At 66.2% G+C, this 54,802-nt stretch carries 57 protein-coding genes (2 of these 57 cut by a window edge); 30 read left to right on the top strand and 27 right to left on the bottom strand.

Annotated features, from left to right (window positions below; all coding sequences use genetic code 11):
- Positions 1-988, top strand: partial view of a hypothetical protein gene (locus GO488_RS15575; RefSeq protein ID WP_162318772.1) — the 3' end only. It extends 1,067 nt beyond the left edge of the window; 988 of the gene's 2,055 nt are visible here — the last part of the coding sequence; its start codon lies off the left edge, out of view; the stop codon is at positions 986-988.
- A gap of 48 nt (positions 989-1,036) precedes the next feature.
- Here GO488_RS15575 and GO488_RS15570 read toward each other — a convergent pair whose 3' ends face one another.
- The gene (locus GO488_RS15570) at positions 1,037-2,638 is read right to left on the bottom strand and encodes a glycoside hydrolase family 28 protein (RefSeq protein ID WP_162318771.1); all 1,602 of its coding nucleotides are present in this window, start codon (positions 2,636-2,638) and stop codon (positions 1,037-1,039) included.
- Positions 2,639-2,777: 139 nt separating this feature from the next.
- On the opposite strand from GO488_RS15570, the gene GO488_RS15565 reads away from it, so the two are divergent.
- Both GO488_RS15565 and GO488_RS15560 read left to right on the top strand, forming a co-directional pair.
- A complete protein-coding gene (locus tag GO488_RS15565) occupies positions 2,778-3,545 on the top strand; it encodes an IclR family transcriptional regulator (protein ID WP_162318770.1) in 768 nt (255 codons plus the stop codon).
- A 1,391-nt stretch (positions 3,546-4,936) separates the two neighbouring features.
- Complete coding sequence (locus GO488_RS15560; protein WP_162319006.1) at positions 4,937-5,746, top strand: SDR family NAD(P)-dependent oxidoreductase; 810 nt, start codon at positions 4,937-4,939, stop codon at positions 5,744-5,746.
- A gap of 1 nt (position 5,747) precedes the next feature.
- Here GO488_RS15560 and GO488_RS15555 read toward each other — a convergent pair whose 3' ends face one another.
- Entirely contained in the window at positions 5,748-6,050 is a 303-nt protein-coding gene (locus tag GO488_RS15555) for an L-rhamnose mutarotase (protein WP_162318769.1), read from the bottom strand.
- 75 nt (positions 6,051-6,125) lie between these two features.
- Between GO488_RS15555 and rhcC the strand changes: the two genes are divergently transcribed.
- Positions 6,126-6,995 (top strand): L-rhamnono-1,4-lactonase, encoded by an 870-nt coding sequence (gene rhcC / locus GO488_RS15550; RefSeq protein WP_162318768.1) that lies wholly within the window; start codon positions 6,126-6,128, stop codon positions 6,993-6,995.
- 22 nt (positions 6,996-7,017) lie between these two features.
- Here the strand turns inward: rhcC and GO488_RS15545 are convergent, their stop codons facing one another.
- Both GO488_RS15545 and GO488_RS15540 read right to left on the bottom strand, forming a co-directional pair.
- Positions 7,018-9,198 carry an LUD domain-containing protein gene (locus tag GO488_RS15545; RefSeq protein WP_162318767.1) on the bottom strand — a complete coding sequence of 727 codons (2,181 nt, stop codon included), beginning with the start codon at positions 9,196-9,198 and terminating at the stop codon, positions 7,018-7,020.
- Between the two features lie 2 nt (positions 9,199-9,200).
- A complete protein-coding gene (locus GO488_RS15540) occupies positions 9,201-9,722 on the bottom strand; it encodes an LUD domain-containing protein (protein WP_162318766.1) in 522 nt (173 codons plus the stop codon).
- Between the two features lie 208 nt (positions 9,723-9,930).
- Here GO488_RS15540 and rhcE point away from each other — a divergent pair, with 208 nt between their 5' ends.
- The 5 genes from rhcE to rhcF all read left to right on the top strand — a co-directional run bounded on the left by rhcE (position 9,931) and on the right by rhcF (position 15,122).
- Positions 9,931-10,962 carry a 2-keto-3-deoxy-L-rhamnonate dehydrogenase gene (gene rhcE / locus GO488_RS15535; RefSeq protein ID WP_162318765.1) on the top strand — a complete coding sequence of 344 codons (1,032 nt, stop codon included), beginning with the start codon at positions 9,931-9,933 and terminating at the stop codon, positions 10,960-10,962.
- A gap of 116 nt (positions 10,963-11,078) precedes the next feature.
- A complete protein-coding gene (locus GO488_RS15530) occupies positions 11,079-12,284 on the top strand; it encodes an enolase C-terminal domain-like protein (protein WP_162318764.1) in 1,206 nt (401 codons plus the stop codon).
- 2 nt (positions 12,285-12,286) lie between these two features.
- Positions 12,287-13,318 carry an LLM class flavin-dependent oxidoreductase gene (locus GO488_RS15525; RefSeq protein ID WP_162318763.1) on the top strand — a complete coding sequence of 344 codons (1,032 nt, stop codon included), beginning with the start codon at positions 12,287-12,289 and terminating at the stop codon, positions 13,316-13,318.
- A 145-nt stretch (positions 13,319-13,463) separates the two neighbouring features.
- Entirely contained in the window at positions 13,464-14,222 is a 759-nt protein-coding gene (locus GO488_RS15520) for an IclR family transcriptional regulator (RefSeq protein ID WP_162318762.1), read from the top strand.
- Positions 14,223-14,273: 51 nt separating this feature from the next.
- Positions 14,274-15,122 carry a 2,4-diketo-3-deoxy-L-rhamnonate hydrolase gene (gene rhcF / locus GO488_RS15515; RefSeq protein WP_162318761.1) on the top strand — a complete coding sequence of 283 codons (849 nt, stop codon included), beginning with the start codon at positions 14,274-14,276 and terminating at the stop codon, positions 15,120-15,122.
- 391 nt (positions 15,123-15,513) lie between these two features.
- On the opposite strand, the gene GO488_RS15510 is transcribed toward rhcF, so the two are convergent.
- Positions 15,514-15,924: a TRAM domain-containing protein gene (locus GO488_RS15510; RefSeq protein WP_162318760.1), complete on the bottom strand. Its 411-nt coding sequence runs from the start codon at positions 15,922-15,924 to the stop codon at positions 15,514-15,516.
- A gap of 177 nt (positions 15,925-16,101) precedes the next feature.
- Between GO488_RS15510 and GO488_RS15505 the strand changes: the two genes are divergently transcribed.
- Together GO488_RS15505 and GO488_RS15500 are read left to right on the top strand one after the other, a co-directional pair.
- Positions 16,102-16,308: a hypothetical protein gene (locus tag GO488_RS15505; RefSeq protein WP_162318759.1), complete on the top strand. Its 207-nt coding sequence runs from the start codon at positions 16,102-16,104 to the stop codon at positions 16,306-16,308.
- A 92-nt stretch (positions 16,309-16,400) separates the two neighbouring features.
- Positions 16,401-17,465 carry a hypothetical protein gene (locus GO488_RS15500; RefSeq protein WP_162318758.1) on the top strand — a complete coding sequence of 355 codons (1,065 nt, stop codon included), beginning with the start codon at positions 16,401-16,403 and terminating at the stop codon, positions 17,463-17,465.
- 6 nt (positions 17,466-17,471) lie between these two features.
- Here GO488_RS15500 and GO488_RS15495 read toward each other — a convergent pair whose 3' ends face one another.
- From GO488_RS15495 to GO488_RS15480, 4 genes are all read right to left on the bottom strand, one after another.
- Entirely contained in the window at positions 17,472-18,089 is a 618-nt protein-coding gene (locus GO488_RS15495; RefSeq protein ID WP_162318757.1) for a class I SAM-dependent methyltransferase, read from the bottom strand.
- An 88-nt stretch (positions 18,090-18,177) separates the two neighbouring features.
- Positions 18,178-19,185: a DUF7544 domain-containing protein gene (locus tag GO488_RS15490; protein ID WP_162318756.1), complete on the bottom strand. Its 1,008-nt coding sequence runs from the start codon at positions 19,183-19,185 to the stop codon at positions 18,178-18,180.
- Positions 19,186-19,279: 94 nt separating this feature from the next.
- A complete protein-coding gene (locus GO488_RS15485; RefSeq protein ID WP_162318755.1) occupies positions 19,280-19,594 on the bottom strand; it encodes a hypothetical protein in 315 nt (104 codons plus the stop codon).
- 99 nt (positions 19,595-19,693) lie between these two features.
- The gene (locus tag GO488_RS15480) at positions 19,694-20,362 is read right to left on the bottom strand and encodes an AIM24 family protein (protein WP_162318754.1); all 669 of its coding nucleotides are present in this window, start codon (positions 20,360-20,362) and stop codon (positions 19,694-19,696) included.
- A gap of 212 nt (positions 20,363-20,574) precedes the next feature.
- Here GO488_RS15480 and GO488_RS15475 point away from each other — a divergent pair, with 212 nt between their 5' ends.
- On the top strand, positions 20,575-21,399 hold the full coding sequence (locus GO488_RS15475) for a YihY/virulence factor BrkB family protein (RefSeq protein ID WP_162318753.1): 825 nt from the start codon (positions 20,575-20,577) through the stop codon (positions 21,397-21,399).
- A gap of 311 nt (positions 21,400-21,710) precedes the next feature.
- Here GO488_RS15475 and GO488_RS15470 read toward each other — a convergent pair whose 3' ends face one another.
- Positions 21,711-22,664, bottom strand: a complete 954-nt coding sequence (locus GO488_RS15470; RefSeq protein ID WP_162318752.1) for a TIGR03557 family F420-dependent LLM class oxidoreductase — start codon at positions 22,662-22,664, stop codon at positions 21,711-21,713.
- A gap of 110 nt (positions 22,665-22,774) precedes the next feature.
- The gene (locus GO488_RS15465) at positions 22,775-23,554 is read right to left on the bottom strand and encodes a GNAT family N-acetyltransferase (RefSeq protein ID WP_162318751.1); all 780 of its coding nucleotides are present in this window, start codon (positions 23,552-23,554) and stop codon (positions 22,775-22,777) included.
- Between the two features lie 188 nt (positions 23,555-23,742).
- On the opposite strand from GO488_RS15465, the gene GO488_RS15460 reads away from it, so the two are divergent.
- Positions 23,743-24,213, top strand: coding sequence for a hypothetical protein (locus tag GO488_RS15460; protein ID WP_162318750.1), 471 nt, complete (start codon positions 23,743-23,745; stop codon positions 24,211-24,213).
- Between the two features lie 214 nt (positions 24,214-24,427).
- Positions 24,428-25,000, top strand: a complete 573-nt coding sequence (locus GO488_RS15455; protein ID WP_162318749.1) for a metal-dependent hydrolase — start codon at positions 24,428-24,430, stop codon at positions 24,998-25,000.
- Between the two features lie 43 nt (positions 25,001-25,043).
- Here the strand turns inward: GO488_RS15455 and GO488_RS15450 are convergent, their stop codons facing one another.
- The 8 genes from GO488_RS15450 to GO488_RS15415 form a co-directional block, all read right to left on the bottom strand.
- On the bottom strand, positions 25,044-25,367 hold the full coding sequence (locus tag GO488_RS15450; protein WP_162318748.1) for a DUF7130 family rubredoxin-like protein: 324 nt from the start codon (positions 25,365-25,367) through the stop codon (positions 25,044-25,046).
- Between the two features lie 129 nt (positions 25,368-25,496).
- Positions 25,497-25,772, bottom strand: coding sequence for a gas vesicle protein GvpM (gene gvpM, locus GO488_RS15445; protein WP_162318747.1), 276 nt, complete (start codon positions 25,770-25,772; stop codon positions 25,497-25,499).
- A 30-nt stretch (positions 25,773-25,802) separates the two neighbouring features.
- Positions 25,803-26,669: a gas vesicle protein GvpL gene (gene gvpL, locus GO488_RS15440; protein ID WP_162318746.1), complete on the bottom strand. Its 867-nt coding sequence runs from the start codon at positions 26,667-26,669 to the stop codon at positions 25,803-25,805.
- A complete protein-coding gene (gvpK, locus tag GO488_RS15435; RefSeq protein WP_162318745.1) occupies positions 26,666-27,028 on the bottom strand; it encodes a gas vesicle protein GvpK in 363 nt (120 codons plus the stop codon). Before gvpK ends, gvpL begins: the two co-directional genes overlap by 4 nt.
- Positions 27,015-27,542, bottom strand: coding sequence for a gas vesicle protein GvpJ (gvpJ, locus tag GO488_RS20115; RefSeq protein WP_162318744.1), 528 nt, complete (start codon positions 27,540-27,542; stop codon positions 27,015-27,017). Before gvpJ ends, gvpK begins: the two co-directional genes overlap by 14 nt.
- Positions 27,535-28,428 carry a hypothetical protein gene (locus tag GO488_RS15425; protein WP_162318743.1) on the bottom strand — a complete coding sequence of 298 codons (894 nt, stop codon included), beginning with the start codon at positions 28,426-28,428 and terminating at the stop codon, positions 27,535-27,537. The genes gvpJ and GO488_RS15425 overlap by 8 nt, the downstream gene beginning before the upstream one ends.
- 106 nt (positions 28,429-28,534) lie before the next feature.
- Complete coding sequence (gene gvpG, locus GO488_RS15420; RefSeq protein ID WP_135305015.1) at positions 28,535-28,786, bottom strand: gas vesicle protein GvpG; 252 nt, start codon at positions 28,784-28,786, stop codon at positions 28,535-28,537.
- Between the two features lies 1 nt (position 28,787).
- On the bottom strand, positions 28,788-29,417 hold the full coding sequence (locus tag GO488_RS15415; protein WP_162318742.1) for a GvpL/GvpF family gas vesicle protein: 630 nt from the start codon (positions 29,415-29,417) through the stop codon (positions 28,788-28,790).
- A gap of 228 nt (positions 29,418-29,645) precedes the next feature.
- On the opposite strand from GO488_RS15415, the gene gvpA reads away from it, so the two are divergent.
- The 3 genes from gvpA (at position 29,646) to GO488_RS15400 (ending at position 31,339) form a co-directional block, all read left to right on the top strand.
- Positions 29,646-29,927 (top strand): gas vesicle protein GvpA, encoded by a 282-nt coding sequence (gene gvpA, locus GO488_RS15410; protein WP_135305013.1) that lies wholly within the window; start codon positions 29,646-29,648, stop codon positions 29,925-29,927.
- Between the two features lie 23 nt (positions 29,928-29,950).
- Positions 29,951-30,559 (top strand): gas vesicle protein GvpO, halophile-type, encoded by a 609-nt coding sequence (gene gvpO / locus GO488_RS15405; protein ID WP_162318741.1) that lies wholly within the window; start codon positions 29,951-29,953, stop codon positions 30,557-30,559.
- A 117-nt stretch (positions 30,560-30,676) separates the two neighbouring features.
- Positions 30,677-31,339 carry a helix-turn-helix domain-containing protein gene (locus tag GO488_RS15400; RefSeq protein WP_162318740.1) on the top strand — a complete coding sequence of 221 codons (663 nt, stop codon included), beginning with the start codon at positions 30,677-30,679 and terminating at the stop codon, positions 31,337-31,339.
- Positions 31,340-31,391: 52 nt separating this feature from the next.
- On the opposite strand, the gene GO488_RS15395 is transcribed toward GO488_RS15400, so the two are convergent.
- Positions 31,392-31,592 (bottom strand): hypothetical protein, encoded by a 201-nt coding sequence (locus GO488_RS15395; RefSeq protein WP_135305010.1) that lies wholly within the window; start codon positions 31,590-31,592, stop codon positions 31,392-31,394.
- Positions 31,593-31,972: 380 nt separating this feature from the next.
- On the opposite strand from GO488_RS15395, the gene GO488_RS15390 reads away from it, so the two are divergent.
- The 3 genes from GO488_RS15390 (at position 31,973) to GO488_RS15380 (ending at position 34,240) form a co-directional block, all read left to right on the top strand.
- A complete protein-coding gene (locus GO488_RS15390) occupies positions 31,973-32,608 on the top strand; it encodes a helix-turn-helix domain-containing protein (protein ID WP_162318739.1) in 636 nt (211 codons plus the stop codon).
- Between the two features lie 343 nt (positions 32,609-32,951).
- The gene (locus GO488_RS15385; RefSeq protein ID WP_162318738.1) at positions 32,952-33,167 is read left to right on the top strand and encodes a Sp36 family protein; all 216 of its coding nucleotides are present in this window, start codon (positions 32,952-32,954) and stop codon (positions 33,165-33,167) included.
- Positions 33,164-34,240, top strand: a complete 1,077-nt coding sequence (locus GO488_RS15380) for a DUF7972 family membrane protein (RefSeq protein WP_162318737.1) — start codon at positions 33,164-33,166, stop codon at positions 34,238-34,240. The genes GO488_RS15385 and GO488_RS15380 overlap by 4 nt, the downstream gene beginning before the upstream one ends.
- 61 nt (positions 34,241-34,301) lie before the next feature.
- Here the strand turns inward: GO488_RS15380 and GO488_RS15375 are convergent, their stop codons facing one another.
- Together GO488_RS15375 and GO488_RS15370 are read right to left on the bottom strand one after the other, a co-directional pair.
- Entirely contained in the window at positions 34,302-34,853 is a 552-nt protein-coding gene (locus tag GO488_RS15375; RefSeq protein WP_162318736.1) for a hypothetical protein, read from the bottom strand.
- A gap of 231 nt (positions 34,854-35,084) precedes the next feature.
- A complete protein-coding gene (locus tag GO488_RS15370) occupies positions 35,085-36,212 on the bottom strand; it encodes an AI-2E family transporter (protein ID WP_162318735.1) in 1,128 nt (375 codons plus the stop codon).
- A 109-nt stretch (positions 36,213-36,321) separates the two neighbouring features.
- On the opposite strand from GO488_RS15370, the gene GO488_RS15365 reads away from it, so the two are divergent.
- The 5 genes from GO488_RS15365 to GO488_RS15345 all read left to right on the top strand — a co-directional run bounded on the left by GO488_RS15365 (position 36,322) and on the right by GO488_RS15345 (position 42,967).
- On the top strand, positions 36,322-37,626 hold the full coding sequence (locus GO488_RS15365; RefSeq protein WP_162318734.1) for a WD40/YVTN/BNR-like repeat-containing protein: 1,305 nt from the start codon (positions 36,322-36,324) through the stop codon (positions 37,624-37,626).
- A 62-nt stretch (positions 37,627-37,688) separates the two neighbouring features.
- A complete protein-coding gene (locus tag GO488_RS15360) occupies positions 37,689-38,678 on the top strand; it encodes a DUF7972 family membrane protein (protein ID WP_162318733.1) in 990 nt (329 codons plus the stop codon).
- Positions 38,679-38,757: 79 nt separating this feature from the next.
- Positions 38,758-39,015, top strand: coding sequence for a hypothetical protein (locus tag GO488_RS15355; protein ID WP_162318732.1), 258 nt, complete (start codon positions 38,758-38,760; stop codon positions 39,013-39,015).
- A 254-nt stretch (positions 39,016-39,269) separates the two neighbouring features.
- On the top strand, positions 39,270-41,921 hold the full coding sequence (locus GO488_RS15350; protein ID WP_162318731.1) for a heavy metal translocating P-type ATPase: 2,652 nt from the start codon (positions 39,270-39,272) through the stop codon (positions 41,919-41,921).
- Between the two features lie 56 nt (positions 41,922-41,977).
- On the top strand, positions 41,978-42,967 hold the full coding sequence (locus GO488_RS15345; RefSeq protein ID WP_162318730.1) for a ring-cleaving dioxygenase: 990 nt from the start codon (positions 41,978-41,980) through the stop codon (positions 42,965-42,967).
- 102 nt (positions 42,968-43,069) lie between these two features.
- Here the strand turns inward: GO488_RS15345 and GO488_RS15340 are convergent, their stop codons facing one another.
- Complete coding sequence (locus tag GO488_RS15340) at positions 43,070-43,858, bottom strand: CbiX/SirB N-terminal domain-containing protein (protein ID WP_162318729.1); 789 nt, start codon at positions 43,856-43,858, stop codon at positions 43,070-43,072.
- A 321-nt stretch (positions 43,859-44,179) separates the two neighbouring features.
- Positions 44,180-44,419 carry a hypothetical protein gene (locus GO488_RS15335; protein ID WP_162318728.1) on the bottom strand — a complete coding sequence of 80 codons (240 nt, stop codon included), beginning with the start codon at positions 44,417-44,419 and terminating at the stop codon, positions 44,180-44,182.
- 94 nt (positions 44,420-44,513) lie between these two features.
- Between GO488_RS15335 and GO488_RS15330 the strand changes: the two genes are divergently transcribed.
- From GO488_RS15330 to GO488_RS15315, 4 genes are all read left to right on the top strand, one after another.
- Positions 44,514-45,536 carry an LLM class flavin-dependent oxidoreductase gene (locus GO488_RS15330; protein ID WP_162318727.1) on the top strand — a complete coding sequence of 341 codons (1,023 nt, stop codon included), beginning with the start codon at positions 44,514-44,516 and terminating at the stop codon, positions 45,534-45,536.
- Positions 45,537-45,646: 110 nt separating this feature from the next.
- A complete protein-coding gene (locus tag GO488_RS15325) occupies positions 45,647-46,318 on the top strand; it encodes a glycerophosphodiester phosphodiesterase (RefSeq protein ID WP_162318726.1) in 672 nt (223 codons plus the stop codon).
- A 188-nt stretch (positions 46,319-46,506) separates the two neighbouring features.
- Positions 46,507-47,151 (top strand): helix-turn-helix domain-containing protein, encoded by a 645-nt coding sequence (locus tag GO488_RS15320; protein ID WP_162318725.1) that lies wholly within the window; start codon positions 46,507-46,509, stop codon positions 47,149-47,151.
- A gap of 150 nt (positions 47,152-47,301) precedes the next feature.
- Positions 47,302-47,661, top strand: coding sequence for a group I truncated hemoglobin (locus GO488_RS15315; RefSeq protein ID WP_162318724.1), 360 nt, complete (start codon positions 47,302-47,304; stop codon positions 47,659-47,661).
- A gap of 92 nt (positions 47,662-47,753) precedes the next feature.
- Here the strand turns inward: GO488_RS15315 and GO488_RS15310 are convergent, their stop codons facing one another.
- Genes GO488_RS15310 through cobN form a run of 3 tightly spaced genes read right to left on the bottom strand, consistent with a single transcriptional unit; the run spans position 47,754 to position 53,207 of the window.
- A complete protein-coding gene (locus tag GO488_RS15310; RefSeq protein WP_162318723.1) occupies positions 47,754-48,521 on the bottom strand; it encodes a cobalt-precorrin-7 (C(5))-methyltransferase in 768 nt (255 codons plus the stop codon).
- On the bottom strand, positions 48,518-49,273 hold the full coding sequence (locus tag GO488_RS15305) for a precorrin-8X methylmutase (RefSeq protein WP_162318722.1): 756 nt from the start codon (positions 49,271-49,273) through the stop codon (positions 48,518-48,520). Before GO488_RS15305 ends, GO488_RS15310 begins: the two co-directional genes overlap by 4 nt.
- A complete protein-coding gene (gene cobN / locus GO488_RS15300) occupies positions 49,263-53,207 on the bottom strand; it encodes a cobaltochelatase subunit CobN (RefSeq protein WP_162318721.1) in 3,945 nt (1,314 codons plus the stop codon). Before cobN ends, GO488_RS15305 begins: the two co-directional genes overlap by 11 nt.
- Before the next feature lie 35 nt (positions 53,208-53,242).
- On the opposite strand from cobN, the gene GO488_RS15295 reads away from it, so the two are divergent.
- Positions 53,243-54,802, top strand: the 5' portion of a protein-coding gene (locus tag GO488_RS15295) for a VWA domain-containing protein (RefSeq protein ID WP_162318720.1). 531 nt of this gene lie beyond the right edge of the window; the window shows 1,560 of its 2,091 coding nt (coding positions 1-1,560); the start codon lies at positions 53,243-53,245; its stop codon lies beyond the right edge, outside the window.

The raw sequence follows: 54,802 nt of genomic DNA, 5'->3' as shown, positions 1-54,802 counted from the left end.
CCGCGAGCGTCACAACGCGATGGGCTACCACAGCGGCGTCGACGTCGCCGATGTGACCGACGGCGAGGGGAACCGCCACGACGGGGTCTACATCCAGAACGTCGACTGCTACAACGCCGAGGTCGGCACCGACCTGGAGTACGTCCGGCACTTCGACCAGCAGAACGTGCGCCCGCGACCCGTCGTCGCCGACGACGCGGCGGGGTCGACGCGCTGGTTCGACGACGGGACCGAGCGCCACCGGACCTACGACTCTCACGCCTTCCACGCCGGCGGCGGCGACGAAGCGTCGTTCGTGGTCGAAGACGACGACGTCCGAGTACCGGGCGACGGCAACGGCGCGGTGCTCACGACGCCGGACGGATCGGACCAGTACCGGGTCCGTGTGGACAATGAGGGGAACCTCGTCACCGAACAGGTGGAAGCGGGCGGGGGCGACCGCTCGGGCGTCGTCGATAGCTTCGAGGACGGTGACCTCGCCGAGTACGACGGCGCGACCGACGCCTACGTCGTCAACGGCGAACCGCCGGTGGGCGACGGGGAGAGGAGCCTGAAGAACACGTCCGGCGGCACGGCCATCGTCACCTCGACGAGCGGCCTCCCGCGGTATCCGCAGGCAGGCGATACGTTCGCTGCGGCGGCCGCGCGGACGGCGATGAACGACAATCTCGGCGTCGCCTTCGGCGTGCAGGATGCACAGAACTTCTACTTCGCCCGGGTCTACCCCGAGGGATCGAGCGACAGGCTCCAGCTCTACAAGCGCGTCGGCGGCGAGTACACCGAACTGGCCAAATCGAGCCTCTCGGTCGAGACCGGCGTCCTCTACGACTTCGTCGTCGACTGGGCGTCGCTCGGCGATATCGACGTCGAACTCCGCGACCCCGACGGGAACGCGGTGGCGTCCGTGGCGGCGACCGACGAGACGTTCGAGGACGGCGGCATCGGCGTCCGGAGTACCGGCGCGCTCGACGACGTGCGAATCCTCTGAGACGGTCGACGGGCTACCGCCGTTCCGTCGTCAGATTTCTCCGCCGACTCATCGCGGCGTTGCGTTGCCGACGACGGTGAAATCGGTCTCCCCCGCGATCATCCGCTCTGCGTCCGCGAGGTCGTTGCCGGCGAACAGGCGCTCGTCGTCGGTATCGGCCGCTTCGAGGAACGTCCCGGTCGCCGGACGCGCCCGCGAATTCCGGACGGTGACGGTCGAACAGTCCCGTAAGGACAGCGCGACGTCCCCGGTGTCGGGATGAGCGGGACCGCCGTCGAAGCCGTCTATCGTCACGTCCTCGACGCCGACGCAGCCGACGCCGTGCGTGTGATACGACGGGAGGTCGTGGCCCCACTCGACTGCAACGTCTGCGAGGTCGAGCCCGGCGATGTTCTCGCAGTGGATCGCCGGCACGTCGTGAGCCGCGATCGGGGGTCGAACGCTCGTGGGCTGGAGGTCGATATTCCCGCCGACCGCATCGGCTGCCGAGGGGTCGCGGACGTCGAGTCGAACGCCGTCGAACCGCACGTTCTCGACCGCGGCGTCCTCGTGCCCGTACACCAGCGCACCGCTCTCACAACGCGCGTCGACGTTCGAAAACCGGACGTCCCTGACGCGGCCGAGGTCCGTCGCTTCGTCGCGGGGAACCGACGTGACGTAGATCGGTTCCGCCTTCCCCCACCACGGCCCCTCGAAGAGGCGCGTCTCGACCGTGACGTCGGCAAACCGGATTCGCTCTACGTCACCGCCGTCGCGGTGCTGGATACCGAGCCCACGGTTCGAGTCGCGCACGAGGCAGTTGGCGACCGTGCAGTCACGGATGGAGCCGCTCGTTTCGGATCCGATCTTGACGGCACAGGCCCGAGATGCGAGCGTACAGTTCGTCACGGTGACCGCCTCGCAGGGCTGGCCTGCATCCTTCGCCTTCAGCGTGATCGCGTCGTCGCAGGCCCGTATCGAGCAGTCCGAGACGCGGACGTCGCGCGACCCCTCGACGGAGATCCCGTCGCAGTTCGGTATCCGCATATGGTTGTCGACGGTGACGCCGGCGACCGTGACCGATTCGCAGTTCCGGAGGGTGAGGGTCCACGCCGGCATGTCTCGGAGGGTGACGTCGCTGACCGCGACGTCCCGGCAGCCGTCGAAACAGAGCACCGGACCCGGCCGAAACGCGGGTTTCGCCACCGGCCACTCCTCGGTCCCATCGGCGGGGTCGAGGAAGGCCTCGCCCTGTCGCGCCCGATGCTCGCCGTCGCTGACGAGCGGGGACGCCGAGGACTGTCCGGAGTGCTGTCGAATGGATTCGTCCATCTTCGTGATATCCGTGCCACGTCCGTCGACCGTGCCACCGCCCGTTATCGAGACGTTCGCGCAGTCGCGAGCGAGAAAGAGCGGTCGCTCGCCGTCGGGACCGACGTACTCGTCCGGGCACTGATAGTCCGCTTCGTCCGAACTGGCGCGAACGGTCGCGCCCGGAGCGATCGAGACGGTGACGTCGTCCGCGAGCGAGACGGACCCCGTCTCGTACTCGCCGGGGGGCACGCGGACCGTTCCGCCGCCGTCGTCGGCACAGGCGTCGACCGCCGCTCGGAACGCGCAGGTGGCGTCCTCCCCGTCGATATCGCCGTAATCAGTGATCTGATAGCACATATCCGGTGTCGATGTCCCAGTAGTGAGTCGCGCAAAGCACTTCCGGACCGCGCGTCTCCGGAGATCCGTCCAGTATTACTGAATCCGAGTTTGGCATGGCTGGCGTAGATTTATCAGGGCGGACGTACTCATCGGGGATATGGCCGACCGACAGAACAGTAACGCCGTCAAGACCGCCCGTACCACCTTCGAGATTCTGGAGGAGTTGAAAGAGCGAAACGAAGCGACCGTCACGGAGCTCACCGACGCCTTCGACCTCTCGAAGAGCAGTCTGCACAACTACCTCACGACGCTGGAGGCGGACGGCTACGTCGTGAAGAACGGGAACACCTACGAGGTCGGACTGCGGCTTCTCGACCTCGGTGGACACGCTCGTCACCGGCAGCGTCTCTACGACATCGCCAGAGAAGAGGTGACCGAACTGGCCGAGGAGACCGGCGAACTGGCGAACCTGCTCGTCGAACAGCACGGGAGAGGCGTCTATCTCCACCGCGCCCACGGCGTCGACGCCGTGAAGACCGACTCGTACATCGGACAGCGGGTCTACCTCCACAACACCGGTCTCGGGAACGCGATCCTCGCGCACCTCCCCCGAGAGCGGATCGAGGAGATACTCGACCGGCACGGCATGCCGGCGACGACGGAGAACACGATCACCGATCGGGAGGAACTGTTCTCCCATCTCGAACGCGTCCGCGAGGAGGGCGTCGCCTTCGACGACGAGGCCCGCGTCAAGGGACTCCGCTGTGTGGCGGTCCCGATCGTCAACAACAACGACACGGTCGAGGGCGCGATCAGCGTCTCCGGCCCGACGAGCCGGTTTCAGGACGAGCGATTCCGAGAGGAGTTGCCGGCCAAGCTCAAGAGCGTCGCGAACGTGATCGAACTGAACATCACTTACACGTGAGTATCGCTGCTACGGGAAGTAGTAGATCTGCATAGGACCTCAGTATCGGTGAAAAGGCAGCTAGTAATACTGTAGTGCGGATCAAAATACGTCTTAGTCCACCATCTATCGACGGTTGTTCTATATCAGGATAGAATGATTCAGTATAGCTAAACAAAAGTTAGAATGGCTACCAGTAAGTGGCTGCAACTCATACACTGATCGCGAGCGAGTGATACCGCCGTTCGCTACGTCCGCTCTTCCGGTGTCTCACTAACTCTTATCGAGGACGAATGGCTGAGAGTTCAGCGTGGCCCGCGAATGCAATAACGCAAGTACAGTTATTATCTAATTCACGGAAACGAGCGGACCGGCACGCGCAACAGCGATTGGAGGAAGGGCTCAGCAAACAGAAGAGAGAAACCGAAAGGGTATCCGGTGCTACCGGAAGCTCGTCTCCCTGTTACCGAGCCCGCTCGACGAGACACGCCGAGATTCGATTCCCAATAGACGATTTCCGCAGAGGCACCCCTAAGCGACGCCGTATAACGCCTCCCGGGTGATTTCTATATCGACTGCAGACAGTATCCGTGTCCGGCTTCCCCCGCCATTTGTTCGATCGCTACACGGGCGTCGAGAGAAACTGACCGGGTCGTCACTATAGCTCTTCAACCGCCGAGGAGCAACGAGCCGAGTCGTCTGTTCGAGAGCGGTCGAAATATCCACGATGAGGGGGCTCGGATCCAGTATCGCGGCATATAGATAACTCGGGTACGTTTGTTATCTGAAGCTCGCGGTTACTCTCTATCTGCGGGCTACCAGGCGACGCTCCCGAGAACCGCTTCCGAGAAAGGGGAGGGAAGTGGAATCCGTCCGAACATACCGGAAAGTGTGACGCCGCGATCGGTCGCCGGCCGATTACCGTTCGAGCAGGGAGGCGTATCTGTGAATCCACCGCTCGTCGTTCGAGCGCGGTAGAGCGTCTCTGGGCTGACAAGAGCGTCTGAAGTATCTTCGAACGATAGGTCGCCGCCCGGTCATCCGGCTCGGCCAGTCGCGGGTCGAACCCACATCTCCGGGCCTCTGCTTTCTCGGGACCGCGTTCGCGTCGTTCCGAACAGCAGCGTCGTCCGGTATCACCGGAACCGCGTATTCTACGATTTTTTATAGCTATATATTTATTATTCTTCTCCCGGAACGAGCTCAGACATCTGTTCAGTGACTCGATCAGATGGGCCGACCGAGTCACCGACCCCGTCGAACGCGGTCTCGGACTTCACCGAACTGACGACAGTGCAGAGCGCCTGCAAGATATTCCGGTATTACCGGACAAACTGATACCGACGCCGTTGCTGCTACGACCCCCTATGCTTAACTCGACGGTCTGCTTTGGAGACGCTATGCAGGGAGATATGCAGTCGGACGTAGCGGAGCACTCGGACTCGCGGCTCGCGGGCCGGCACATCGTCGTCACCGGTGCCGCACAGGGAATCGGCCGGGGTATCGCTCAGCGGTGTGCCCGCGCCGGTGCGAACGTCTCGATCTTCGATACGCGGCCCGAGACGGCGACAGAGACGGCGACACTCGTGGAAAAAGCAGGCGGGAAAGCGGCCGTTATCGACGTCGACGTCTCCGAGGAAGCGTCCGTCGCTGCCGGCGTCGAGACGGCGGTTTCGGAGCTGGGCGCGATTCACGGACTGGTCAACAACGCCGGCATCCAGCGGTCGGTCTCGCTACTGGAGACGAGCGCGGAGGAGTGGGACCGGCACTTCGCGGTCAACGCCAGAGGGACGTTCCTCGTCGCGAAGCACGTCGCCGAACAGATGATCGCCGACGGCGTCGAGGGGAGCATCGTGAACGTCTCGTCGGTGGGCGCGGAACGGCCGTTCCGGGGACAGGGAGCGTACGGCGCGTCGAAGGCGGCGGTGCTCACGCTGACCACGGTACTGGCAAAGGAACTCAGCGACCACGGCATCACGGCCAACGCCATCAAACCGGGGACGGTCGAGACGCCGATGGTCGAGGAGTGGCTCGAAGAGAAGGCCGACCAGAGCGGACAGACGCCGGAAGAGGTCATGCGCGACTCGCTCTCGACACATATCCTCGATAGACCAGCCCAACCGGAAGAGATCGGCCACGTCGCCGTGTTACTCCTCTCCGACGAAGGCGAGTGGATAACCGGCGAGTCCATCGCCGTCGACGGCGGGTATCTGAAGGGGTGAATCAGATCATCCGGTAGACCTCGTCCATCCACTGGCTCCCCTCGTCGGCGACGATGGGCTCCATCACCTCGGCCCAGTCGGCCTGCGCGTCGCTCTCTTCCATGACCGCCCTGATCGCCTCGGGGTCTTCGACCTCCATGTAACCGAAGACGTGCCCGTCGTTCTCGAAGACGCTGTAGGTCTCCAGGCCGGCGTCGGAGTCGAGATACGCCGATTCGAGCGCCTCCGGTACGTCCTGGTGTTCCGCTCGATACGCCTCTCGTTTCCCCTCCTCGATGCGGAGGTGGAACGCTATTCGCTCCATACGACGTGCGTTTCGCCGGGACGGTCCTTAGCTCTACGGGTAAGATTTAGGGCGGTGCCCGGCGACACCTCGCGTATGCTCGATACCCACACCCACGCCTGGGGCGCGGCGAGCGACGACCACCCCTGGGTGAACGGGCCGCTGCTGGATCTCGTCGACGAGTTCGACGTACACACCGTCTACACGGCCGACCGACTCCTCGCCGACATGGACCGGAACGGCGTCGACGAGGCGGTCGTCGTCGGCTACCCCATCTGCGACTGGACGGACAACTGGTACACCCGACGGGTGGCGGCCGAATACGACCGCCTGCACGGTATCGTGATGCTGGACCCGTTCGCCGACGACGCGGTCGACCATCTCCGAGAGTGCATGGCGACCGACGGCGTCCTCGGCTTCCGCCTCGGCGCGGCCTGCCCCTACGACCGGATGTGGGAGACGTTCGACCCGGACGTGACGTGGCTGCGGGACGCCGTCGAGGAGACCGAGTTCTGGGAGGCCGCCGTCGAGACGGACGCCGCCGTCCAGATTCTCTGTGACCACGGCCAACTGGATCAGGCGCTCGACCTCGTCGAGACCTACCCCGACCTCACCTACCTCTTCGACCACTTCGCGCACGCGGGGCCGGAGACGCCGACCGACGAGAGGACGTTCGCCCAGTTTGCGGACCTCGCGTCCTACGAGAACGTCGCGGTGAAAGTCTCGGAGATCCCCCACATGTCCGAGACTTCGTTCCCCTACGCGGACATGCACGACCACGTCCGGTGGTTCCTCGATACGTTCGGCCGCGAGCGCGTGATCTGGGGGTCGGACTACCCGAACGTCAGCGACGTCGCCAGCTATCCGGAAGCGTACAACTGGCTCCGACAAGTGGACTCGCTATCCGAGAAAGACCGAGCGTGGATCACCGAACGGGCGTTCCGGGAACACGTCGGACTGTCGTAGCCTGAGCGGGCGACCGGCCGCGTCAGTCTACGAGCAGTTCGACCGGATGACGGGGTTGCCGTTCGAGGAGCGAATCTATCTGTTCGAGACAGGAGGTGCCGCTGGCGACGACCGGGCGGTCGCGGACGCCCTCGGCCTGGAGCTGTCCGCGCAGGCGGTCGCCGACGTCCATGCTGACTTCGTAGTAGTCGCCCTTGTAGCCGAAACTGCCGGCCATCCCGCAGCACTCCACGTCCGAGGTGACAACGTTGTAGCCACACTCCTCCAGCACGGCGACGGTGTGGGCCTCCAGTCCGAGGGTTCGCTGTTGACAGTGGCTGTGATAGGCGATCTCGTCGCCCTCGGCCGTCGTCAGCGCCGAGCCGTCGGCTCCGTTGTCGAGGAGACCGTAGACGTACTCCAGCACCTCGTAGCTGTTCTCGGCGAGGTCGGTGAACGCGGCGGAATCGAGCAGTTTCTCGTACTCGCGCTGGAACAGCGCGTGGTCGCTCGGTTCGACCACGACGATGTCGCGGCCGTCCTCGACGTGTGGCGAGAGCGAGTCCACGACTCGCTCGGCGTGGTCCTGTGCGGTTGCGACCATCCCCTGTGAGAGCGGCGCGCGCCCACTAGAGGGCGCTTCGGGCACGACCACGTCGACGCCGAGCGCTTCGAGCGCCCTCACCGCCGCCTTGCCGCGGTCGACCTGCACGTGGTTCGTGTAGAGGTCCAGGTAGAGGACCGCTCGGCGCTCGGGATCGGAGACCGTCGAATCGCGCTTCCCGGCCCACTCGACCAGCGTCTCGCGTTCGAACGTCGGGAGGTCCCGGCGGGGGTCGATGTCGAGCGCCCACGACATGGCCCACCGCGAGGCCGAGGTGTCCGCGAGCCAGTTCGAGAGCGGCGCGGTGGTGCTCCCGAGTTTCGCGACCGTCTCGAAGTTGCCGAAGAAGCGCTTCTGCAGGGGCGCGCCCTCGTCTTCCTCGTCGGGAACGAGGCCGTCGACGAGCCAGTCGGCGGGGCGCTCGCCCTCGCGGTTGATGCGGTCGCGGACGACCGTGTTGATCCACGGGATGTCGATCTCGACCGGACAGGCGTTCACGCATCGGGTACAGCCCGTACAGAGGTCGTTGAATTCCTCGGCGACGTCGAGCCCCTCGATGCCGGCCTCCCAGCCGGTGGCGATGCCGCCCGAGTAGGTCTCGCCGCCGAAGGCGTGGCCGCCGACGCTCTGGAAGTTCGCACAGGAGTTCGAACAGGCGGAACAGCGGATGCAGTACAGCGTTTCCCGGAGCTGGTCGTCCTCGCGCATCGCCATGCGACCGTTATCGATGAGCACGAGGTGGAACTCCCGGTCGCTATCGAACTCCGAGAGGGGCGTCTCGTCGTCCTCGAAGTCCACGACCGGCGTGTCGACGGGCGGGGTCAATAGAGAGACGTAGGAGGTGATGTCCTGTCCGGTCCCCGACCGACCGATGAGTTCGATAAAGGGGTCGAGGTCGCCGACGCTCGGGACGATCTTCTCGACACCGGCGACGGTTATCTGGGTGTCCGTCGCGGCGACGGTCTTGCGGGCGTTGCCCTCGCTGGTGACCAGCGCCATCGTCCCGGTATCGGCCGCCAGGAAGTTCGCACCGGTGATACCGACCTCGGCGTCGACGATCTGTTCGCCCAACTTCTCGCGGGCGAAGTGAGTCAGCTCCTGCGCGGTCTCTAACGGTTCCTCGGGGTCGAAGACCTCGTTGAACAACTCGGCGATAGCCTCCCGGGACTTGTGGATGGCCGGCGCGACGATGTGGGAGGGCGCTTCGTCGGCCACCTGCAGGACCCACTCGCCTAAGTCCGTCTCCACCACGTCCACGTCGTCGGCTTTCAGCGCATCGTTGACCTCGATCTCCTCGCTGGTCATCGACTTGCTCTTGACCACGCGCTCCGCCTCGCGGTCGTCGACAACGTCGCGGATGTAGGCGTTCGCGTCCTCTGCGTCGTCGGCGAGATAGACGGTGCCACCGTTCTCCTCGACGGTCTCGGTCAGTTCGTCGAGCAGCTCCGGAAGCCGCTCGATGGCGTCCTCCTTGATGGCGCGCGCCTCGGACTTCAGTTCCTCGTAGTCCTCCAGGTCGGCGACGGACTCGTATCGGCCCTCGTTGAAGGCCTGCGTGTTCTCGGCGATGGCCGCGCCCTCGGTGCGCATCACCTCGCGGAGTTCGTCGGCTTTCGACATCGTCACTCGCCCTCCTCGACGAGGACGACGTGGACCTCCTTCGGGCCGTGCGCGCCTTTCACGAGTGCCCCCATGTCGGCCGTCGCGCTGGGACCGGTCGCCAGAATCGCGCTCCCACGCGTCTCCGAGAACTCCGCGTCCAGTTCCTCGATCGCGGCGTCCATCTCTCCGACGACGTCGGCCGCTCGAACGACCGCGACGTGTCGCTCGACGAAGAGGCTCACGAGTTCGCTCGCCCGCTCCGTCAGCGAGAGGACGAGCGTCCCGTAGTCCGCGATTCCCAACTGCGCGCCGGTCACGCCGGTCGTCGCGTCGCGGAGCGTCGCGGGCGTCGGGTCGACCTCGACGGACGTCTCCGCGAGCGAGAACGCGGTGTCACCGAACGTCTCCGCCAGCGGGACGCCGATGGCCGGTGCTATGGCGGTCTCCTCGATCTGTTCTCGAACTGTGTCGCTCTCGGCGCGGGTGACCGAGACGCCCAGTTCGTCCAGAGCGCGCTCGAAAGATGTGTCGGTGGTTGCCATCGATACGACTAGGCTCGACCCACACGGTCATTTAGCTTTGGTTAGCCCGACCCACGGAAATGGAGTCGAGAGACGAGAGTTCACAAAACGTCGCGGATATAGGCGTCGAAGCCGTTGATATCGGCGTATTCGAGCTCTCGGACCCAAAAGTATTAACGCCAGTGTCTGCATGTTCCGAATGAGTCGAGTAGACCGACCTATATCAACTATGAAAGCAATTGTTCAGACGGGTCCCCGTTCCGTGGAGACACAGGAGCGGGAGATGCCGACGATAGACGCGGACGAAGTTCTCGTCAAGGTCCACACGGCGGGGCTGTGCGGGAGCGACGCGCACGCCTACAAGTACGACGGCGGGTACGAGTGGATCCCCATCCCTCGTGTCATGGGCCACGAGTACTCCGGCGAAGTCGTCGACGTGGGAGCCGACGTGGAAGACTTCACCGAGGGACAGAAAGTCATCGAGGAACCGATCCACGACTGCGGGCAGTGTTTCCAGTGTAAGAACGGGCAGCCCAACGTCTGTCAGAACTTCTCTATCACGGGAATGCACAGAGACGGGGCCTACGCGGAGTACGTCGCGGTCGAGTCGAAACACCTCCACGCCGTCCCCGAAGACGTCCCGCTCCGGCACGCGGCGATCACGGAGCCGACGAGCATCGCCACTCGCGCGGTCTTCAGTCAGTCGGAGACGACGCCGGGCGACAACGTCCTGATCGAGGGACCGGGACCGATCGGCGTCCTCGTGGCGGCCGTCGCCGACTCGCTTGGCGCGAACGTCGTCGTCTCCGGGCTCGACCAGGACGCGGTGTATCGGCTACCGTTGCTAGAGGACCTCGGCATCGAGACCATCAACGCCCAGTCCGAGAGCCTCGAAGACCGCGCCGAGGCGTTCACCGACGGCATCGGGTTCGACGTCGTGTTCGACTCGACGGGCCATCACACCGGCGTCGGGACCGCCGCCGAGTTCGTCCGGAAGGGCGGACAGGTCGTCGTCGTCGGCATCCCGAACGACGACAGCGAGTTCGCGCTGACCGACGTGGTCCGCGGCGAGGTGGACATCAACACCTCCTACGGGTCGACGTGGACGAACTTCGAGCAGGCGCTCCGACTGATGGAACGAGGGGAGATAGACGTCGACGCGATACTGGACGCCTCCTTCAGCACGGACGACCCCGGAGCCGCCTTCGAGTCGTTCCTCGACTCGGAGACCTGCAAACCGGTGTTCCAGTTCGCGGAGTGAGCGACGCGACGACCGCGCGTACCGGGTCGCGTAGAGTCATCTTCGCGAATTGATTACAGCCCACCATCATGGAAAGATATTAGTTCCGGTGCGCGAATAGTCCAGGACAGCACGCCATGGAGATCACGGATATATCCGCGACCAAGGTCAGTACGGAGTCCTGGGGCGAGTTCGTCGAGTTCCCGCTCGTCACGGTGATGAGCAAGTACGAGGAGTACAATAACGCCGAGGGCGACAACCCGCAGGCCCGCCGGAACTGGATGGGACCGGTCGGCGACGTCGTCGTCGAGGTCGAGACCGACGCCGGCATCACGGGCGTCGGCCACGGCAACTGGGCGACCGGCGCGATCGAGACCATCGTCGACGAGACGCTCTCGAAGCTCGTCGTCGGCGAGGACCCGACTGAGCGCGAGCGGCTCTGGGATATCATGTACCGCGCGACGATCCCGTTCGGTCGGAAGGGCGCGGCCATCGAGGCCATCAGCGCCGTCGACCTCGCGCTCTGGGACATCGCCGGGAAAGAGGCCGAGAAGCCGGTGTACGAACTGCTCGGCGGCCCCGTCGAGGACGAGATCGACTGCTACGCGAGCAATCTCCATCCGGTCGACCTCGACACACTCGAACGCGAGGCGATGGACTACGTCGAGGCTGGCTTCGACGCGATGAAACTGCGCTTCCAGTACGGCCCCGAGGCCGGGCGGAAGGGCATGGAGAAGAACGAGGAGATCGTCCGGACGGTCAGAGAGGCCGTCGGCCACGACATCAAACTCGCCGGCGACGCCTACATGGGCTGGTCAGTTCGGTACGCGAAGAAGATGCTCCAGCGGCTGGAGAAGTACGACATGGAGTGGGTCGAGGAGCCGGTCATCCCCGACGACCTCGACGGCTACGCGGAGCTCAGAGCCTCGACGGACGTACCCATCTCTGGCGGCGAGCACGAGTTCACCCGGTGGGGGTACAAGGAGATGCTCGAAAAGGAAGCGGTCGACATCCTCCAGCCCGACGTCCACCGGATGGGCGGCCTGACCGAACTCCAGCGCGTCGACGCGATGGCCAGCGCCCACGACGTGCCGATCATCCCGCACACGGGGACGAACCCGCACCTGCACTTCATCGCGGCCTCGACCAACGCGCCGATGGCGGAGTACTTCCCGATCCCCGAATGGTACCAGAAGCGACAGGGCGAGAAGGACTCGACGTACGCCGACGCCATCTACCAGCACCCGCCCGACGCGAACGACGGCGTCATCCCGCTCCCCGACGGCGTCGGTTTAAGCGCCGAACTCAACCGCGAAGCGCTCGACCACTTCGCACTGGAGTGACCATGCCCGAGATTAGCTTCGAGTACAACGTCCCCGTCTTCGCTGGTGCGCCGGACGCCGGCGACGACGAACCCGTCCACCGCGATACGCCGGCGTACGAGGCCCTCGACTGGGAGACCACACGAATGGGCATCGAGAAAGCCGAAGAACTGGGCTTCGACGCGGCGTGGGCACCGGACCACCTGATGCTGGGCCGGGACCGTGCCGAGTACGAGTGCTGGACGCTCCTGTCGGCGATGGCCGGCTTCACAGAGGACATCAACCTCGGTTCGCTCGTCCTCTGTAACGACTACCGCAACCCCGCGCTGGTGGCGAAGATGGCGGCGACGCTCGACGTCATTTCGGACGGTCGACTGGAACTCGGTCTCGGCGCTGGGTGGCACGAGCCCGAGTACGAGGCCTACGACTGGGAGTACCGCGACGGCTTCGAGCGCCTGATGCGCTTAGACGAGTCGATCCGCCTGATGAAGCGGATGTGGGACGCCGGCGGCGACGGCGCGAGCTTCGACGGCGATCACTACCAGATAGAGGACGCCCCGTGCGCCCCGACGCCCGTGCAGGACCCGCACCCGCCGATTCTGGTGGGCGGACAGGGCGAGGAGGTGACGCTCAAACTGGTCGCTAAACACGCCGACGTCTGGAACACCGACGTGTTCAACGGCGACGTCGAGACGCTGAACCACAAGATCGGCGTCATCGAGGACCACTGTGGCACCGTCGGTCGCGACCCCGACGACGTCGAGTACTCCTGGGACGGCCACGTCATCTGCACCCGCGACGAGGAGAAGTTCGACCGGATGGTGGATCTGATGACGCCGATCCAGTTCGAGGAGGAGTACCAGGACCAGGCACCGATTCGGACCGCCGAGGACGCCCGCGAGTACTTCGTCATAGGCACCCCGGAAGAGTGCGCAGAGGCGATCGAGCGGCGGATCGAGGCCGGCGTGACGAAGTTCCAGTGTTGGTTCATCGACTTCCCCGACACCGACGGGATGGAACTGTTCGCCGACGAGGTCATGCCGGAGTTCCGGTAATCCGGAGTAGCCGGCGACCATCGCCAGCGAAGATCACAGACAGTAACGATCAGGTTCGGTAGTTTGGCCCCCGCTTCGGCGAAGTGGGACATTCGTTCCGGCGATGACGGAAAAGCTTTTTTCGAGACCTATCTTTGGTAGGGACATGACCGAACCCGTGCCCGTCAAGGCCGCGAAAATCTCGCTCGAAGTCGTCGAGACGCTCCGCGAACTCGAAGGTGCCGGCGTCTCCGAGGTGGCTCAGCGCCTCGATAAGCCGACGAGCACTATCCACGACCATCTCCGGACGCTGGAACAGGAGGAGTACCTCGTCAAGGAGGGCAACGAGTACTACGTCAGCACTCGCTTCCTCCAGTTGGGCAATCAGGCCCGGTCACGACAGAAAGTCTTCGAGATAGCCCGCCCGGAGATAGACGAACTGGCCGAGAAGACCGGCGAACACGCCAACTTCATGATCGAGGAACACGGGCTCGGCGTCTTCCTGTACAAAGCGCGCGGACAGAACGCGGTTCAGCTGGACACCCACGCCGGGATGCGCGTTCCGCTGCAGACGACGGCGCTGGGAAAGACCATCATGGCGTTTCGGCCGCGAGCGGAGGTCGAGGCGATTCTCGACCGCCACGGGCTCCCGGAGGTGACCGAGCAGACGATAACCGACAGCGCGGAACTCTTCGATACGCTCGATCAGGTCCGGGAGCGAGGGTACGCTTACGACGACGAGGAGCGCGTCAAGGGGATGCGCTGTATCGCGGCCCCCATCGTCGACGACGACGGTTACGCGATCGCCGCGGTGAGCGTCTCCGGTCCGAAGAGCCGGATGCAGGAAGAGCGATTCACCGACGAGGTTCCGGACCAGATCCTCCGCAGCGCGAACGTCATCGAGGTGAACCTGACCTACTCGTAGGGTCGGTCTCGAACACAACAGTTAGGTTCTCCGCGCTGGCAGTACCCGTTGATGCAGTTCGTTCGATACACCACAGGCGACACTCCGGCGTGGGGCGTCCGCCGCGACGACGAAATCGTCCCGTTGACCGGACTCCGAGAAGATATCACCTATCAGCAACTGACCGACCCGGGCTTCCTGCGGGTCGTCGAAGACGCCGTCGACGCCGCCGAGGACCACGCCGTCCCCGTCGCGGACGCGCGACTCCTCGCGCCGGTACCGCGACCGGGAAAGATCGTCTGCGTCGGGCTGAACTACCACGACCACGCCGAAGAACAGGACGAGGAGGTCCCCGAGCGACCGCTCCTGTTCGGGAAGGCCGGCGCGGCCGTCACCAACCCCGGCGACCCCATCGTTCATCCCGACGACCTCGACGACGTCGACTACGAGGTCGAGTTGGGCGTCGTCATCGGTCGGACGGCGAAGAACGTCTCCGCCGACGAGGCGCGGGAGTACGTCGCGGGCTACACGGCGATAAACGACGTGAGCGGCCGCGACGCGCAGTTCGACGACGGCCAGTTCTTCCGCGGGAAGAGCTACGACACGTTCGCGCCGATGGGACCGACGCTCGTCCCCGACGACCGACTCGACCCCTCTAGTCTGGACGTCGCCTGTCGCGTCAACGGCGACACCAAGCAGTCCTCGAACACCGAGGAGTTCATCTTCGGCGTCGAGGAGGTCGTCGAGTACATCAGCGGGTTCACGACGCTGCGCCCCGGCGACGTCATCTCCACGGGTACCCCCGGCGGCGTCGGTATCTTCCGCGACCCGCCCGAACTGCTCGAACCCGGCGACACCGTCGACGTCGAGATCGAGGGCATCGGAACGCTGACTAACCCCGTCACGGCGGAACGGGACTAAGGGAATCCGAGCTGTTTGGAGATATCGACTGGTATTTCGACCCGGATATAGAACTTCTCACAGTATCTGACGGATTTCCATATTCGATTAGCCAATTATAGCTATTAATATCCTCACTTGCAGATTATTCTCTGTAAATTGAACATTAATCTGGACATCTATAGTCACTTTTGGGAGACATATTTTCGATGGTGGGTCCTGGCACCAGCTACTGATGCGACGCGGTATCGGGCGAGCCGCCGGAGTTGAATCAATTTGACTCGTCGAAGTAGGTATACCAAATAGATATTTCGAATAGCTATACTAGCATGTAGACGAAATCGAGCAGTTTCAGGGAGCTGTCGGCGGTCGCGACGGTTCAACCGAACTCCGCGTGCCTCGTGTAGCGACCTCAGTCGTAGTAACTGAGGCGCTCCGTGACCTCGGCGAAGGCGACGTTCTCCGTGACGGTCTGGATCTCGACGGCGACGCGTTCGCCGACCTCGGTGTCGGGGACGATGACGACGAAACCGCGCTCAACCCGCGTCACGCCGTCGCCCTGGTCGCCGAGATTCTCGATCTCGACGCGTCGGGTCTCGCCCTCTTCGACGGGTGGTTCGTTCGGTGGCGATACGTCCGCTGGTCGGTCCGTCTGCCGGGATGAGTCGTCCGTCAGCGCGGGTAGTAAGGCGACGCGATAGGTCTCGCCGGCTTCGACGTCGCCGACGTCGATCTCGTCGTCGGGGACCTCGACGACCAGCGAATCGCCCGAACGCTCGATTTCAGCGGAGAACAGACACCGAAGTTGTGGGGGAATTTCCATTCACTCAGACACCGTGTTTTGTCGTCTATCGGTGGCAGCCTATTTGAGTCTACTGCCCCGAGAGGGTCGCTATGCACGCGGTCGGCTGAAATTGACTCTCGACTCGCTTCCGCCACGCGGTCGAGCGGTTTCTTTGCAAGCACTATCCCTATCTTCGGGGACGTACGTTTCCCTCGTATGCCCGATCTCGGCAACCCCGCCGGATTCGATCTGGCGACCGTCCTGACCGGTTCCGGAGTGACCCTCCTGCTCTCCGCGGCGATCATGCGGTACGGCGATCGGTTCACCTACACGCCGGGGGAACTCTACGGCATCAGCGGAGCGGTGCTCATCGTCGTCGGCGTCCTCTTCGGACTGGTGCTCGTGCTCCGCGGTGATAGGTGACTCACTCGGCGACGGAATTCGTCCGCTCGGAGACAGTCGCATTGCACTCGACCACCACAAAGCACTTTTTCGCGTCGGCGAACGTCGAAACTATGGATCGCCGCCGGCTCCTCGCCTCGCTCGCCGCCGCCGGAACCGCGGGCTGTCTCTCCGCCGTGACCGATCCGAACGGTACCCCCGACCGTGAATCGACCAACACTCTCGACGACGGATCGAGTGACACGCAGAGGAGCACGTGTCAGGTATCTGAGTCCACTCTCTCGGCCGAGCGGGTGTCACCGACGGCGGAACAGCGGACCCACGTCGTTCCGATCGAGTACGGTGCGCAATCAGATGGCGTTCGAGACGCCTTCGCCGCCGCGCTCGACGGCGAGACGCTCGACGCCTGTCCGAACCGTACCGTCACCGACGGTCCCGAACGGGCGCTTCCCGAGGCGCTGGCGGTCGTCGAGGACGCGCTCCAGCGACAGCGACGGGCGTACGACGGCGAAGCTCCGATGCCGAAGTGGGTCGAACGCGCCGCGTACTTGCGTCGAGAAGACGAGATGTACGTCCTCGATGCGACGCTCTCGGATATCGAGCTCTCGCGGGCGGAATCCCCCGCGGAACCGGCCACGTCGTCGCCCGAACCATCGGCGAGTCGATACGTCTACGTCACGAATACGGCCGAAGTCCCGGCCGGCGTCGACCTCAGATTCACCGCGGTAACGGAGCGGAGCGAGGTCACCGACGATGCGACGGCGACGCTCCTCGTGAGCGTTCGAAACACGGGAGCGGATCGAGCGGTCGATGCCTTCGAGGGCGAGGGGTGTCACCTGTTCAACCGGAGTCGAGGCGGCAGTACTCCGGCGGGACTCTGGCTCTATCGAGCGCAGAACGCGCCCGGACCCGGCGACGACGGTCGCTGGACGCGTGACCGGGAGGAGACGAACAGCCGGACGTACGACGCCTACGGCTGTGGGATGGCCGCGCTTTCCGCGGGGGAGGCCGTCGTCACTCGATACGCAGTCTGGGACGACTACGCGACCTCGGGCTACCTCGAGCCCGGGACGTACCGCTTCGACGTGACGCTTCGAGTCGGGCCGTCCGAAGACAGCGACGACTGGCGGGAAGTTCCGTGGTGGGTGGAACTCGCCGTCGTCGACCCGGACGACTGATCGGCCTCAGAGCTTCCGGAACACGCGGATCGTGTCCCGAGACGTGGGTTCGCGGATCAGTTGGGCGAAGCCGCGCTCCGAGAAGATCCCCTTCCAGTTGCGGTGAAAGAGCGGGAAGTCGTCGTTGACGTAGCTGATGTCCGCCTCGTTCCGACCGCGCTGTGGGCTGTTACCCTCGTTCTCGGCCGTCACGAGGAAGTCGGCCGTGATGCGGGAAATCTCGTCGAAGACCCACGCGTCGTCGGGGTGGATGTGCTGAAGCGTCTCGACGGTGTAGACCACGTCGAACGCGTCGTCAGAGACGTCCCCGACGAAGTCCTCGACCGCGCCGGTGTGGAAGGTCCCCGTCTCGGCGAGGCGCGGGTAGTTCTCGGCCATCACGTCGAAGGAGTCCGCGTTGATGTCGATCCCGGTGAGGTTCTCGTAGCCGTTCCGAAGCAGGTGCGCGAGATGCCGGCCGGAGCCACAGCCGATCTCGAGGATCGACGCGTCGTCTGCGACGTAGTGACCGAGCACGTCGGCGAGCGTCTCGCTCACCTCGTTCGGGCCGATCTCGGCGTAGTACGTGGGCGAGTACTTCCCGGAGCGCTCGGCCCAGTCTTCGCGAACGTCGTCGGGGTCCATACCTCGACCGACGGAATCGAGGGGTAAATGCGCCCCGAAGTGGCCGCGTCTCGGCGGATGGACAACAGCGAGAGAGGGGGTTCGGCCGCTACAGTTCCTCCGTTCGCACGGCGGCGCGACGCTCCGGAATCAGGTCGAATTCGGTGGCGATGTCGCCCAAGACCAGCAATGCATAGTAGCGCAGATAGGTGACGACCGGGACCTGGACGAGGGCGGCGACGGCGAGGAGCGCGAGGACGAACAGGACGCCGACCACCGCGAGGACACCGACGCCTAATGGTGCGAAGAGGAAGAACAGCAAGAGTCCGATGAGGCCGAGGAAACCGAACGGAATCAGGAGCAGCAGCGCCGCTAGCCCGGTAGCGATGGCGACGAGAATTCCGGTGACGACCGCGAGGACGAAGTTGGCGACGAGGTAGGCGAGGTACTGCCAGGGCTGGCCGGTCATCGTCGGCCAGAGCCGCCGCCACCCGCCCAGAACGGTCCGGTCTTCGAGTACCATGACGGGGACGACGAACGACGTCGTGACGGTATCGACGATGCCGACGACCAGCGCCAACACGACGATGACCGGCAGGAGCAACAGGAATCCCGCGAGCGAGAGCCCGCCGACGGGGGCCGCACCCGGCCCGATGTCGAAGAGAGCGGGGAGCACGAACAGCGCGAAGAGGACGGCGAAACTGCCGAGGACGAGTCCGTTCACGAGGAGTCGAAAGCCGAATAGGCGGACGCCCTGTCGCCACCGCCGGTCCCAGTACGCGCGGATCGCGACCGTCTCGTGGCGCAACGACTCGACGAGCACGAACTCCATGACCGAACCGACCAGCAAGAGCGCGAGTCCGACCAGCAGCGCAACCAGTACGACGGCGGCGACGAGGAGGACGACGTTCGTTCCGATCTCCGGAATCGGGGGCATGCCTCCCGGTCCCTGCTCCGCCGGGACGTTGTACTGCGAGAAGTTGAAGTTCGCGACCGGACCGCCGACGAAGAAGACGACGACGGCGAGTTTTATCCACCGGGTTCGGTCAATGGGAAAGAGAAACGCCCGCGTCGCGTCGAGCGCGTCGTCGATGTCTTCGAGCGCGTAGAGTGTCATATCTCCGAATCGTGCGCCTTCGCATATAAGTCTACACCGAGGACGTGGCGGCTCTCAGGAAACGGTCACGGTGGGCCACCGAGCGGAGGTCGGCCTAAAACGGTAAAAAAGCCTGGAGCCGGTCGGCGATGGTCGTCTCGGCCTCGTCCAGCCAGCGCATCTCGAACGTCTGGTCTCGCCCGGCGCTCAAGAACGGGCCGGTCTCTCCGCGCGTCTCGTATTCCTCGTGGTAGGCCTCGACAGCGTATACGACGTTGGTCCGCGCCGCCTCCTCGAACGGCCCGACGCCGCGACAGTCGGTCTCGGGGTCGGTCGCGAGCCACTTCTCGTCCCCGTCCGACTCGCCCGGAAGTAGGTCCCCGGGCCGCCGCGTCACGTCGGCGCGTTCGAAGACCGCGCTCGGGTCCATGCGTCGAGATAGCGTGCCACCGTAGTAAGGCCTGTCGTCCAGTCGGAGAGTGCTAGCGACCCGTTGCTCGTTCGACGATCTCACGACTCGCGTCGGGTTTCAGGCTCGCTGTGCGGTCTCCTCGAAGGGCTGAACGACGACGAAGCCGCTCGATCCCTCGAAGGCCATCTGATACGTCTCGCCGGAGGACTGGCCGATGGCGTTCGCGAGACTGCGGTCGGTGTTGATGCTCGGCGAGAGGTCGCTGGACCACGCGACGGTCGCGTCGGGGTCCGTCTTCACCGGCGGTTCGAGCACCAGCGGGTCGCCGTGGGTCGTGATGGCGACCATCCCCGGCCCGGAGAGGAAGACGTTCGTCAGGCCGGCGGCCGACGCGCCGCTGAGCGAGCCGATGGTCCCGATCTTGTAGTCGACGCTGTCCTCGAAGGCCAACACGTCGTTGCCGTTGACCGTGATCGACTCGCCCTCGTCGAGCGAGAGGGGCTGGATCTTCTTCCCCTGGTCGGCGACGTAGACGTTACCCGTCCCCTCGACCTCCATGACGGGCGTGCCTTCGCTCGACATCTGTCCCTTGATGAAGCCGGTCAGACCGCCCTCGGCGGAGGACTTCCCCGTAAAGGAGAGGTCGCCCTCGTAGGCGATCATCGACCCGGCCTTCGTCAGGACCGTGCCGTCCACGTCGATGTCCAGTAGCTTCTTGTTCTCCAGTTCGAACGTGTCTTGACTCTCCTCGGGCGCGTTTTCGCTGATGAAGTTCTCGAGTTCCATGTGACAATTCAGGGCTATTGGCAACCCAGACGGCGCTTCGGAGAGCGGGGGCAAAAACCTTCAGGCGAAAACGATCGGACAGCGGCGAGCACGAACGTATCGGGGTCGAGATGCGACGTGCAGCGATCGGAGACGGACCGGCAAGAATAGCAGCGCTACGTCCGGCTCCATCGGCCCCCGCAGTAAAACTGCTCGAGCGCGATAGGAGAAGTATGGACACCCAATCGGTCGTCTCGCAAGCGAAGGCGGTCAAGGACGTCTTCAGCGAGAAGAACGTGACCTTCCTCGCCGGTAGTATCGCCTACAGCGCGTTCGTCTCGCTCGTGCCGCTGCTCATGTTCTTCTTCCTCGCGGTCTCGGTCTTCGGCGCGCCGGAGCTGCAGCAGCGAATCGTCGAGGTCACCACCGACAACGTCTCCCCGTCGGTCGGCGGCGTCATCGAGGTGATGATAGACCAACAGAGCGGTGCCGGAACCGGCTCGACGATCACCGCGTCGGTCATCGGCGTGCTCACGCTCGTCTGGGGTGCGATCAAGGTGTTCCGCGGGCTCGACACCGCGTTCTCGGAGATCTACGAGACGACCGGCAGGGAGTCGTTCGTCGGCCAGCTCAAGAAGAGCCTCCTGATGCTGCTCACGCTCACGCTCGGCATCGTCGCGATGGTCGGTGCCACCAGCGTCGTCGCGTTCTTCTCGTTCGTCCCGTTCATCGGATTCGCGGTGCCGCTGATCCTCGCCCTCGGCCTCTGTATCGCTTTCTTCCCGATGTACTACCTGTTCCCGGACATCGACGTCGAGCCGCGGGACGTCCTCCCGGGAACGGTCGTCGCGGCCGTCGGTTGGATGCTCTTACAGGTGCTGTTTCAGGTATATGTCTCCCTGACCGGGAGCGACGGCAACCTCATCGCGAGCATCCTCTTGCTCGTCACGTGGCTGTACTTCAGCGGCGTCGTCCTGCTGCTCGGTGCCGTCGTCAACGCGATCGACGCCGACCGCACCGACTTCTCTGGCGAACCCGAAGCGAGTAGTGTGAACTGAAAGTCGTAGTAGCGGTTCTGGAGCCCGAGGAACGCGAAGCGGTAGTACGGAAGCTACACAACAGATAGCGAGCCGACGCACGCGGACTGACGGACTGGAAAGGAGCGAGACCGACCGCTGAGACAGAGACGAGACCCTGACTCCGACACTACCGACCGAGACAGTGGGCGAACGCCTCGTCGTCCTGAACCCGGCTCTCGAATCGCGTGCTCCGCGAGGTCTACCGGCGTGTCCACGAATACAAGGGCCACGTCTAGCGGTCTAGCGACCGAGCGGTACCGAGAAGTGCCGAAAGGAGCCGACGCGTCGGCCTAGAACGACGGGAGGACTTCCTCCTCGTAGAGCTCGAACAGCGCGTCTTGGTCGTCGCCGACCTGATGGACGTAGACGTGGTCGTAACCCGCGTCGATCGCCCGCTGGATGCTGTCGATGTGCGGCTGGGCGTCCGGCCCGCAGAGCATCGAGCTCTCGGCGATGTCGTCCTCGGAGACCATCTCGGTGGCCTGCTCGAAGTGGCTCGGCGTCGGGAGGATGGCGGTCATCTCGCCGGCGAGGCCGGAGTTGGGCCACTGCTCGTGGGCTGTCGAGACCGCCTCCTCCTCGCTGTCTGCGACGCAGGCCGTGAGTTGGCAGAACCGCGGCCCCTCGCCGCCGTTCTCCTCCCATGTCTCGACGGTGTCCTGCGGGCCGACCGCCCAGAAACCGTCGCCGACGTCGGCCGCCGCCTGCGCGGCGCGCGGGCCGTACGCCGAGACGCAGATGGGCGGCGTCTCCTCGGGAAGGGTGAACAGCTGGGCGTTCTCGACGGTGTAGTGCTCGCCGCGGTGGCTGACCTCCTCGCCCGTCCAGAGCGAGCGAATTACGTCGACGGCCTCCTCTAACATCTCCAGGCGGACCGCGTGTTCGGGCCAGTGGTCGCCGTAGATGTGCTCGTTCAGGCTCTCGCCGGTGCCGACCCCGGCGTAGAACTCGCGGCCCTCGAACATCGTCGCCGCCGTCGCGCTGGCCTGCGCGTAGAGGGCCGGGTGGATGCGCATGATGGGCGCGGAGACGCCGATCCCGACGTCGACGTCCGTCGTCGCCTCGGCGACGCCGCCGAGGGTGGACCAGACGAACGGCGCGTCGCCCTGCTCGGGGACCCACGGGTGGTAGTGGTCGGAGATAGAGAGGAAGTCGAAGCCGATCTCCTCCGCTTTCCGCGCGTGGTCGACGAGGTCGTTCGGTCCGTGCTCTTCGCTCGATAGGGTGTAGCCGATCTCTGTCATAGGTACTCTCTGTCGAGTGAGACGTCGGCCGCCGTCCTCGGGAATCTAGCCCTTGCGAGAGAAAGCGAGCGGTGGGATTCGACCTCCGTGTACCTCCGCGCCGCCGGGGCTCAGAGGTACGCCGGGTCCCAGTCGTCCGGCCGATGGGTGTTGCCACACTCGTTGCACTTCAGGCGGTCGAGGCCGTCGCCGGTCACGTCGGTGCCGCCACACTGCGAGCAGAAGTATCCCGCCCGGTGCTCGGACTCGGCGTCGTCGTAGACGGGGAAGAACGGCGACCGCGTCCCCGAGAGTTCGGCGTCGCCGTCGACCGACCGCTGCTGTCCGCCGAGCGTGACTTCGTCGGGGATCTCGACCTCCGGAGCGTCGGCCTCCTCGTCCTCTTTTTCCGCCTGTACCTGCTCCTCTTCCTGTTGCGTGTACCGCTGCAGAGTGAACTCCACGGACCCGATCTCGATGGTCTCGGTATCCGTCTGGTAGAGGTCGAACCGCTGGAGGAACTGGTTCCCCTCCCGGGCGCTTTCGAGCAGTCGGGCCGTGAGTCGAGTCGAGTCGCCGTCGAGTTCGTCCTGTAGGCCCTCGACGAGCGAGTGACCGATACCGCGTCCGCGAGCCGCCGGATGGACGTGAAGCCAGCGGAGCTCCCCCTCGCCTGTGGTCTCGGCGAACCCGACCGGGGAGGTCTCTACCGCTTCGTCGTCGACTCCTTCGGCGACGAGCAGGCGTTCCTCGTCCGTATCTATCCGGTTCGAGAGCTCTTCGGGACCGAAGTCGGCCTCGATGATCGTCTCGATATGCTGGGGGCTCAGCGCGTACGAGGCGCGAAACGACCGTTCGGCGGTCTCTCGAATGCCCTCTCGGTCGTCGACTGTCGCGGGACGGACGTTCATGTCTCTCCCTCCGTCCCCGACGGAGAAAGCGGTCACCCTTGCACACGAAGCAGTCGGGCCAGCGGACGACGGAGACCGCCACGCCACGCGTCTCAAACCGCTCTCGTGAGCGCGTGAGCGGCCGCGAACGAGCGCTTGCAGGTGCAGGGCCAGATGACTTCGGGCGGGCAGGCGAGTGTTTAGCCACGATGTCTAAGAAGACTTCACAGATCTCGGAAGTGCTACGGCCCATCGCGTCGGTCGTCGAGGAAGAGCTGCAGTCACGGAACGGGTCGAACCTGGAAGCCGAGGAGATAAAGGCCGCCGTCAAAGAGGGCGTCGCCGAAGCGCTGGCGGAGCACGAGAGCGACAGTCAGTCAGCGGTGGAAGTGACAGACGACGAGACGGAGAGCGAATCTTCGTCGTCCGGGTCCTCGTGGGCGAGATTGCTCGCCGTCGTTGTCGCCGTCGCATCGACGGCGTATCTGGCGAACCGGCGACGAGGGAACGAACAGGAGGAAGTCGAGAGTTCGTCCCTAGACGACGACCTGTCGAGCGACGACGACGCGTCGAATTTGACCGCCGAGGACGAAACCGAGCAGTCCGAGGACGACGAAGTCGATACCGAGACAGAGTCTGCGACCGACGGAGACGACTCCGACGACGAAGACGACTCCTGATCTCTCGGTGCACGGCAGAGCGACGCGTCCTGACGCGGGCGCGTCGCCACCGTGCCGACGTCCGCCGCTGCGTAACTCGTGTCTCGAACGGCGAGCGACCGCTCCCGGCGCGGACGCCGTCGAATCCGGCGGCTTCGAGACCATCACGGGCGTGAATTTTGGCTTGCATTTACAAGCCCCAGCCATACCTGACGAGCGCTAGTCTATTCTGACGATGGTAGACGTCATGGGACACATCGCTTTCGGGTTGTTGTTCGCCGTCCCGGCGTGGTTCGTCTGGGACGGTCGAGTCAGCATCGTGTTCATCGCGCTCACGACGACGACCGCGATGCTTCCCGACGTGGACTTGGTGCTGTCGAACGTCTTCCCACAGGCGATCAGCCACCACGGCGTCACACATACGCTGTTGTTCGTGACCGCCGTCAGCGTCGTAGTGGGGGCGCTCGTCACGCCGATACTGCGAAACCGAATCGACAGTCTGACCAGAGGGGACCGCTTCGATAGCACGAGCCTGTTCCTGTTCGTGACCGGCGCGTTCGCCCTCGGTGGGACAAGCCACCTGTTCGCCGATATGCTCTCGGCCCCCGACATCGCCCCGCCGGTCAACCCGTTCTGGCCGTTCTTCGCCAAGCCGTGGTCGGTCGACGTCCTGTACTACAACTCGATCTGGGCGAACGCCGTCCTGCTGGCGACGGCGCTCGCGCTCCATCTCGGCCTCTGGTACGCCTTCGACCCCTTCGACCACCGCTACCGGATCGAAGCGGCGAACACCGCCGAGCGGCAGTGAGCTATCGGAAAAAACGAGGTCCAGCGGACGGCAGCGTCTGACGCTAGTCTTCGCGGACCTTCGAGAGCGCTTCTTTCGGCGCGTCGCAGCTCGGACACGAGTCGGGGAGGCCGTCCTCGAGTTCGCCCATCTCGCCGCATTCCTCGCAGCGCCACATGATGTAGCCCTCGCCGAACTCGCCGCCGGGCTGTTCCTCCTCGACGTCGAACGTGTCGTCCTCCGTCGTCACGCCCTCGGTCGTCTCGACCTCGAATCCCGACTCGGTCAGTTCGGTGACGACGCCGACGACGGTGCCCTCGTCATTGTAGATCGTCTCGTTCGCCTCGACTGTTTCCGATTCGGTCGTCGCGCCTTGATTTTTCACCATACTTCGTCTTCGGGACCGACCGTACCCAGTCTGGTGCTTGGATATGCGCGGTGCGAAGCGCTCTCACAGAAACTCCCCGGAAGCGACCCGACTGTCGTCGCGTAGTTCTCGAAGACCGTTACCGCCTCATTACCGCGCTCCGCGGCGGTCGTCGCCGAGGGTAGCAGAGGGTTGTTCCGTCCGCTCGTCGTCGGGGACGACGCGCCGCCTGGCCTCGTCGTCCCACTCCTCGAAGTAGCCGTAGTCGGTCATCGTCGCCATTCCGGCGATCGCGGCGCGGAGGTTGATACCGACGAGCGGGACGTCCGCGACGGTGACGATGACGTCCGCCTGCAGGATGACGCCGTCCCGGAGGATGACGTCGAGTAGGTCGACGACGGCGTCGTCGTCACGTGACGGTTCCATCGCTCACTCCGTTAGATATCGGCTGTCGAGTCATTCGTTCCCGAGTGTCGGTGCGAACGTGTACGGCGGCCACGGCCCCGTGTAGCGCACTTCGACGCCGGGCCTGGCCGCTATCTCGTCGAGTTGGTCCCCGATAGCGCCGGCGGCTTCCTCGTCGGCGAGGACCGAAAACGCGGTCTCGAAGTCCGCGTCGTCGCGGTCGTCCTCGTCGAGGGAGGTCACGTTTCGGTCGATGTTCCGGATCTCGGCCGCGTGGTCGTCGAGCGATTCCCGGAGCGAGGCCGCGGTCTCGTTCCACTCCTCGGCGACGAGCGAGCGCTCGCGCTGGTCGACCTGTTTCGACTTGAGGAAGGCCGTCCCCGAGTCCGCCTCGTCTGACTCGTCCTGTAGCTCGTCGAGGCGGTCGTCGCCCTCGGTAACGCCCGCGCCGAACGCGTCGGCGTCACAGGTCAGCTCGATGCGGTACTCGCTCCGGCCCGCGAAGCGGTCGAGCGCCGGTTGCAGGTCCTCTCGTTGGCGGTCGAGCCACGCGGCGATACCGTCGTCGTCGCCCTGCAGGATGGTGTCGAAGCGGACCGGTAGCGGCGTGCCGAACCGCTCGTGGGCGGCGTCCACGACGCCCTGATGTTGGAGCAGCCATCGTTTGACCGTCGTCTCGTCGTCGGAGTCGTACGGCGTCGCTCGCCGCTGGACGAGCGCCGCCAGTCCGTTTTGGACGGCGAGATACGGCTCCTCGCCGTCGACGCCCTCGGCGTCGAGCGTCGTTCCCGTCTCGACGTCGTCCGCGTCGGCGACGTCCACGACGCAGTAGAGATACCGGCCCTCGTCGCCGGCCGTCTCGTCGGCCGCCGCTCCCTCGTCGGTCGTCGTCTGGTCCGTCGCTCCGTCGTCGGTCATCGTTGCCCCCCGTCGTCGGCCGCCGTCGGCGTGTCCGCGACGGTGCCGCGGCCGGTACCTGCGGTCGCCGCCTCGGTGTCGATCATCCGGAGCGCGTCGTCGACGAGCCCGTCGAGTTCCGACCGGACGTTGTCGACGTCGTTCTCGATGTCCGAGGTCTCCTTGATGTCGTCTATCTCGGCCTCGATGGCCTGGAGCTGCCGGCCGAGCTGCTCTATCTGCTCGTCGCTCAACTTGCCGGACTCCATCCGCCGGATCGCCTCCCGCTCCATCGCCTCGACGAGCAACTCGACGACGGCGACCACCAGCGAGAGCAGGCCGTCGCTGGCGTCCTCGCCGTCGATGTCAATCGTCGTCATCCTCGTCCTCCGTTTCGTCCGCCGTCGTCTGGTCGGCCGTCGCGTCGCCGTCCGCGTCGTCGGCCGCCGGTTCGTCGGTCGTCTCGTCGGCGGACTCCCCGCTCGCGCCCGTCGGTTCGTCGGCGTCGTCGGCCGCGTCGGACTCCTCGGCGGGGCCGCCGGGCGAACCGGCGCTCGACTGCGCGACCTGAATCTGCTTCGGGTGGCTCCCGGGCGAGACGTCGGGCCGCTCGGCCGCGTCGTCATCGTCGTCGCTAGTGTCGGACGGCGGTCCCAGCCGTCCCTGGTTCGCCGCTCGCTCGATGCGCTCCTGGTCGGTTCCCTCCGGGAACTCCAGTCCATACTGGGCGGCCGTCTCGAAGGAGGCGACCGCGGCCCGGATCTGGATGCCGAGCAGTTCGGTATCGCCAACGGAGACGGCGATGTCGGCGTTGATGACGAGGCCCTTATCGAGCAGCAGTTCGACCACGTCGGCCAGGTCGGCCGAGGAGCGCGTCGGTCCCGCGCTAGGCATCGTCTTCCGCCTCCTCGAACCGCGAGCCGTAGATACGTCGTCTGTTCGGTGCCGTCGAATAGCGGGTCTCCTCGGGGACGGTCGAGAACTTGGCGGTCCCCTGCCGCGCTCCCCCGGGCGACATGGTCGAGACGGCGGTGGGGTTCCGTGAGTCCGTCGACGAGGAGTTGCGACGCTCGTTTCGCCTGCGGTTCTCCGCGTGCAGTTTCTTTAGCTTCTGGCGCGCGGCGAGGATGCTCTGTCGGAACTCCCCGACCGAGTCGCTGATGCGCGACTGGATCGCGTTCTCCATCGACTCCCGGTGCAGTCCCTCCTCGTCCGTGCCGAGTCCCTCCAGTCCGCCGAGCCCCGACTCCGCCGACGCGTCAGCCGGGTCGCTGGCGTCCGCGGCCTCCTCGTCGCCGAAGGGGCTGTCGAACGACGGGTCGTCGAGGAGCCCGTCGTCGGCGTCGTCCTCGTCGCCCGAGAGGAGCCCCTCGTCTTCCTCGTCGGAGAAGTCGTCGAGTTCGTCGTCGAGTTCGCGGGACTGCCGCCAGAACTCCCTGGCGTTGACGTTGTCCCAGACCTCGGACATGTCCGCCACCGAGAGGAGTTTTCGCAATTTGACGGCGGCGGCGGGGTTGCGGTCCTCGATGGCCTCGGGGACGTCCTCGAGTTCGATGGCTTCGGGGAGGTTCCCCCACTCGATCTCGCTCAGGAGGTCGGTCAGGTCGACCGTCCCGAGCATGTCCTCGACCTCGTCGGCCACGTCGTGGATGTCGTCCAACCGCTCCGCAGCCTCCTCGGCCGATTCGTGTTCGGACGTGTCGTCGACCTTCTCGCTGAGCTCGTCGATGGCCGTTACGAGGTCGTCTACGGTCAGTTCGCTTTCGTTTGAGTCTGTCATGGTGCTCCGTTCCGGGTGGCAACCGCGCGGCCGCGAGACCTCGCCGTCTGCGAGGTGGTCGGTGACGCGGGCAACGAGCGAGAGCGTCGAATCGCCTCGCGGTTCGTCATCCCTTCACCTCGACTCTCCCGCTGAGTCGCTCGCGGGCCTTCTGTGCGACTTCGAGTTCCGCTTCGAGTTCGTCTTTCCGTCGCTCGTACTCCGTCTGGTCCAGTTCGCCGACCTCGTACAGGAGGCGGTTCTCCTTGAGTTCGTCCCGAATCGCCTCGACGTCGTACTGCTCCTCTAGCGCCATGTCGTGGATGATCGTCAGCAGCGAGACGAACGGCTTGAGGAACAGGTCGTCGAGGAGGAACATCTCAGGCCTCCGCTTTGATGTGGAAGTCCACGAAGCTGTACGGAGCCCACGGACCGGAGTACTGCACGGTCAGGTCCGGGTGGGCCTCGCGGACGGCGTCGACCGCGTCGTCGAAGGACTCGCGCTCGTCGCGTTCGACGAGATAGGAGTTGTTCAACAGCAGGCGGTCGCTGAACAGGTCTCCGTCGGCGACGTCGGCCGCGTGGTCGGCGAGTTCGGTCTCGATGGACTCCCGAACCGAGTCGGCGTCTGCGACGCCGTCCTCCGGAACGAGGACTTTGATGCCGACTTCCTCGTGACCGGCGGCGCGGCGCAGCGATCCCGTGAGTTCGGCCCGACTGTTCCGGAGGACGTTCTTCAGCGCCCGCTCGGACTCGAAGACCATGCCGAACCGCATCGGGACGACCGCTCGGCCGTCGCCCGCCGTCATCACCTCCCGGAGCACGTCGTCGTGCGCCCGAGCGTTCTCGTCGCTCTCCTCGGGGTCGAGCGTGTCGATGTCGCTGACGACGGCGGCGTGAGTGCGATGTGAGACAGTGTATACGTCGCTCTCGCCCTCGACGCCGTCGGTAGAGACGTCGATCGAGTCGGCCTCGATGACGCCGTACGCGTAGATTTTATCACCGGACATTGTATGACCTGTGCTCGTATGCGGCGATTCGCCGTCGCCCGACCAAGCCCTGTTGCCAGCATACGCAAGTCGTCGCGTCCAGCGGATTCGACGGCGATAGGACCGGACCACCTCGTCGTGGAGAGAATCGTCGAACCGCCCGACCTCTGGCGAACACACGACCGATTCCGCCGGAAACCTTTCGACTGCAGGCAGCATGTACAGGTAGGTAACCCGTCAAGTGGCATTATGGCACAACCGGATTCCAGTAGCCTGGCAGCAGTGCTCGACCGCATCCTCGATAAGGGACTCGTGGTCGACATCTGGGCGCGCGTCTCGGTCGTCGGGATCGAAATTCTCACCGTGGAGGCCCGTGTCGTGGCCGCGTCCGTCGACACGTTCCTCCACTACGCGGAGAACATAACGAAGATAGAACAGGCCAGCCAGTCCGGTGAGCTAGAGGAGATGAAGGAGCTGGACATCGAGAAACCGGCTCGCCCGGACAACTACCAGCAGGCCCCGTCCCAGTAGAGACTGCGGCATAGCTCACAACCATGTCACAGTCAGACGCTGAGTCGACCGAACAGTGCCGCGCGCTCACGAGCGACGGCGACCGGTGTCAGAATGCGGCGGTCGAGAGCGGGTTCTGTCACCAGCACGACGATTCCGATCCGACCGTCGACGACGGCTCCTCGGACGACGAAGCCGAGAGCGAGGAGTCGGCGAGCGATACCGAAGACGAAGCGTCGGACGCCGACTCGGACGGCGCGTCCGAGGCCGCCGAGTCCACCGACGGCACAGCGGCGGGCGAGGCCGAGAGCGGAGAGGCGGACGCCTCCGAAACGTCCGAGTCGGAAGACGCCGCGAGCGACGAGGTTTCCATCGGCGGCGCGGGATCGCTCATCGAGGTGCGACGCACCGTCGAAGCGGTCACGGCGCAGCTGATAGAGCATCCGCTCGACGGGGTCGTCGAGATACGCAGAGACGGCGACGGCGGCTGGCTGGCGACCGTCGAAGTAGTCGAACGCCGCGCGGTTCCCGACACGCAGGACATCATCGGCTACTACGAGATCACGCTCGAAGACTCGGAGACGGTGACCGGCTACCGGCGGCTCTCCCGATATCGTCGCATGGATACCGACCAGAGCGAACGGCTCGAATGACCGCCCGCCGGCCGGACGTGAGAACGTGGGGCGGCCCGCCAGCCGAATCCCTCACTTAGTAGATACGATACGCACAAAATGAGTACCTGTTTTGCCTTCGAGGTTCAGAATGAAACTATGGCTACGATCGTCATCGGCTCAGTGCCCGCGGAAGAGTTCGCGCTGAAGCACACGCTCGACGAGCTCCCGGACGTAAAATTCGAGTGCGAGCGCATCATCAAGAGCGGCGAGGACGCCGTCATGCCCCTGATGTGGGCGCGAAACGTCGATAAGGAGGAGCTCGAGGCGGCGTTCGAGGACGACCCGAGCGTCGACAACGTCCGGCTGCTCGCCGATTTCGAGGACGAGTACCTCTACCGGATGGACTGGATCGATCAGGTCGAACTCCTGCTCGGGATGCTCACGAACTCCGAGGCCACCATCCTCGACGCCTACGGGAAGAAAGAGGAGTGGCGACTCCGCGTGATGTTCCCGACCCGCGATAAGTTCTCGGCCACCTACGAGTTCTGTAACGAACACGGGCTCACCTACGACGTCGAGTCGATCCGGGACATGGACGGCGAGCCCGCCGGCCGCTTCGGGCTCACCGAGGGCCAGTACCAGGCGCTCGTCCTCGCCGCGCAGGAGGGGTACTACAACGTCCCCCAGGAGAAGACGCTCGAAGAGCTCGCCAACGAACTCGACATCTCACATCAGGCCCTCTCCGAGCGGCTCCGTCGAGGGACCGAATCGCTCATCGAGGATACGCTCCTAGTCGGGACGGACCCCGACCTGATGTGAAAACGAGTCTCTTTCTCGGTCGGCGATCGTCTGCTGTCCCGGTCGCTCGCCGTTAGCGGAGGTACCGAACGATGCGGACCAGTACCGAGGCGAGCGTGCCGACGCCGGGGACACGAGACGAGAGCGCCGCCGCGCCGACGAGGAACGCCGCGGCCCACCGGTCGCCGCGGGTGAACGCGCGTGCGGCGTCGATGAGCGTCGAGATGATCGAGAGGTTGTTCCACATCGAACCGCCTGCCTTTGCGTTCTGCATATCCGTTCCAACGCGTTCCACCCACCAAAGTGGTAGGCTTGAGCCTGCTGGCAGTTTATCAGGCCGTTCGGGAGCCTCACTCGCGTTTCGTATCGCACGGTTCGGCTCGCCGCTAACGTCTCCTTTCTCCGAGCGGTCGGACGAATCTCGCCGCGACGGTTGAAACTGTCCGCTATCCGGTCAGGAAAGTACCTTCGCCGTACCGTCGAAGTTCGGTTGTCTTACCCCGGTTCCCCGAACGATACGAGTGATTTTTCGGGGTGCTTAACGGACCGTTTCAGCACTGTTTCATCGGTAGAACCGCCGGACAAGGGCTGAAACTCGCGGAATCCGTAGGAGTGTGAACCCCGTTTATCTATGTCCCCCGTAATCCGTTGGATATGTCGACTCTCGTATCGGGGAACGTCCCCTCGGAAGACTTAGTGCTCGATCACACGCTACAAACGTACCCGGACCTGACGTTCTCGGTCGAGCAGATCGTCTGCTCGGGGGACGGGTCGCTCATGCCGATGCTGTGGGTCCGCGGAAGCGAACGCAACGGCATCGAGGAGACGTTCGAGGAGGACCCCACGGTCGAGACGGTCACACACCTGCGCGAGCTCGAAGACGAGTGTCTCTTCCAGATGGACTGGCACGGAAACGTCAAGCTCGTCATCGACATGCTGACTCAGTCGGAGGCGACGATTCTGGACGTGACGGGCGCGGGCACGGAGTGGAACATCCGGATGCTCTACCCCGAGCGCTCGATGGTCTCGAAGGCCCACGACTTCTGTGACCAGCACGGGCTCGACTTCGAGGTCGAGAGCGTCCGAGAGATGGAGGGCGAGATGGCCGGGCGCTACGGCCTGACGACCTCACAGCACGAGGTGCTGTCGATGGCTGAATCGGAGGGATACTTCGAGGTCCCGCGACAGATCACGCAGGCCGAACTGGCCGAGAAGCTCGGTATCTCCCACCAGGCGCTCTCGGAGAGCCTCCGTCGAGCCACCGGCACGCTCGTCGAAGAGGCGCTGTAACCGGTCCGGTCTTCGCTACCCGGTTCTCTCGGCGGCTTTCCGGGCTCGCTGCGCCGCTCCGTCGTCGTCTTCCTCGCCAGTCCGGACTTCGCCGCTGCAACAGGTGGAGTCGGCTATCGGCCGGGAACGACAGATCTCGTCGCCGACCGTCGCGAGGCGAGCCGTACGTCACGAAATCCCATGCCTGCAACTGAAAGCGGTTAGCGCATACGGGTCAACCGCGTACTGTCTCGCGATTCGGTTATGACGACGCTTTCACGCTCTGGACTCTCTGGTGGCTCTCGTTGTCGAGACGGAAGAACGCTAACAGCGGCGTGGCTCGCCGACCCAGTTCGTAGGACGTATGAGCGATAGGTATCGCGGCCCTTGGGAGTACGAGACGCTGCGGGTCCCCAGAGGCGTCACGCAGAAGGAGGCGATCGACCCCAAGAGCGAACTCAACGAGTTGGGACGCGAGGGATGGGAGCTCACAGGGTCTGTCGATTACACCGGCGGCGGCGGGACGAAGTTTCTCCTGTTTAAACGTCCCGCGGAGCCCGACGCCGAGACGGAGCGATGAGCTCGTCTATCGATCCCGACGAGGACGTCAATGTCGACACCGAGACGGACCTCGAATCCGACGCCGACGCGGACATCGGCACGGCCAACACGATGCGTCAGCGAGCGGGCGAGAGCCGGGCGAAGCTCTGGGTTATGCTCGGCGCGAATCGCTTGCTGATAACCGGACTGCTGGCGCTCACCGTCTTCGTCGCCGTCCTCGTCGTCGGAACGCAGTTCTACCCGGGCTTCCACGCGGACCTGCAGACCGAGGACACCATCGAGACGATATTCTCGACGATGATCGGCGCGATAATCACCGGGACGACCCTCGTGGTGACCATCAGCCAGCTCGTCATCTCACAGGAGAACGGACCGCTGGGCGACCAGCACGAGCGAATGAGCAGCACGATGAACGTCCGGGACTACACGCGTGACCTCGTCGACCGCCCGGTTCCGGCCGACCCGTCCGCGTTCCTCCGCAACATAATCGACGCGTCGGGCGATCGTGCTCGCAAGCTGCGCGACTCCATCTCGGACAAGGACGACGACGAGCTGAAGGCGGAAGTCAACGAGTTCACGACCAGTCTACTCGGTAACGGACAGCAGGTCCGAGAGCAACTCGACGGCGCGTCGTTCGGATCCTTCGACGTTCTCTTCGCCGCGCTCAACTACAACTACGGGTGGAAGATCTTCCAGGCCGAGCGCATCAAGTACGATTACCAGGACAGCCTCACCGACGACGAGAAGGAGCTCATCGAGCAGTTGCGGACGACCCTCTCGATGTTCGGTCCCGGCCGCGAGCACGTCAAGACGCTGTACTTCGAGTGGGCCCTCATCAACCTCTCACAGCTCATCCTCTACATCTCGGTGCCGGCGCTCATCGTCGCCGGCGGGATGCTGGCGTTCGTCGACGGAACGTCCGTCACGGGGTCCTTCGTCGGCGTCGCACACATCACGATACTCGTCACCGCGGCGTTCACGGTGACGCTACTGCCGCATCTGCTGCTCGTCTCCTACATCGCGCGAGTGGCGACGGTCGCGAAGCGGACGCTCGCCATCGGTCCGCTCATCCTCAGAGAATCACAGCGCTGAGCGCCGGATACCGGCGCGAAAGAGGTATCCCGGGGTCCGCATCGGGGTCGAAAAGACGCGATTACTCTTCGGGCGTTCCGTCGCCGCCGTCGGTGCCGTCGAGCGGCCCCGTGTGATCGGCACCGCCCGCGTCGTGGACGCCGCTGGCGTCCGGGCCCGCGTCGACGTCTTCCGGCAGGTCCTCGTGGTCGAAGGCGAAGACGTCGCTGTCCTCGATGGCCGGCCCGATCATCTCCTGCAGCGTCGGCCCGGGCAGTGTCTCCTCGTCGAGCTCGACGAGCGTCTCGGTGACCTGCTGCGTGTCGACGTTCTCGACGGCGACGCGGAACGTCTTCGCGGCGACGCGGCTGCCGACCTCGCTGCCGAGCGTCTGCTTTGCGAGGCCCGCCGCTCCGCTCCCCCCGATGACCCGGGCGGCGAGAATGCGACCCACGGGGCGGCCAATCGCCTGTGCGAGGCGGTCGATATCGACCGGATCCTCCGCCGGTTCCTCGGCCAGTATCGCCTCGAAATCGACCGCTTCGAGGACCTCCTTCGCGACTTCGGTCGCGAACAGCGCGTCTAACCCCTGTTCGATGCGGTCCAGCTGTTCGTCGCCGGTAGAGTCACTCATTACGGGACGACGAACGCGTGCTACTCGGATACCGCTGCGGCCTTCGAATGCAACCACTCTCGACCGCGTTTCGCGGCGTGTGAACGCTGAGCGCAGAGGGGCCGGAGCGAAGAGCGGACGGTGACGCACACTTTCGGTATAGCCGGCATTTGCAAGCACAAACGGTTTGCGGAGAGAGCTACGAAGCGGATTATCTCGGCCCAGCGCCGTAGGGTCGCGAAACGAACCGGTCTAGCCGTCTTCGGTCGACTCCGCTTCGTCCGGGTCCGACCCCAGCGTCTCGGCGGACGTGACTTCCGGCGACACCGGATCACCTTCTAAGAGCTCTTCGAGGACGATTCTGACGGCCTGAATCCCGACGACGAGGAGGAACGGTCCCAGGAACAGCCCGTACCAGCCGAAGAGCATGGAGCCGAGGATGTACGCGAACAGGACCAGCCCCGTATGCGTCGTCTGTCCCGCCACCTTCGGCAGCAGGAACGTCATGGGGAGGAGGTCCAGGAGAACCAGCGAGACGACGAACAGCGCCGCAGGATAGACCAGCAGCGACGGATCGGCCCGGGCGGCTCGGACACCGAGGAAGGCGACGAGCGGGACGTAGACGAGCTTGCCGACGACGACGGGGACGAGACTGGCCAGTCCGGTGAGCAGCGCCAGCGCCGTCGGCGCCGGCATCGCGACCGCGGCGGGGGCGAGCAAGTTGTAGGCGTTGTACACCACCGCGGCGAGGACGGCGACGATGCCGACGAGGAGGACGTTCCCGAAGTAGATGGTGCCGAGGTCGTCGTCGACGGCGGTCACGTAGGCGTGCGCCGTGGTTCCCGTCCCGGCGACCGTCGAGCGGAACCAGGACGCGAGGCGGGCGTCGTCCCGCAGGAGGTAGAACGCGGCCGTCACGGCGAGAAACAGGTGCATCGTGCCGCCGGCGACCGTCGAGAGGACGCCCGCGCCGCGCTGGAGTAAGTCCATCGGTGACCCGGAGAGGCCGCCGGTCAGCGCCGAGCGGGCGCGCTCTATCAGGTCCAGCGAAGCCGGGTCGAGATACGGCTGTATCGCCTGTCTGAGCCCGTCGAGCGCGCCGGCCGACAGCAGCTGCGTGACGCCCATCACGACGACCGCGGTGATGAGCAGCAACGCGGGGAGCGCGACGACGAGCACCGAGACCAGCGCGGCCGTTCCCGGCGAGAGGACGGACTCCAACCGCCGGTTCAGCGGTCGGATACCGTAGTAGACGAAGAGCGCGAGCACGAACGTCCCGACGAACGAGTGGAGGACGAACAGGAGCGCCAGCCCGACCGCGACGACGAGCGCCCACCATCCGAGGCGCTCTCGGTCGAGCGTCGGAGACGAGAGGTCCATGTTTCCGCGTCGGGAGTCGCACGGAAAAATCCGGGCATATGGTCCTTCGGTGGCTCGGGCACAGTATGCCGGGGAAAGACCCGAGTGTCCCAACGCACGAGACAGGGCAATGAGTGAGCACGCTCGCACCGACGGGTTCGTCCCGTTCTTCAGGCAGTACACGAAGACGTGGCAGCACGCGGTGGCAACGGCGGCCCTGACGGCGTTCGGGACGCTGACGTTCATCAACCGCCTGTTCGCCGTCGTCGCCATCTCCGTCTATCTCCTCACGCCGGCCGCGCTCTACGTTCTGCGTTCCCCGTCGGAGGAAAAAGCGGCCGAATCGGACCGGCAGCCGAGCGACGCGAACGCGGAGTCAGCGGGGCCTGACCGCGATCGTGACGCGGAATCCGTCCGAGAAGGCGGTTCTCCGATCGAGTCGAGCGATACCGGGGCCGCGCGAGGAGCGGAGCCCTCGCGGGAGCCGGACGCGTCGTCGGGGGAACCGGCGTCGTCACGGGAGTCGGACCCGTCACAGGAGCCGGAATCCCCGCCCGCGTGGGCGACTGCGGACGTTCCCTGTGAAGAGACGCTCCACGACGCGGTCGTCGCCGACGGAACCGCCTACGCCGTCGGGTCCGAGGGGAGCGTGCTCGCCGACGACGGCGACGGCTGGGATACCGTACTGGCCGACGGCCCCGGCGCGCAGTCGAACGCGCTCCGCGGCGTCGACGCCGTCGAGGGCGGCGGCGTCTGGTTCGCCGGCGACAGCGGAGCCGTCGGTCGGCTGGACCCCGAGAGCGGCCGCCACGTCGATCTCTCCGCGCCGAACGACGACACGAACAACCTCGCGGACGTCGCCGTAGCGGGCACGCCCGGCGACGAGACGGTCCTGCTGATAGACGGCTCCGGCCGCGTCTGCCGCGGCCGGTACCGGGAGGGGGAGACGGCGTGGGAGGAGCCGGTGACGCCGGGAAGCGGCTCCAGTCTCGCCAGCGTCGCCCTCCGAGACGCGTCGGCCGGCTACGCCTGTGACACCAACCAGTGCGTCTTCGAGACGGACGACGGCGGGCGAACCTTCGCGCGGTCGGGGCTCGACGGGGCCGACGGGACGCTCACCGACGTCGCGGCGGACGAGGAGGGGTGCGCTGTCAGCGACGACAGCGGCGTCGTCCACCGCTACGACGGCCAGCGCTGGACGCCCGAGCGCCCGGACGAGGACGCGCTGTGGGCGCTCGCGCTCGACGAGACGCTGTGGCTCGCCAGCGGCGACGGCGGGACGGTGTACGAGCGGGCCGCGGACGCGACCGACTGGGAGCGGACGCCGACGCCGGCGACCGCCCCCCTCCGCGGGGTCGCGCTCGGCCGGGAGCGAGCGGTCGCCGTCGGCGCGGAGGGCACCGTCGTCGAACGTTCCCGACCGGAACCCCGCTGACAGCGCGCGACGGCGGGAAATGCATGCAGAACCCGCTTCGAGTTGGTAGCCGACTCCGCGGTATGGAACGCGGCGTCTCTTCGTCCGTCTCGACTACGGAAGGGGTCCGGGAACGGGCGCTGCACTGGTTTCTCCTGGGGGGAAACCGGATCGCCGTCGCGGCCTGTCTCACCGTTCTCGTGGTCGCCGTCATCGGCGGCCTCCTCCGGGCCGGACTGCTCACCGTCGGTCCGAGGAGTCAGGCGGCGACGGTGTTCGCGAGCGGGCTCACGTCCGGCGTCGTGACGCTCGTGACCATCTCGCTCTCGATCAACCAGTTCATCCTCTCGCGGGTGTTCGGCACGCCCGACTCGCTCTCGGACCGCCTCGACGGGACTCGGTCGCTCCGCGGGACCGTCGAGGAGCTCTCCGGGCAGCCGGCGAGTCCGAACGACCCCGCGGAGTTCCTCTCGCTCGTCGCGACGACGCTCAGCGACCGCGCGTCGTCCTTCGAGGAGACGGTCGCGGACTCGGACCGAGAGGTCCCCGACGGCGTCCGCGACGCGATGCGGGGCCTCCGCGAGTACGGCGACGACATCGACGACCTCCTCGAATCGGAGGAGAGCATCGTCGACGTGCTCGACGTCGTCCTCGGGACGGAGTACGCCCAGAACATGACCGCCGTTCGCCACGTCCGGAACGCGCACGCCGAGGCCCTTCCCCGGGAGCTGCGAGAGAACTTAGACGCCGTCGACGAGCTGCTGGAGGCCATCGCCGTCTCGCGGCAGTTCTTCAAGACGCTCTCGCTCCAGCAGGACTTCGCCCGGCTCTCACGGATCGTCGTCTACACCGGACTGGTCGCGCTGGTGACCAGCGTCTCGCTCACCTTCCTCTACCGGACGAACTCGACGACCACGATCCCGCCCTCGCTGCTCCCCCTCGTCGTCACGCTCGGTATCGGCGTCATCGTCTCGCCCTTCGCGGCGTTCATCGCCTACATCCTGCGCGCGGCGACGATCGCCCGCCGAACCGTCTCGGTCGGGCCGTTCATCCCGCCGGAGAAGCAGGATTGAACGCCGAAACTCCCGCTCTCCGGTCTTGCAGGCATGTGCAGGCATTACCGTTAGCAAGGGCGGAAGCGATTGTCCGGGCATGACGAACGAAAGCGAAAGCCGACAGCAGGCGCGGGAGAACCTCAACAAACAGCTCGAGAAGGCGAAGCGACGCGCACAGGACAGCAGGACACAGCAGACCGAGAACCTGAAGGCGGAACTCGGTCGCGTCGTCTTCGACCTCGCCGAGGAGAGGTTCCCCGACGAGGCCCGACAGCGCAAGCGACAGAGCGCGGCGACGGCGTTCGGCGTCGGCCTCGCCGTCGGCTTCCTCGCTCGGCACGTCCTCGGTCGGTAACGTCGCGCCGAGCGACTGCAGACGCGGTTTTTCTTCCGGTTTTCGCGATGTCGTCCGTCTCGTCGTCGGGCTACCGTGTGGTCTCCCGAGCGCCCGCCGCGGAGAAGCGGTCCGGTCCCGTAGAGATGCTCCCGTCTCGGCACTAGATCCGTCCTGAGTTAATAATTCGTAGCCCTAAGATTGCCAAAATAGGCCATCTAAGCGGTCGACGATAGCAGGTGGATTATTAACGGAGGAGGGACTAGTCTCCGATAATGACTGCGTCGAATGGGAGTTCGCCCGAACCGTCCGGTGGCTCCCACGAACACGACCACGCCGACGACGAGCACGGCCACGGGGACGGCGACCGCGTGGCCGAGACGGGGAGCGACGGGTCGGCCGTCGAGGCGGGCGACGACGAGGTCGCCCACCTCTCGGTCCCCGAGATGGACTGCCCGTCGTGTGCGGGCAAGGTCGAGAACAGCGTCCGGAAGCTCGACGGGATCGACGCCGTCGACCCGCAGGTGACGACCGGGACGCTGTCGGTGACCTTCGACGGCGGCGAGACGAGCGAATCTGATGTCGTCGAGCGCGTCGAGAAGGCCGGCTACGGCGTCGAGGACGCCGAGACGGTGACGGTGAAGTTCACCGTCCCCGAGATGGACTGCCCCTCCTGCGCGGGAAAGATAGAGAACGCGCTCTCGGAACTCGACGGCCTTTCGGCGTACGAGACCCAGCCCACGACCGGGAAGGTAACGGCCACTTACGACGCCGCCGCGCTCGGGGAGGCGGAGATCGTCTCGGCCATCGAAGCGGCCGGCTACGAGGTCACCGGGACGACCGGCGAGGGAGCCGAGAGCGGCGATTCCGAGGAGTCGGCGGAGAGCATCTGGCGGAGTTCCCGCGCGGTGAAGACGTGGGTAAGCGGGGTCTTCGTCGCGCTCGGGCTCCTGTTCGAGTTCGCCCTGAGCGGGCAGAACGCGCAGGTCGCCGCGGTCCTCGGTAGCGAGCTCCACGTCGCCGACGCCCTCTTCCTCGTCGCCATCGCCGTCGGCGGTCAGGAGATCCTCCGCAACGGGTACTACTCCGCGCGGAACCGCAACCTCGACATCGACTTCCTGATGTCGACGGCCATCCTCGGCGCGCTCGTCGCGAGCCTCGCCTTCGGCGAGGGCCTGTACTTCGAGGCCGCGACGCTCGCGTTCCTGTTCAGCATCGCCGAGTTGCTGGAGCGGTACGCGATGGACCGAGCGCGCAACTCGCTGACCGAACTGATGGACCTCTCGCCGGACGAGGCGACCGTCGTGCGCGACGGCGAGGAGGTGACGATCCCCGTCGATTCGGTCGAGGTCGGCGACGTCGTGGTCGTCAAACCCGGCGAGAAGGTTCCGATGGACGGCGCGGTCGTCGACGGCGAGAGCGCGGTCAATCAGGCCCCGATCACCGGCGAGAGCGTCCCCGTCGACAAGAGCGAGGGCGACGAGGTGTACGCCGGGACCATCAACGAGGAGGGATACCTCGAGGTGGAGGTCACCGCGAAAGCCGAGGACAACACCCTCTCGCGCATCGTCGAGATGGTCGAGGACGCCCAGTCGAACAAGACCGAACGCGAGCAGTTCGTCGAGCGGTTCTCGGCGTACTACACGCCGGTCGTCGTCGCGTTCGCCGCTCTCGTCACAGTCGCCTCGCCGTTCGTCCTCGCGACCTCGTGGTCGACCGCCGTCGTCTACGGTCTCACCCTGCTGGTGCTCGCCTGCCCCTGCGCGTTCGTCATCTCGACGCCCGTCTCCGTCGTGTCGGGCATCACCAGCGCGGCGAAGAACGGCGTGCTCGTCAAGGGCGGCAACCACCTCGAAGCGATGGGCGCGGTCGACGTCGTCGCCTTCGACAAGACCGGGACGCTCACGAAGGGCGAACTCACGGTCACCGACGTCGTCCCGCTGCACGGCAACGACGAGACGGACGTGCTCCGCTGTGCGCGCGGCCTCGAGCAGCGCAGCGAACACCCCATCGGCGAGGCCATCGTCGCCCACGCCGACGGGAAGTCGGCCGCCGGACGCGACATCGACGAGTTCGAGAGCATCACCGGCAAGGGCGTCAAGGCGGACCTCGACGGGACGCCGCACTTCGCGGGCAAACCCGGCCTGTTCGAGGAGCTGGGCTTCGACCTCTCGCACGTCCACGCGACGACCGACGGCGGCGTCGTCACCCGGACCGCACAGGCCATCTGCGAGCGCAACAACTGTCTCGACCTCTTGGAGGACACCGTGCCCGACCTGCAGGCGGAGGGCAAGACCGTCGTCCTCGTCGGGACCGAGGACGAACTTGAGGGCGTCATCGCCGTCGCCGACGAGGTCCGCCCCGAGGCGAAACGCGCCGTCGCCCGCCTGAAGGACCTCGGGGTCGAGCGCACCGTCATGCTCACCGGCGACAACGAGCGGACGGCCCGCGCGATCGCCGAGGAAGTCGGCGTCGACGACTACCGCGCGGAGCTGCTCCCCGACCAGAAGGTCGAGGCCATCGAGGGCCTCGTCGCCGAACACGACGGCGTGGCGATGGTCGGCGACGGCATCAACGACGCGCCGGCGCTGGCCACCGCGACGGTCGGCGTGGCGATGGGCGCCGCCGGGACCGACACGGCGCTCGAGACCGCCGACATCGCGCTGATGAGCGACGACCTCTCGAAACTGCCCTACCTCTACGAACTGGCCGGCGACGCCAACGGCGTCATCCGACAGAACGTCTGGGCCAGCCTCGCCGTGAAGGCGGGTCTCGCCGTCGCCGTCCCCTTCGGCTACGTCCCGATCTGGCTCGCGGTGCTCGCCGGCGACGCGGGCATGACGCTCGGCGTGACCGGGAACGCGATGCGCCTCTCGCGCCTCTCGCCGGAGGACGAGCAGGCCTCCGAGAGCGAGCGCAGCGCCTGACCCGGTTACACTCACGTCAGCGCGTACTCAAGTTCCTGCGGTCCGTACGTCCGTCCATGACGCCTCCGACACCGACACCCGGCATCCACCACGTGACCTGTATCGCGGGCGACCCCCAGCGGAACATGGACTTCTGGGTCGAGACGCTCGGCCTCCGCCTGGTCAAGCGGTCCATCAACCAGGACGACCCCGGCACCTACCACTTCTTCTTCGCCGACGCCGAGGGGACCCCCGGAACGAGCATGACGTTCTTCCCGTGGGAAGACATGAAACAGGGGAAGGTCGGTTCCGGACAGGTCTCCCGGACCGCCTTCCGCGTTCCCGAAGGCAGCCTCGACTACTGGGAGGACCGCTTCGAGGAGTACGGCGTCGACTACGACGAGCGCGTCGAGCGATTCGGCGAGACCGTGCTCCCGTTCCGAGACCCCGACGGCCTCCCGGTCGAACTCGTCGCGGTCGAGATCGGCGAGGACGACCCCACGGTCCCGTGGACGGAGTTCGTCCCCGAAGACGCCGCCATCCGGGGCTTCCACTCGGTGACGCTCTGGCTCGCCGACCCCGAACCCACGATGGACCTCCTCCGGACGATGGGTCTCGAAGAGGTCGGCACCGAACAGGCACAGGGCGACACGCCGGGCGACGAGCGAACTCGCTTCGCCGCCGACGGTCCGGTCGGCAAGTACGTCGACGTGCTCCCGACCATCCAGGGCGGGCGACAGGGTCACGGGACGGTCCACCACGTCGCCTTCCAGACGCCGACCGACGAAGACCAGCGAGCGATGCGCGAGGCCGTCCAGTCCGCCGGGCTCCGCCCGACTCAGCAGATCGACCGCCACTGGTTCCGCTCGGTCTACTTCAGGGAGTTCGGCGGCATCCTGTTCGAACTCGCCACCCGCGGCCCCGGCTACACCAGCGACGAGCCGCTCGACGACCTCGGCGGTCGACTCGTCCTCCCAGGGAAGTTCGAGGATCGACGCGAGGAGATAGAGGCCAACCTGACCGACGTGACGATTCCGACCGCCGATACCGTCGAAGCCGACGACTGACCCAGAGGCGTTCGGCGCGAGTATAAGTGGCGTCCGACTCCGTCGCCCGTTCGATGGGGCGGTTCGAGACCGCTGACCGGTGGAGTCGCGGCGAGACGCGGATTACTCCGAGAGGCCCTCGCCATCGGTCGAGACGGGCCGCGGCGTCCGCGTCGGTCGAGCGCCGACGGAGGCCGTCGACGCCGAGTCGTCACGCGCCAGTGCTCGCTGCTTTTCGATCTCCCCGTGAACGGCGTCAGTGACGCGCGGATGTTCCCCGAGCGGGTCGGCGTACTCCAGTCCGCCCCGAGCGAGTTCGAGCGCCGCCGGGATCCGGTCGTCCGTTATCTCCGACGGCGCGACGAACGCGGGCACCGCGACCGCCCGGGGCGTCGCGAGGTTGTAGCGGACGCACTCGACCGCCGGGTTCTGCAGGAGGTAACAGGTCAGCACCGCCCCGTACGCCGACTGGTCGCGCAGCCGCGCCGCGTGATAGTCGACCGTCTGTCGGTTGTACGGCTTCGAGTTGCTGCCGAACCCGACGAGGACGAGCGACGCGTCCTCGCCCGGCGACACCAGCGCCGCCCCGCGCTCCGCGAGCGCGTCTGTAATCGCCGGGCTCTGCCCGACCGGTTCGCAGTATCGGACGGTGCCGGAGGCGTGCGAGAGGAGCGCCGGGATCTCGTCGACGGTGTCGTAGGTATGGGCGGCACACATCGGGACGGCGTACACCGTCTCGGCGGAGAGTCCCTCTACAGTCTCTCGAAGCTCGCGGCGCGGTTCGCGCTCGTAGACGGCGACGTCGACGGCGTCGACGCGGGTACGAGCGGCGAGGCGGTCGGCGTGCGTTTCGAGCACCGCTCGCGTCACTTCCGTCCCCCGGCCGATGAGCAGGATCGATTCGGTCGTCATGACGACGCCCGGTATTGCAAGTACATTTTGATTACTCCAATTGCTCTTGTTTTGGCCAACGGAACCGGCCGTCAAATAAATTTTGGTGACCCCGGTCGGTCGCGTCTAGTCGAGCGCGAATTCTGTGGAGCGCGAGCGGACAGCCGGGCCGGCCGTGAAAATCGGCATCTGATCGCGCGTTGCGGGCCTTCCGCCGTCGAATGCCGCTGAGTTGTTCGAACCGCTTGAGGTGTAACGAGCGGAGAAGGGCTTCGCTCGCTGGCACGATGTGCCGAGCTATACGCTACCGGCCGGGTTCTGCCGAGCGATCGGTCCAGCCCCTCAGTCCTCGCTCTCTACGCCGCCGGCGATATCTCGGAGCGCCTCTAAGAGGTCCGCGACGACTTCGAGAATATCGACGATCTGTTGGAGCAGTTGCTCGAGGTCCTCCAGTATCGTCTGTGCGTTCTGGGTGTCGGTAGGGGCGTCAGCGCCCACCGCGACGCCGGTGCCAGCGAGTGTGACCGCAGCGATCACCGAAATAGCGAGGACCAAGTGAACGAGACGGTAGCGAGAATTCACGTGTCGTTCGTGGCGTCCACTGCGGTATTAATCGGACGGTTTCTGTAACGACCGCTAACCAAACCGTTAATTCTCGCAGTCCCCGAACTCGGACGTGGAACTCTCCGTCGTCGACCTGTCTCCCGTTCCGACCGATGGGACCGCGAGCGAGGCGTACGCGAACACCGTCGAGGCCGCCAAGCAAGCCGAGCGGCTCGGGTACTCCCGGTTCTGGGTGGCCGAACACCACGGCATGGCGGACGCCATCGCCGGGACGACACCCGAGGTGCTGCTCGGGCATCTCGCCGCCGAGACGGACTCGATCCGACTCGGGTCCGGCGCGGTGCTCCTCAACCATTACAGCCCGTTCAAAGTCGCCGAACAGTTCGGGGCGCTCGACGCGCTCGCTCCGGGCCGCATCGACGCCGGTCTCGGACGGGCGAACGGGTCGCCCGCGGCGGATCGAGCCCTCGGAACGGACCGGCGCGTCCAGAACCCCGACGCGGACCACGCGGAGAAGATCGAAGCCGTCGTCAACCACCTCTACGACGCCTATCCCGACGGACATCCCTACGGCGACTTACAGATATCGCGTTCGGGGGACGGCGCTCCCGCTCCGTGGGTGCTCGGATCGAGTCCGTCCAGCGCGGCGATCGCGGCCGAACTGGGGCTCCCGTACTGTTTCGCGGCGTTCATTCGACCGCAGCTCGCTCCCCGATCGTTCGAGCGGTACCGCGAGCGGTTCGAACCGTCTGCCCTGGCCGGTAGTGCCGACGATCCGCAGGGGATACTGGCGGTGAATGCAGTCTGTGCGGCGACCGACGAGGAGGCGGCACGGCACCGGGCCGTGGCCGAGGCGTCGTACGAGCGCATGCAACGCGGTGTCGTCGGTACGAGGCCGTCGATCGAGGAAGCTATCGACGAACTCGGTGGGGTCCCCGAACCGACGCCTGCGACACTCGACGACGGCGAGTGGCCGCGCACGATTTCCGGGAGCCCGGAGACGCTCGCATCGCTTCTCGAACAGCTCGCGGACCGCGTCGGCGTCGACGAGGTGATGATCCAGCACATCCACGCGACCCACGACGACGCGCTCCGATCCCACGAACTGCTGGCTGACGGTGTCGGACTCGCCTGACCGGGTCTCCGTGTCAGGCGGTCTACTCGGGAAAGCGCTCTTCCCGTAGAGACTACCGCCGACGGTGCCCGAACGCCTTTCACCGACTACCGAATAGCGCTTGCCAACAGATGCGTCTGATCGCTCACCGAGGATTCGACGAGCAGTACTCCGCTAACACGGTGGCGGCCGTCGAACAGGCGGTTCCGAAGGCGGACATGATCGAACTCGACGTCCGTCGATGCGCCTCGGGGGAGCTCGTGGTCGCGCACAACTCGCTCGTCGACATCGCCATCGACGGCGTGACCGAGGTAGACGAACTCACCGCGTCGGAGCTCGCGTCCCTCGACGCCCACGACGGCGAGGGCGTCCAGACGCTCTCGTCGGTTCTCGACGTCATCCCGGCCGCGACCGGCGTCAACCTCGAGCTCAAGGACGCGGCGACCGTCGAACAGGCGCTTTCGAGAGCACGCGAGGCGCCGCACGACGTCATCGTCTCCTCGTTCGACGCGGAGGCGATCCGGCGAGTCCAGGTCGACGGCGGCGAGGGGGTCGAACTGGCGTACGTGCTGGGGCTCACTCCGGGCGACGACCTCGCGGTCGCCGAGGAACTCGATTGCAGGTACGTCCATCCGAACGCGTGGCTCTGCCTCTGTACCGATATCGTCGCTGACGCGCACGACGCGGGAATGCTGGTCAACGCGTGGACCGTCGATTCACGCCCGGGCGCCTGGGCCCTCGAACGGCGTGGTGTCGACGGCGTCATCGCGAGTTCACCGCACGTCACGGCGTGGCTCGAGTGAGGTGTTTCCGAGCGGCACCCGAGCGGAATGGCGCTGAATTCGAGCCCACGTTTCGGGCCTCTCGCTGCCGGATACTGTCGGTTGTTCGATCCGACGGGTATCCAGCGGTCGAGAGCTGGTACTGACCGCTCTCCCAGTGTGACCCGGAAATAGAGCCGCTTATACTCCGGGAGTAATCACGTTCAGGTATGGCTTCTGGGGTCCACGTGCAGCTGGAAGTGAGCGACGTGGCCGGCTGTCCCGTCGCTTCGCTGAGCGAGGACTGTACAGTCGAGTCCGTGCAAGTCAGCCGACGCTCTCTCGCGGGGACACAGAGCGTCGTCGGCGAAGTGACGATAGACCACGCCGAGGACGCCGAGCCGGAGATACAGTCCGCCGAGAAAGTGTTCGACGACAGCTCGACGTCGGTCTATCGATACACGCACGAGAACAGCGCGTGCCCGTGTACGCGCCTTCCGAGCCACGGCTGTCCCGTCCGGGAGATTCGGGCAGAGTCCGAACGGCTGGTCCTCTCGTTCATAGCGTCGGATCTCGAGACGCTACGGGCGGTCGTCACTGATCTGCAAGCGTGCTGTGCGGACGTCACGGTCCGCCGCCTCGCCCAGTCTGGCGGACCGGAGGAGCGGCGCTCGCTGCTCGTCGTCGACCGAAACGTCTTCACGGACCGCCAGTACGAGGTGCTCGAGACGGCTCACGAGATGGGCTACTTCTCGTCGCCGAAGGGCGCGAGCGCCGGAGCGGTCGCCGACGAACTCGGGATATCGGCGGCCACCTTCGTCGAGCACCTCTCCGTCGCACAGACGAAGCTCTTGGATCAGATCCTCTCCGAGTAGCGCGCCTGCGTGTCGATCGGTTGTCGCCGATTCCACGCAGATCCGTCTCCTATCGCGCACCTTGTTACCCATCATCACGACATTAAATAAGGCCGAATATCTTAGCGACAGGTCGTATTCCGGTCCGACGGCTAACCCTACACGAACACGATGCCGCAGACAATCTATCGCGAGATCGGCGGGAGAGACGCGGTCGAAGCAGTCGTCGCCGACTTCTACGACAGAGTCCTCTCGGACGAGCGACTGACGCCCTACTTCGAGGGGATGGACATGGACGAACTGCGCGCTCATCAGATCCAGTTCATCAGCGCGGTCGCCGGCGGTCCCGTCGACTACGGGGGCGACGACATGCGCGAGGCGCACGCGCATCTCGATATCACCGAAGAGGACTTCGAAGCCGTCGGCGACTATCTCGAATCGGCGCTCCGAGCGAACGGGGTCGACGACGACAGCGTCGAGGCGATCATGGCCGAGGTGATGGCGCTCAAAGACCCGGTTCTCGGTCGGTGAGTGACGCGAGAGAACCGGCGGAAGGCGTCCCGGAACGGCGGCGCTCGCTCCGCCGCGGCAAAAGAGCGATACCCGCCGTGAGGCGGATGCCGTCAGCCCGACGACTCGGCCCGCACGGCGAGAACTGAGAGGTCCGAGAAAGCCGATTCGTCCGCGCCCCTCCCCGTCGTCGCCAGTTCCCCGAGCGTCGTCTCGGTCACGGACTCGTCGGGGTGGGTCAGCCGTTCCAGTACGAGCGCGTCGAGCGTCTCGTCGCCGCCCGCGGTGACGAGCGTCCGCGCGATATCCTCGGGCATCCGGTCGTACGGGCGGGGGAGAACGAGCAGGTGTCGCTCGCCGACGTTCTCGCGGAGTCGGTCGAGGTCGGCCGTCAGATCGCCGCTCTTGTGGAGCGTCACGAACTCGGCGTCCTCCATCGGTGTCCGGGCGCGGCTCGCGGCCACCTGGAGCGAGGAGACGCCGGGGACGACCCGCACCGGGGCGTCGACCGCTCGCTGGACCTTTCCGACGAACTGGTAGCCCGAGTGGTTCGGGTCGCCCATCAGCGCGGCCGTCCCGCTCGCGCCCTCGGCGACCCTCCCCGCGAACGCTTCGAGCGTCTCGCGCTCGTCGTCGTACCCGCAGGTCAGCAGTTCGGCGTCCGTCTCGTCGGCGACGAACTCGACGACGGTCTCGAAGCCGACGACGACGTCGGCCTCGCGTATCGCCCGTCGGCCTCGGGGCGTCAGATACTCCGGGCTCCCCGGTCCGACGCCGACGGCGTCCACCGCCGACTCCGCCCTCGCGGCGTCGGTCTCGGGTCGTGCGGCCGCCACCGCCGCCGGGTCCGGCCCCTCGTTCAGGTCGTAATTCTCGCTCATGACCGATCGGTTCCCCCCTCTCTGGGCACGGCGTGATCTCCGGTCGGGTCGACGGAGAGATCGCCATCCCTGGCGTCGCTCGCGACGTGGACGAGTTCGTTCGTCAACCCCGCGGCCAGCCCGCTGCCGCCGCGACGACCGACGGTCGTGATGGCCGGCACGTCGTATTCCCGTGCGACTTCCCGAACGCGCTGTCGGCTCTTCGCCGCCTTGACGAAGCCGACAGGCGTGGCGACGACGACGGCGGGGCGGGTCCCGTCCTCGATGCAGTCGGCGAGCGCGAGGGCGGCGGTCGGAGCGTTCCCGACGACGGCGACGGCGTCGTCGTAGACGTCCCGCCGGTCGAGTTCGAGGACCGACGCGGCCGTCCGGGTCATCCCCGTCCGCTCCGCCAGGTCAGCCCCGTTGCCGATGGCCTTCCGCACCGGACAGCCGTGGCCGCGGCCCGTGACGCCGGCTTTCACCATCGTGATGTCGGTGACGATCGGCCGTTCGTCCAGCACCGCGCGGGCACCGGCGCGGACCGCCGCCGACTCGTCGGCCCCCGCGAAGCGGACGAGGTGCTGGAACTCGGGATCGCCCGTCGCGTGGACGGCCTTCTGTCTGATGCGGTCGCCCAGCGTCTCGTCCGGGACGAGTTCGCGCACGCGGTCCATGCTCGTCTCGGCGATCGCCATCGCGTCCCCCGTCGTCGCGCCGAGGTCGGCGTACTCCGCGAACTCCTCGGTCGTCTCGCCCTCCTCAGTCGTCATCGCTCGTCACCTCCGCCGGTGCGCTGCCGGCGCGGGCCTCGATGTCGCCGTCCACGGAGAGGTTGACGTCCCTGAGCCGGTCGGTCATCTCCTCGTCGGCGTCCCAGAGGCCGCGGTCGACGGCTTCGAGGAGGGTATCGGTGATGCTCTCTAGGGCCCACGGGTTCACGTCGCGGAGCCAATCCCGCCGGTCCTCGTTGAGGGCGTACTTCTCGGCGACGTCGTTCCAGAGCGCGTCGCCGACGACGCCGGTCGTCGCGTCCCAGCCGAGCACCACGTCGACGGTCGTCGAGAGGTCGCCCGCGCCCTTGTAGTCGTGTTCCTCCATCGAATCGAGCCAATTCGGGTTGAGGACGCGAGCGCGCATCGCCTTCCGGACCTTCTCCTCGTTCGTGTAGACCGAGACGTTATCGGGGTCAGCCGAGTCGCCGACGTAGGAGGCCGGCTCCGCGCCGGCTATCTCCGAGACGGCGCTGATGAAGCCCCCGTGGAAAGCGTACCAGTCGGAGCTGTCGAACTCGTCCTGTTCGGCCGTGTCCTCGATCTTGACGGTCGCTTCGACGCTGCCCAGTCGCCGCTCGAAGGCGTCGTGAGCCTCGCTGACGCGGCCCCGCGACCCCATCGCGTAGCCGCCCCACTGGACGTACACGTCCGCGAGGTCAGAGCGGTCCTCCCAGTTGCCCTCGTCGACGGCCTTGTTCGTCCCCGCGCCGTAGCCGCCGGGTCTGGTGGTGAACACGCGGTGTCTCGCGGCCGCCTCGGCGTCGCTCGCGTCCATCCCGTCGGCGAGGAGTTCCTCGGTCTCCTCCTCGACGTGTTTCTTGACGTAGTTCATCTCGTGGGGTTCGTCCAGTTCGACGACGGCGTCGACGGCGTCGTGGACGACGCTCGCGGCCGCCGGGAACGCGTCCCGGAACAGGCCGGAGACGCGCGTCGTCACGTCGATTCGCGGCCGGCCGAGTTCGTCGAGCGGTATCGGTTCCACGCCCTCGACGCGGCCGGCGTCGGACCAGACCGGTTCGACGCCCAGCAGCGCCAGTACCTGCGCGATGGTCTCGCCGCGCGTGCGGACCGTCGGCGTCCCCCAGACGACGACGCCGACCTCCTCGGGGTACTCCCCTTCCTCGCTCTCGTCTCGCGGTTCGCCGGACGCTCCGCTCGACTGGTCCGCGGCGCTTCGCGCCGCGCTACTGTGCCGGTCGAGGACCCCCTCGGCGACCTCGCTTCCCACGTCCCACGCCGTCTTCGCGGGCACTTTCCGCGGGTCGAGCGTGTAGAAGTTCCGGGCCGTCGGCAGGAGATCGACGCCGCCGCGCGTCGGCGCGCCGGAGCCGCCGGGCGGGACGTACTCCCCGGCGAGGGCGTCGGCGGTGCGCGGGATCTCGTCAACCGCGCCGGCTACCCGCGGTGCGGCCTCCTCGCAGATGTAGGTCAGCGCCTCGCGCAACCGGTCGTGTGCGCCCGACTCCGCCCGGGCGTCGCCGAGCGGGTCGAGGTCGACGACGAGGAGGTTCATGTTCACCTCCGAGTCGCCGTCGGCGAGTTCGCTCTCGGGCACGTCGAAGCCGCGATCGGCGAGCGTCGCCACGAGGTCGAGGCTCGTCTCGTGGACGCGGTCGGCGGCCTCGGCGTAGGTCATCCCGAGCGCGTCGTCGTACTCGCCGGGGGCGTTCCGGAGCTTGTCGTAATCGACCCCGAGGACGCCGGCGACGCTCTCGCGCAGCGAGGGCGCACCGGGATTCTCCAGCCGGGTGAGCGCGACGAGGTAGTCGACCAGGCGGTCGTCCTCGGGCGGTTCGCCCATCGTGTGCAGCCCCTTTCGAATCTGGGTCGTCTTCACGTCGGTGAGGTACTCGTGGACGCGTTCGACCAACTCGTCGATGGCTACTTCGTCGCCCGAGACGTCGCCCTCCGCGAGCGTCGTTCCGGCTTCGTCGGGCCCCCGCACGTCGGCCTTCTCCGAGATGTCGCCCGCGATTCCGAGTTCCACGGCCAGGTCCAGTTCGTCCACCGCCTCCCTGATCCGCTCGGCGAGGTGCTCGCCGTCGTCGGTCCGGGCGTCCTCCATACCGGCCTCGCGGTAGCGGGTGGCCAGTTCCTCCAGTTCGGCCAGTTCGTCGTACGTCCCGGCGTTGGCCATCACCGGCGTCAGGTAGTCGACGACGGCGGCGTACGACCGGCGCTTGGCCTGCGTCCCCTCGCCGGGGTTGTTGACGATGTAGGGGTAGACGTTCGGAATATCGTCGATCAGCTGGTCCGGCGCGCTCTCGCCGTCCAGCCCGACGGTCTTGCCGGGGAGCCACTCCAGACTGCCGTGCGTGCCCAGGTGGACGACGGCGTCGGCGGCGTACTCGTTGCGAAGCCAGCGGTAGAACGCGACGTAGTCGTGAGGTGGCTGGAGGTCCGAGTCGTGGTACACCTTCGAGGGGTCCATCCCGAACCCGCGCGGGGGCTGGACGGTGACGAAGACGTTGCCGAACTCGACGCCGGGGATGGCAAACGGGCGGTCGGGCGGGTCGCCCCACTCCTCGACGACGTTCGCGCGGAAGTCCGCGTCCAGCGCTCCGAACCACTCGCCGTACTGGGCCGGGGAGACGGTGTCGACGCTCGACTCTCGCACGTCTTCGGGGGCGACCCAGCGGTCGTCGAGTGTCAGTTGAGCGGTCAGGCGCTCGACGAGGGACTGACCGCTGTCGGGCATCGAGTCCCCGAGATCGTACCCTCTCGCGGCCAGTTCGTCGAGCAGGTTGACGGCGCTCTCCGGGGAGTCAAGTCCGAAGGCCGTCCCGATGCCGTCGTCACTCGGCGGGTAGTTGTGGAGGACGACGGCGACGCGCTTCTCGTCGTTCGGCGCGTGGCGCAGTTCGGCCCAGTTGACGGCCAGCCTGGCGACGTGGTCGATCCGGTCCTCGATAGGGAAGTGCTGCTTCGGCGCGCTCCCGATGTCGGCGTCGTCCTCGGTGCGTTCCTTGCCGGAGATCGGGTGGGTGACGACGTTGCCGTCGAACTCGGGCAGCGCCACCGAGAGCGCGAGTTCGAAGCCCATCACGCCGGTGTCGCTGCTGTTGTAGCGGGACCGCGAGCGCATCGTCGTCACGGTCTGGAGGACCGGGACGCCCAGTCTGTCGAGGAACACGTCCTCGGCGCTCTCGCCCTCGCCGTCGGCGCTGCGGCCCCGCTCGTCCATCGACAGCGAGAACATGAACGACGAGCAGACGACGTCGACCAGCGGATCGCCGTTCGAATCGAGGAGCCACTCCTCCGTGACTCGCTCGGCGTTCCACTGCCCCTCCGCGTCGGTCGCTGGTTCGCAGAATATCGGGAGCGCGTTCGCTCCCTGCTCCTCAATGGCCTGGACCTGCGCGTCAACGTAGCGGGTGTTCTCGTGGGTCCAGTGGGACTCGTAGAACCACACGGCGACGGTCGGTTTCGCCGGGTCGAACGTCGCCCGCAGTTCCCCGTAGCTCGCGCCCGGGTGGTCCGGGTGGTAGACCCCCTCCGTCGGGAGCGCCACCGGGTCGTCGTAGCCCGGGTCCGACTCGCCGTATTGAGCGAGCAGGTAGCGCAGGCAGTTGGCGACGTTGCTCGCGCCGCCCCGGTCCAGGTAGTCGTACACCGTCTCGCGGTGGTCGTCCGGGACGGACGTGTCCTCGTACGCGAAGGCGTCGCCGGTGGCCTTGACCACGAGCGGAACGCCCGCGTCGCGCAACCGCTCGACCGCCCGATCGTAGCCGGGCATGCTGTCCTCGGCCCCGTGAAGCCAGAGGACGACGGCCGTCGCGTCGGTCAGTTCGTCGACGAACGCCTCGACTTTCGTCTCGTCGTCAAGGTCGCTCTCCGAGCGGACGACGAGGTCGGTTTCGACCTGTTGTGCGGCCCGCTGGACGGCCCCGAGTTCGTTCTCCGTCGCGGTGTAGAGTCCGAGCTGTGACATAACGTTATTAAAACCTCGCTGTGTCTAACACAAGTATGGTTGTATTCGGTGCGGACAAAAAAGCTTCGCAGGCACCGGCCTTCGAGGCGGTCGTGGGGCAGCGCGACCTCAAAGAGGGGTTGCTGGCCGTCGCGGCCGACGACGGTCTCGACGGACTGCTGATTCGCGGCGAGAAGGGCACGGCGAAGTCGACGGCGGTGCGAGCGCTCGCGGGGCTGTTGCCCGCGCAGCGAGCGGTCGCGGACTGTCCGTACGGGTGTCCCCCCGACGACCCCGATAACCAGTGTTCCGACTGTCGTGAGCGCGATGACCCGCCCGTCGAGGAACGGTCCACGCCGCTGGTGACGCTGCCGCTCGGAGCCACGCGGGACCGCGTCGTCGGCACGCTCTCGGTCGCCGACGCGCTGGCCGGCGACGCCGAGTTCGACCCGGGCCTGCTCGCGCGGGCTAACCGGGGGATCCTCTACGTGGACGAGGTGAACCTGCTGGACGACCACCTCGTCGACGTGTTGCTCGACGCCGCCGCGAGCGGCTACAATCGGGTCGAGCGCGACGGCGTGACCGTCACGCACCCCGCCGAGTTCACGCTCGTCGGGACGATGAATCCCGAGGAGGGCGACCTCCGCCCGCAGCTCAGGGACCGGTTCGCGCTCCAGACCGAGGTGACGGCCTGCGAGCCGATCGAAGAGCGTGTGAGCATCATCGATCGAGCGCTCGATGGGCAGGTCGACGACACGGACGGCGAGGACGACGAACGGACACAGTCACCGGCCGACCGGCTGCACACCGCCCGCGAGCTACTCGACGACGTCGAACTGGCCCGCGAGTTCCGCGAGTCGATCGCCGAGCTCTGCCGGGACGCCGGCGTGGACGGGCACCGCGCCGACATCGCCACCGCCCGCGCCGCTCGGACGTTCGCCGCGCTCGACGGGCGGACGGCGGTGCTGGAGACGGACGTGGAGCGGGCGGCGAGCTTCGCGCTCCCGCACCGGCTGCGGTCCGACCCCTTCGAGAGCGCGCCCGCCGTCGAGGACGTCCTCGACGACCACTTCGAGGACGAGGCCTCGGACGACGAGCAGTCGGACGCCGAGTCCGGGGGGAGCGGCGATGAAACCGAGGAGAGCGACGGCGAAGCCGAAGAGGGCGAGAACGAGAGCGGTTCGGGCGACGACGGGGCCTCCGACGGCGAGCTGACGGGCACTGGAGAGTCGGATTCGACGGGTTCCGCGGACGAGGACGACGATACCGCCGACGCCGGTGAGCCACGGCTGGCCGAGGCGAGTAACGGTGAGAGCGAGCGCCCGGGCGAGGACGACGACACAGACCGGGAAGACGCGGCGCCGTTACTCCCCGGTCAGTCCCGCGCCGCAGTCGGTGACAGCGCCCGACCCGATATCGAGTCGCCGACGGTCGACGCCGACGGGAGCGCCGCGAGCGGGCGGGCGACCGCCGCGGGGACCGACCGGGGTGCGACCGTCCGAACCGAACGCGCCGGAGAGAGCGACACCGTCGACGCCGCCGCCTCGGTCCGCGCGGCGGCACGGCGCGGGAGCGGACGAGTCAGTTCCCGCGACCTCCGCCGGTCGGTTCGAAAG

Source organism: Haloarcula limicola (assembly GCF_010119205.1).
GTDB lineage: Archaea > Halobacteriota > Halobacteria > Halobacteriales > Haloarculaceae > Haloarcula > Haloarcula limicola.
The sequence above is the reverse complement of the archived record's forward strand: the minus strand, read 5'-3'. Positions and strand labels throughout refer to the sequence as shown.

What these genes read in the sequence shown, in the direction of transcription:
- GO488_RS15570 (WP_162318771.1), bottom strand. Translation starts at nt 2,638, where the DNA reads ATGTGCTATCAGATCACTGATTACGGCGATATCGACGGGGAGGACGCC.
- GO488_RS15565 (WP_162318770.1), top strand. Translation starts at nt 2,778, where the DNA reads ATGGCCGACCGACAGAACAGTAACGCCGTCAAGACCGCCCGTACCACC.
- GO488_RS15560 (WP_162319006.1), top strand. Translation starts at nt 4,937, where the DNA reads ATGCAGTCGGACGTAGCGGAGCACTCGGACTCGCGGCTCGCGGGCCGG.
- GO488_RS15555 (WP_162318769.1), bottom strand. Translation starts at nt 6,050, where the DNA reads ATGGAGCGAATAGCGTTCCACCTCCGCATCGAGGAGGGGAAACGAGAG.
- rhcC (WP_162318768.1), top strand. Translation starts at nt 6,126, where the DNA reads ATGCTCGATACCCACACCCACGCCTGGGGCGCGGCGAGCGACGACCAC.
- GO488_RS15545 (WP_162318767.1), bottom strand. Translation starts at nt 9,198, where the DNA reads ATGTCGAAAGCCGACGAACTCCGCGAGGTGATGCGCACCGAGGGCGCG.
- GO488_RS15540 (WP_162318766.1), bottom strand. Translation starts at nt 9,722, where the DNA reads ATGGCAACCACCGACACATCTTTCGAGCGCGCTCTGGACGAACTGGGC.
- rhcE (WP_162318765.1), top strand. Translation starts at nt 9,931, where the DNA reads ATGAAAGCAATTGTTCAGACGGGTCCCCGTTCCGTGGAGACACAGGAG.
- GO488_RS15530 (WP_162318764.1), top strand. Translation starts at nt 11,079, where the DNA reads ATGGAGATCACGGATATATCCGCGACCAAGGTCAGTACGGAGTCCTGG.
- GO488_RS15525 (WP_162318763.1), top strand. Translation starts at nt 12,287, where the DNA reads ATGCCCGAGATTAGCTTCGAGTACAACGTCCCCGTCTTCGCTGGTGCG.
- GO488_RS15520 (WP_162318762.1), top strand. Translation starts at nt 13,464, where the DNA reads ATGACCGAACCCGTGCCCGTCAAGGCCGCGAAAATCTCGCTCGAAGTC.
- rhcF (WP_162318761.1), top strand. Translation starts at nt 14,274, where the DNA reads ATGCAGTTCGTTCGATACACCACAGGCGACACTCCGGCGTGGGGCGTC.
- GO488_RS15510 (WP_162318760.1), bottom strand. Translation starts at nt 15,924, where the DNA reads ATGGAAATTCCCCCACAACTTCGGTGTCTGTTCTCCGCTGAAATCGAG.
- GO488_RS15505 (WP_162318759.1), top strand. Translation starts at nt 16,102, where the DNA reads ATGCCCGATCTCGGCAACCCCGCCGGATTCGATCTGGCGACCGTCCTG.
- GO488_RS15500 (WP_162318758.1), top strand. Translation starts at nt 16,401, where the DNA reads ATGGATCGCCGCCGGCTCCTCGCCTCGCTCGCCGCCGCCGGAACCGCG.
- GO488_RS15495 (WP_162318757.1), bottom strand. Translation starts at nt 18,089, where the DNA reads ATGGACCCCGACGACGTTCGCGAAGACTGGGCCGAGCGCTCCGGGAAG.
- GO488_RS15490 (WP_162318756.1), bottom strand. Translation starts at nt 19,185, where the DNA reads ATGACACTCTACGCGCTCGAAGACATCGACGACGCGCTCGACGCGACG.
- GO488_RS15485 (WP_162318755.1), bottom strand. Translation starts at nt 19,594, where the DNA reads ATGGACCCGAGCGCGGTCTTCGAACGCGCCGACGTGACGCGGCGGCCC.
- GO488_RS15480 (WP_162318754.1), bottom strand. Translation starts at nt 20,362, where the DNA reads ATGGAACTCGAGAACTTCATCAGCGAAAACGCGCCCGAGGAGAGTCAA.
- GO488_RS15475 (WP_162318753.1), top strand. Translation starts at nt 20,575, where the DNA reads ATGGACACCCAATCGGTCGTCTCGCAAGCGAAGGCGGTCAAGGACGTC.
- GO488_RS15470 (WP_162318752.1), bottom strand. Translation starts at nt 22,664, where the DNA reads ATGACAGAGATCGGCTACACCCTATCGAGCGAAGAGCACGGACCGAAC.
- GO488_RS15465 (WP_162318751.1), bottom strand. Translation starts at nt 23,554, where the DNA reads ATGAACGTCCGTCCCGCGACAGTCGACGACCGAGAGGGCATTCGAGAG.
- GO488_RS15460 (WP_162318750.1), top strand. Translation starts at nt 23,743, where the DNA reads ATGTCTAAGAAGACTTCACAGATCTCGGAAGTGCTACGGCCCATCGCG.
- GO488_RS15455 (WP_162318749.1), top strand. Translation starts at nt 24,428, where the DNA reads ATGGTAGACGTCATGGGACACATCGCTTTCGGGTTGTTGTTCGCCGTC.
- GO488_RS15450 (WP_162318748.1), bottom strand. Translation starts at nt 25,367, where the DNA reads ATGGTGAAAAATCAAGGCGCGACGACCGAATCGGAAACAGTCGAGGCG.
- gvpM (WP_162318747.1), bottom strand. Translation starts at nt 25,772, where the DNA reads ATGGAACCGTCACGTGACGACGACGCCGTCGTCGACCTACTCGACGTC.
- gvpL (WP_162318746.1), bottom strand. Translation starts at nt 26,669, where the DNA reads ATGACCGACGACGGAGCGACGGACCAGACGACGACCGACGAGGGAGCG.
- gvpK (WP_162318745.1), bottom strand. Translation starts at nt 27,028, where the DNA reads ATGACGACGATTGACATCGACGGCGAGGACGCCAGCGACGGCCTGCTC.
- gvpJ (WP_162318744.1), bottom strand. Translation starts at nt 27,542, where the DNA reads ATGCCTAGCGCGGGACCGACGCGCTCCTCGGCCGACCTGGCCGACGTG.
- GO488_RS15425 (WP_162318743.1), bottom strand. Translation starts at nt 28,428, where the DNA reads ATGACAGACTCAAACGAAAGCGAACTGACCGTAGACGACCTCGTAACG.
- gvpG (WP_135305015.1), bottom strand. Translation starts at nt 28,786, where the DNA reads ATGTTCCTCCTCGACGACCTGTTCCTCAAGCCGTTCGTCTCGCTGCTG.
- GO488_RS15415 (WP_162318742.1), bottom strand. Translation starts at nt 29,417, where the DNA reads ATGTCCGGTGATAAAATCTACGCGTACGGCGTCATCGAGGCCGACTCG.
- gvpA (WP_135305013.1), top strand. Translation starts at nt 29,646, where the DNA reads ATGGCACAACCGGATTCCAGTAGCCTGGCAGCAGTGCTCGACCGCATC.
- gvpO (WP_162318741.1), top strand. Translation starts at nt 29,951, where the DNA reads ATGTCACAGTCAGACGCTGAGTCGACCGAACAGTGCCGCGCGCTCACG.
- GO488_RS15400 (WP_162318740.1), top strand. Translation starts at nt 30,677, where the DNA reads ATGGCTACGATCGTCATCGGCTCAGTGCCCGCGGAAGAGTTCGCGCTG.
- GO488_RS15395 (WP_135305010.1), bottom strand. Translation starts at nt 31,592, where the DNA reads ATGCAGAACGCAAAGGCAGGCGGTTCGATGTGGAACAACCTCTCGATC.
- GO488_RS15390 (WP_162318739.1), top strand. Translation starts at nt 31,973, where the DNA reads ATGTCGACTCTCGTATCGGGGAACGTCCCCTCGGAAGACTTAGTGCTC.
- GO488_RS15385 (WP_162318738.1), top strand. Translation starts at nt 32,952, where the DNA reads ATGAGCGATAGGTATCGCGGCCCTTGGGAGTACGAGACGCTGCGGGTC.
- GO488_RS15380 (WP_162318737.1), top strand. Translation starts at nt 33,164, where the DNA reads ATGAGCTCGTCTATCGATCCCGACGAGGACGTCAATGTCGACACCGAG.
- GO488_RS15375 (WP_162318736.1), bottom strand. Translation starts at nt 34,853, where the DNA reads ATGAGTGACTCTACCGGCGACGAACAGCTGGACCGCATCGAACAGGGG.
- GO488_RS15370 (WP_162318735.1), bottom strand. Translation starts at nt 36,212, where the DNA reads ATGGACCTCTCGTCTCCGACGCTCGACCGAGAGCGCCTCGGATGGTGG.
- GO488_RS15365 (WP_162318734.1), top strand. Translation starts at nt 36,322, where the DNA reads ATGAGTGAGCACGCTCGCACCGACGGGTTCGTCCCGTTCTTCAGGCAG.
- GO488_RS15360 (WP_162318733.1), top strand. Translation starts at nt 37,689, where the DNA reads ATGGAACGCGGCGTCTCTTCGTCCGTCTCGACTACGGAAGGGGTCCGG.
- GO488_RS15355 (WP_162318732.1), top strand. Translation starts at nt 38,758, where the DNA reads ATGACGAACGAAAGCGAAAGCCGACAGCAGGCGCGGGAGAACCTCAAC.
- GO488_RS15350 (WP_162318731.1), top strand. Translation starts at nt 39,270, where the DNA reads ATGACTGCGTCGAATGGGAGTTCGCCCGAACCGTCCGGTGGCTCCCAC.
- GO488_RS15345 (WP_162318730.1), top strand. Translation starts at nt 41,978, where the DNA reads ATGACGCCTCCGACACCGACACCCGGCATCCACCACGTGACCTGTATC.
- GO488_RS15340 (WP_162318729.1), bottom strand. Translation starts at nt 43,858, where the DNA reads ATGACGACCGAATCGATCCTGCTCATCGGCCGGGGGACGGAAGTGACG.
- GO488_RS15325 (WP_162318726.1), top strand. Translation starts at nt 45,647, where the DNA reads ATGCGTCTGATCGCTCACCGAGGATTCGACGAGCAGTACTCCGCTAAC.
- GO488_RS15320 (WP_162318725.1), top strand. Translation starts at nt 46,507, where the DNA reads ATGGCTTCTGGGGTCCACGTGCAGCTGGAAGTGAGCGACGTGGCCGGC.
- GO488_RS15315 (WP_162318724.1), top strand. Translation starts at nt 47,302, where the DNA reads ATGCCGCAGACAATCTATCGCGAGATCGGCGGGAGAGACGCGGTCGAA.
- GO488_RS15310 (WP_162318723.1), bottom strand. Translation starts at nt 48,521, where the DNA reads ATGAGCGAGAATTACGACCTGAACGAGGGGCCGGACCCGGCGGCGGTG.
- GO488_RS15305 (WP_162318722.1), bottom strand. Translation starts at nt 49,273, where the DNA reads ATGACGACTGAGGAGGGCGAGACGACCGAGGAGTTCGCGGAGTACGCC.
- cobN (WP_162318721.1), bottom strand. Translation starts at nt 53,207, where the DNA reads ATGTCACAGCTCGGACTCTACACCGCGACGGAGAACGAACTCGGGGCC.